Origin of the sequence: Streptomyces sp. NPDC002785 (genome assembly GCF_040295565.1) — a bacterium.
In the GTDB taxonomy this organism is placed as follows: domain Bacteria; phylum Actinomycetota; class Actinomycetes; order Streptomycetales; family Streptomycetaceae; genus Streptomyces.
On record NZ_JBEOVN010000044.1, the window covers coordinates 1 to 43519 of the forward strand.

The 43519-nt window shown below is 69.6% G+C and carries 35 protein-coding genes, 1 tRNA gene and 5 pseudogenes; 22 read left to right on the forward strand and 19 right to left on the reverse strand.

Going from position 1 to position 43519, the window contains the following annotated elements:
• Window positions 1-41 precede the first annotated feature (41 nt).
• Entirely contained in the window at window positions 42-554 is a 513-nt protein-coding gene (locus ABTZ94_RS13710) for a MarR family winged helix-turn-helix transcriptional regulator (RefSeq protein WP_351200688.1), read from the reverse strand.
• 138 nt (window positions 555-692) lie between these two features.
• Between ABTZ94_RS13710 and ABTZ94_RS13715 the strand changes: the two genes are divergently transcribed.
• Entirely contained in the window at window positions 693-1475 is a 783-nt protein-coding gene (locus ABTZ94_RS13715) for a dioxygenase family protein (protein ID WP_351200690.1), read from the forward strand.
• Between the two features lie 66 nt (window positions 1476-1541).
• Here ABTZ94_RS13715 and ABTZ94_RS13720 read toward each other — a convergent pair.
• Together ABTZ94_RS13720 and ABTZ94_RS13725 are read right to left on the reverse strand one after the other, a co-directional pair.
• Window positions 1542-1877: pseudogene (locus ABTZ94_RS13720) on the reverse strand (questin oxidase family protein); the annotation flags it as partial.
• A gap of 122 nt (window positions 1878-1999) precedes the next feature.
• Entirely contained in the window at window positions 2000-2539 is a 540-nt protein-coding gene (locus ABTZ94_RS13725; RefSeq protein WP_351200692.1) for a GNAT family N-acetyltransferase, read from the reverse strand.
• Window positions 2540-2687: 148 nt separating this feature from the next.
• On the opposite strand from ABTZ94_RS13725, the gene ABTZ94_RS13730 reads away from it, so the two are divergent.
• Window positions 2688-3686, forward strand: a complete 999-nt coding sequence (locus ABTZ94_RS13730) for a sigma-70 family RNA polymerase sigma factor (RefSeq protein ID WP_351200694.1) — start codon at window positions 2688-2690, stop codon at window positions 3684-3686.
• Window positions 3687-3821: 135 nt separating this feature from the next.
• Here ABTZ94_RS13730 and ABTZ94_RS13735 read toward each other — a convergent pair whose 3' ends face one another.
• Window positions 3822-4784, reverse strand: a complete 963-nt coding sequence (locus ABTZ94_RS13735; RefSeq protein WP_351200696.1) for a helix-turn-helix transcriptional regulator — start codon at window positions 4782-4784, stop codon at window positions 3822-3824.
• A gap of 108 nt (window positions 4785-4892) precedes the next feature.
• Here ABTZ94_RS13735 and ABTZ94_RS13740 point away from each other — a divergent pair, with 108 nt between their 5' ends.
• On the forward strand, window positions 4893-6446 hold the full coding sequence (locus ABTZ94_RS13740; protein WP_351200698.1) for an MFS transporter: 1554 nt from the start codon (window positions 4893-4895) through the stop codon (window positions 6444-6446).
• Between the two features lie 100 nt (window positions 6447-6546).
• Here ABTZ94_RS13740 and ABTZ94_RS13745 read toward each other — a convergent pair whose 3' ends face one another.
• The 3 genes from ABTZ94_RS13745 to ABTZ94_RS13755 all read right to left on the reverse strand — a co-directional run bounded on the left by ABTZ94_RS13745 (window position 6547) and on the right by ABTZ94_RS13755 (window position 9843).
• On the reverse strand, window positions 6547-7317 hold the full coding sequence (locus ABTZ94_RS13745) for a DUF6227 family protein (protein ID WP_351200700.1): 771 nt from the start codon (window positions 7315-7317) through the stop codon (window positions 6547-6549).
• 134 nt (window positions 7318-7451) lie between these two features.
• Entirely contained in the window at window positions 7452-8585 is a 1134-nt protein-coding gene (locus ABTZ94_RS13750; RefSeq protein WP_351200751.1) for a P1 family peptidase, read from the reverse strand.
• Window positions 8586-8697: 112 nt separating this feature from the next.
• Window positions 8698-9843 carry a low temperature requirement protein A gene (locus ABTZ94_RS13755; protein ID WP_351200702.1) on the reverse strand — a complete coding sequence of 382 codons (1146 nt, stop codon included), beginning with the start codon at window positions 9841-9843 and terminating at the stop codon, window positions 8698-8700.
• A 279-nt stretch (window positions 9844-10122) separates the two neighbouring features.
• Between ABTZ94_RS13755 and pflB the strand changes: the two genes are divergently transcribed.
• The 8 genes from pflB to ABTZ94_RS13795 all read left to right on the forward strand — a co-directional run bounded on the left by pflB (window position 10123) and on the right by ABTZ94_RS13795 (window position 18844).
• Window positions 10123-12381: a formate C-acetyltransferase gene (pflB, locus tag ABTZ94_RS13760; RefSeq protein ID WP_351200704.1), complete on the forward strand. Its 2259-nt coding sequence runs from the start codon at window positions 10123-10125 to the stop codon at window positions 12379-12381.
• Between the two features lie 133 nt (window positions 12382-12514).
• Window positions 12515-13363, forward strand: a complete 849-nt coding sequence (pflA, locus tag ABTZ94_RS13765) for a pyruvate formate-lyase-activating protein (RefSeq protein ID WP_351200706.1) — start codon at window positions 12515-12517, stop codon at window positions 13361-13363.
• A gap of 122 nt (window positions 13364-13485) precedes the next feature.
• A complete protein-coding gene (locus ABTZ94_RS13770; RefSeq protein ID WP_351200708.1) occupies window positions 13486-14634 on the forward strand; it encodes an MFS transporter in 1149 nt (382 codons plus the stop codon).
• The gene (locus ABTZ94_RS13775) at window positions 14631-16955 is read left to right on the forward strand and encodes a molybdopterin oxidoreductase family protein (RefSeq protein ID WP_351200710.1); all 2325 of its coding nucleotides are present in this window, start codon (window positions 14631-14633) and stop codon (window positions 16953-16955) included. The genes ABTZ94_RS13770 and ABTZ94_RS13775 overlap by 4 nt, the downstream gene beginning before the upstream one ends.
• A 7-nt stretch (window positions 16956-16962) precedes the next feature.
• Window positions 16963-17565 carry a 4Fe-4S dicluster domain-containing protein gene (locus tag ABTZ94_RS13780; RefSeq protein ID WP_114245025.1) on the forward strand — a complete coding sequence of 201 codons (603 nt, stop codon included), beginning with the start codon at window positions 16963-16965 and terminating at the stop codon, window positions 17563-17565.
• Window positions 17562-18230, forward strand: coding sequence for a Rieske (2Fe-2S) protein (locus ABTZ94_RS13785; protein WP_351200712.1), 669 nt, complete (start codon window positions 17562-17564; stop codon window positions 18228-18230). The genes ABTZ94_RS13780 and ABTZ94_RS13785 overlap by 4 nt, the downstream gene beginning before the upstream one ends.
• Window positions 18227-18613, forward strand: coding sequence for a hypothetical protein (locus ABTZ94_RS13790; RefSeq protein WP_351200714.1), 387 nt, complete (start codon window positions 18227-18229; stop codon window positions 18611-18613). The genes ABTZ94_RS13785 and ABTZ94_RS13790 overlap by 4 nt, the downstream gene beginning before the upstream one ends.
• A gap of 21 nt (window positions 18614-18634) precedes the next feature.
• Window positions 18635-18844 (forward strand): hypothetical protein, encoded by a 210-nt coding sequence (locus tag ABTZ94_RS13795; protein ID WP_351200716.1) that lies wholly within the window; start codon window positions 18635-18637, stop codon window positions 18842-18844.
• Window positions 18845-18957: 113 nt separating this feature from the next.
• Here the strand turns inward: ABTZ94_RS13795 and ABTZ94_RS13800 are convergent.
• From ABTZ94_RS13800 to ABTZ94_RS13825, 6 genes and pseudogenes are all read right to left on the reverse strand, one after another.
• Window positions 18958-19044 (reverse strand): annotated as a pseudogene (locus tag ABTZ94_RS13800) (large conductance mechanosensitive channel protein MscL); the annotation flags it as partial.
• 104 nt (window positions 19045-19148) lie between these two features.
• On the reverse strand, window positions 19149-19739 hold the full coding sequence (locus tag ABTZ94_RS13805) for a hypothetical protein (RefSeq protein ID WP_502967236.1): 591 nt from the start codon (window positions 19737-19739) through the stop codon (window positions 19149-19151).
• A gap of 170 nt (window positions 19740-19909) precedes the next feature.
• Window positions 19910-20743, reverse strand: a complete 834-nt coding sequence (locus ABTZ94_RS13810) for an S-methyl-5'-thioadenosine phosphorylase (RefSeq protein WP_351200720.1) — start codon at window positions 20741-20743, stop codon at window positions 19910-19912.
• Window positions 20744-20824: 81 nt separating this feature from the next.
• Complete coding sequence (locus ABTZ94_RS13815; RefSeq protein ID WP_351200722.1) at window positions 20825-21172, reverse strand: FmdB family zinc ribbon protein; 348 nt, start codon at window positions 21170-21172, stop codon at window positions 20825-20827.
• A 66-nt stretch (window positions 21173-21238) separates the two neighbouring features.
• Window positions 21239-22522 carry an MFS transporter gene (locus ABTZ94_RS13820; RefSeq protein WP_351200724.1) on the reverse strand — a complete coding sequence of 428 codons (1284 nt, stop codon included), beginning with the start codon at window positions 22520-22522 and terminating at the stop codon, window positions 21239-21241.
• Window positions 22523-22868: 346 nt separating this feature from the next.
• A complete protein-coding gene (locus tag ABTZ94_RS13825; protein WP_502967237.1) occupies window positions 22869-24404 on the reverse strand; it encodes a potassium/proton antiporter in 1536 nt (511 codons plus the stop codon).
• Between the two features lie 288 nt (window positions 24405-24692).
• Between ABTZ94_RS13825 and ABTZ94_RS13830 the strand changes: the two genes are divergently transcribed.
• On the forward strand, window positions 24693-27443 hold the full coding sequence (locus ABTZ94_RS13830) for a penicillin acylase family protein (protein ID WP_351200726.1): 2751 nt from the start codon (window positions 24693-24695) through the stop codon (window positions 27441-27443).
• Here the strand turns inward: ABTZ94_RS13830 and ABTZ94_RS13835 are convergent.
• Window positions 27433-28032 (reverse strand): 5-formyltetrahydrofolate cyclo-ligase, encoded by a 600-nt coding sequence (locus ABTZ94_RS13835; protein WP_351200728.1) that lies wholly within the window; start codon window positions 28030-28032, stop codon window positions 27433-27435. The genes ABTZ94_RS13830 and ABTZ94_RS13835 overlap by 11 nt on opposite strands.
• A gap of 93 nt (window positions 28033-28125) precedes the next feature.
• On the opposite strand from ABTZ94_RS13835, the gene galU reads away from it, so the two are divergent.
• From galU to pglW, 8 genes are all read left to right on the forward strand, one after another.
• Window positions 28126-29028: a UTP--glucose-1-phosphate uridylyltransferase GalU gene (gene galU, locus ABTZ94_RS13840; RefSeq protein WP_351200730.1), complete on the forward strand. Its 903-nt coding sequence runs from the start codon at window positions 28126-28128 to the stop codon at window positions 29026-29028.
• A gap of 4 nt (window positions 29029-29032) precedes the next feature.
• Window positions 29033-30343, forward strand: a complete 1311-nt coding sequence (gene glp / locus ABTZ94_RS13845) for a molybdotransferase-like divisome protein Glp (RefSeq protein WP_351200731.1) — start codon at window positions 29033-29035, stop codon at window positions 30341-30343.
• Between the two features lie 287 nt (window positions 30344-30630).
• Window positions 30631-31131, forward strand: a complete 501-nt coding sequence (gene moaC, locus ABTZ94_RS13850) for a cyclic pyranopterin monophosphate synthase MoaC (protein ID WP_351200733.1) — start codon at window positions 30631-30633, stop codon at window positions 31129-31131.
• A complete protein-coding gene (locus ABTZ94_RS13855; protein WP_351200735.1) occupies window positions 31128-31694 on the forward strand; it encodes a MogA/MoaB family molybdenum cofactor biosynthesis protein in 567 nt (188 codons plus the stop codon). Before moaC ends, ABTZ94_RS13855 begins: the two co-directional genes overlap by 4 nt.
• 17 nt (window positions 31695-31711) lie before the next feature.
• Window positions 31712-32323, forward strand: a complete 612-nt coding sequence (locus ABTZ94_RS13860; protein WP_351200737.1) for a GNAT family N-acetyltransferase — start codon at window positions 31712-31714, stop codon at window positions 32321-32323.
• Window positions 32324-32481: 158 nt separating this feature from the next.
• Window positions 32482-33603 carry a divisome protein SepX/GlpR gene (gene sepX, locus ABTZ94_RS13865; RefSeq protein ID WP_351200739.1) on the forward strand — a complete coding sequence of 374 codons (1122 nt, stop codon included), beginning with the start codon at window positions 32482-32484 and terminating at the stop codon, window positions 33601-33603.
• A gap of 87 nt (window positions 33604-33690) precedes the next feature.
• Window positions 33691-33764: transfer RNA gene (locus ABTZ94_RS13870), tRNA-Ala, on the forward strand.
• Window positions 33765-34150: 386 nt separating this feature from the next.
• Window positions 34151-38569: a BREX system serine/threonine kinase PglW gene (gene pglW, locus ABTZ94_RS13875; protein ID WP_351200741.1), complete on the forward strand. Its 4419-nt coding sequence runs from the start codon at window positions 34151-34153 to the stop codon at window positions 38567-38569.
• Between the two features lie 51 nt (window positions 38570-38620).
• On the opposite strand, the gene ABTZ94_RS13880 is transcribed toward pglW, so the two are convergent.
• The 3 genes and pseudogenes from ABTZ94_RS13880 to ABTZ94_RS13890 form a co-directional block, all read right to left on the reverse strand.
• Window positions 38621-38941, reverse strand: coding sequence for a hypothetical protein (locus ABTZ94_RS13880; protein WP_351200743.1), 321 nt, complete (start codon window positions 38939-38941; stop codon window positions 38621-38623).
• A gap of 18 nt (window positions 38942-38959) precedes the next feature.
• Window positions 38960-39502: an RHS repeat domain-containing protein gene (locus tag ABTZ94_RS13885; protein ID WP_351200745.1), complete on the reverse strand. Its 543-nt coding sequence runs from the start codon at window positions 39500-39502 to the stop codon at window positions 38960-38962.
• A gap of 155 nt (window positions 39503-39657) precedes the next feature.
• Window positions 39658-40689: pseudogene (locus ABTZ94_RS13890) on the reverse strand (ISAs1 family transposase); the annotation flags it as partial.
• A 227-nt stretch (window positions 40690-40916) separates the two neighbouring features.
• Here ABTZ94_RS13890 and ABTZ94_RS13895 point away from each other — a divergent pair.
• Window positions 40917-41084, forward strand: a pseudogene (locus ABTZ94_RS13895) (integrase core domain-containing protein); the annotation flags it as partial.
• Window positions 41085-41203: 119 nt separating this feature from the next.
• Window positions 41204-41776, forward strand: a complete 573-nt coding sequence (locus ABTZ94_RS13900) for a dihydrofolate reductase family protein (RefSeq protein WP_351200749.1) — start codon at window positions 41204-41206, stop codon at window positions 41774-41776.
• A 73-nt stretch (window positions 41777-41849) separates the two neighbouring features.
• Here ABTZ94_RS13900 and ABTZ94_RS13905 read toward each other — a convergent pair whose 3' ends face one another.
• Together ABTZ94_RS13905 and ABTZ94_RS13910 are read right to left on the reverse strand one after the other, a co-directional pair.
• Window positions 41850-42122, reverse strand: coding sequence for a hypothetical protein (locus ABTZ94_RS13905; RefSeq protein WP_502967238.1), 273 nt, complete (start codon window positions 42120-42122; stop codon window positions 41850-41852).
• Window positions 42098-43519 (reverse strand): annotated as a pseudogene (locus ABTZ94_RS13910) (type IV secretion protein Rhs); the annotation flags it as partial. The gene ABTZ94_RS13905 and the pseudogene ABTZ94_RS13910, both read right to left, overlap by 25 nt.

A 43519-nucleotide genomic window follows, 5' to 3' on the forward strand; every position in this document is an offset into this window, starting at 1 on the left:
CCGCTCGACGGAACCGGGGCAGAGCCGCGTCCGAGGACCGCTCAGCGCAGCCAGGGCAGGTCCGCGTCCGTGCCTTCCGGCTGCAGTCCGGTGGCGATGACCTGCATGATCTCGCCGAGTGAGCGCACCTGCTCGGGTGTGAGCCGGTCGAACATCGCCTGGCGTACGGCGCTGACATGGCCCGGCGCGGACCGGCGGAGCATCTCGTAGCCCTCGTCGGTGAGGACCGCGTTCTGGCCGCGCTTGTCGGACGGGCAGTCCTCGCGGCGCACCCAGCCGCTCTTCTCCAGCCGCGCGACGGCATGTGAGAGCCGGGAGCGGGTGATCTTGGCGTCCTTGGCGAGCTCGGTCATCCGCCTCTGGCGGCGGGGCGCCTGGGAGAGCTGGACGAGCAGTCCGTAATAGATGTGCGGCATACCGGCATCGCGCTGCAACTGGCGGTCGAGGTGGTCCTCCATGAGCGTGGTGGCGTGGAGATACGCACGCCAGACGCTCTGCTCTTCGTCGGAGAGCCAGCGGGGCTCGCCGGGGGATGCCGTGGTCATGTACTCCACTGTACGACCTTTTCTTGAAGGTTTAACTAGATAGAGCTAAGGTCTCGGGAGGTGGGAACTTGAAGATTAAAGAACCCTTCCTTCTCAAAGAGACCCAGTAGAAGACTTACCTTGAGCCAGCAGTGGATGGGGAGTGCCATGACTGTCACCGCGGAGCGCATGCCCGCCCTCTATCTCTCCCACGGCGCGCCGCCGCTGGCCGACGACCCGGTCTGGCCCGGCGAACTGGCCGCCTGGTCCGCCGACCTGCCCCGCCCCAGCGCGATCCTGATGGTCTCCGCGCACTGGGAGGAGGCCCCGCTCGCCCTCGGCGCGACGGATCCGGTCCCGCTCGTCTACGACTTCTGGGGCTTCCCCGAGCACTACTACCAGGTGCGGTACGCCGCTCCGGGCGCCCCTGCGCTGGCGGAGAACGTACGCAAACTGCTGCGCGGAGCCGGTACGCCGGTCCAGGACATCCCGGACCGCGGGCTCGACCACGGGGCGTACGTCCCGCTGGTGGAGATGTTCCCCGGCGCCGACATCCCCGTACTCCAGATCTCCATGCCGACGCTGGACCCGCAGAAGCTGATGGACATCGGGCGCAAGCTCGCACCACTGCGCGACGAGGGCGTCCTGATCGTCGGCAGCGGTTTCTTCACCCACAACCTGGCCGCTCTGCGGCATGCGAGTGGCGGTACCCCCGGCTGGTCGGCGGAGTTCGACGACTGGGGCAACCGGGCGCTGCAGGCGCAGGACATCGACGCGCTGCTGGACTTCGAGCGCAAGTCCCCGGCAGGCCGGCTGGCCCACCCGCGCACCGAGCACTTCGCGCCGCTCTTCGTGACGCTCGGCGCCTCGGAGGGCGAGCTGGACCGGGGCCGCAGCGTCATCGACGGGTTCTGGATGGGGCTCGCCAAGCGGTCGGTGCAGTTCGGCTGAGCTCTGCCCCAGGTCCTGTCACAGGTCCTGTCCCGGGTCCTGTCCCGGGTCCTGTCCCGGGTCCGGTCACAGGGCCGGTGGGTTCAGCTCGATCGAGCGGAGTGCGGCTGCGAGGGCCGTCGCATCGCCGATGTCCAGTGCGGTGTCCGTGAACTTGATCGTGTGATCGTCGCCATGCGCCGCCGCCCGTGCGAAGAGCTCCTCGGCTGACGCTGTCGCCGGTGTGTACGGGGTCGGCTCGGCCGGGCCGTACGCGGCGGTGACCGCGGCGCTCGCCGCCCAGGCGGCCTCCAGGCTCGGCACCCACAGCGCGCGGGGGAGCGCGGGCAGCGTGCGCAGCACGGCATTGGGCGCGGTCGCGGCATGCACCAGCATGATCGGTTCGCCGTGCCCGTGCGTGGCTGCCGGCTGTGCCGTCCCTGCTTGTTGTGCCGTCCCTGCTTGTTGTGTCGCTCATACGGAAGCACGCTAGGCACGGCGCCCGCGGTGCGTAACGGGCCGTGGACCTAGGCCGCGACCGGGCCCTAGGACTCCGGCCCCAGGCGCTTCTCGTACCAGGCCACGTCCCAGTACGTGCCGAACTTCCGGCCCACCTCGGCGTACGTACCGACATGGCGGAAACCGAAGCGCTCGTGCAGCCGGGCCGAGGCGTCGTTGGGCTGGGTGATGCCCGCGTACGCGCGGTGCACGTCCTCGCCGGCGAGCGCCTCGAACAGGGACGAGTAGAGAAGCGTGCCAATGCCGCGGCCAGTGGCCCACGGGGCGCAGTACACGCTCACCTCGACCGAGGTCGCGTACGCCGCCTTGGGGCGAAAAGTGCTGCTGGTGGCGTATCCCAGGACCGAGACGGGGCCGACAATGCGGACATCCCGAGCAACCAGGAGACGGTGCGGGCCGTCTTCAGGGTGGGAACGAAGCCACGGCAGCCGCTGTTCGGGTGTAAAGGGGGTCGTATCGAATGTGAGCGCGGTCTCACGTACGTAATGGTTGTAGATGTCCGTGAGCGCCACCAAATCGCCTTCGGTGCCTGCCCTGACCTGCACTTCTGTCTGAACGCTCGGCATGTGGGATCCCTTCGCGGCGGCACAGGGTACTGCATGATCGCGAAAGTGAATGCCAGGCATGGGAATTCTGTCCGGATTCCAGTCGTTGATTCCATCGGATGCAGGGCACCCGAGAGGGTGTCGCGACCTACTCAGCAAGGGAGCACGCATGGCAACCCGTGCCGTCGCCCGTCGTTCGTCCGCCACCGGCGGGACCAGCCGGGCAAGCAGTGTTCGCGCCTCGGGCGGAGAGATCGCCGATCGCGACCTGGTCGGCATGTACCTGGACGAGATCGCGCGTACGCCGCTGCTCGATGCCGCAAAGGAGGTCGAGCTGTCGCAAACCGTCGAGGCGGGTGTTTACGCGCGGCAGATCCTCGACGGTGCGGTGGAGAGCGAAGCCGGCGGAGCCACGCACGAGGAGCTGGAGGCGCTGGTCGCCGAGGGCGAGCGCGCCAAGGACATATTCATCCGCTCCAACCTCCGGCTCGTCGTTGCTGTCGCCCGCCGCTATCCGCGGGCCGGGCTGCCCCTGCTCGACCTGATCCAGGAGGGCAATGCGGGCCTGGTGCGCGCGGTCGAGAAGTTCGACTACGCCAAGGGCTTCAAGTTCTCCACGTATGCGACGTGGTGGATCCGTCAGGCCATCACCCGTTCCATAGCCGACCAGTCCCGTACGATCCGGCTCCCCGTCCACCTGGTGGAGGAGCTCGGCCGGATCCGACGGGTGCAGCGCGAGTTCAACCGTGAGCACGGGCGCGAGCCGGAGCACGCGGAGATAGCCACCGAGCTGGACACCACGCCGGAGCGCGTGGGCGACGTCCTGGACTGGGCCCGTGACCCGGTCAGCCTCAACATGTCCGTGGACGACGAGGGCGAGACACAGTTCGGTGACCTGCTGGAGGACACCTCCGCGGTGTCGCCGGAGCAGTCGGTGATGACGCTGCTGCGCAGCGAGGAGCTGGAGGACCTGATCGGCAAGCTCGACAACCGCACCGCATCGATCATCCGTATGCGGTACGGCATCGAGGACGGCCGTGAGCGGACCCTCACCGAGGTGGGCAAGCAGCACGGGCTGACCCGTGAGCGGATCCGCCAGATCGAGAAGCACGCACTGCTCGAACTGAAGCGAATGGCCCACGACACGGGTTTTGACGCTGCGGCGTGAGCCCTCGTCCAGTATCCTCCGAAATAGGTCGCTTCGTGTGACCCCCTGAACTGAGTCCCGGCGCCCACCCCCCCCTGGCGCCGGGGCTCATCCTTTTTGTGCGCTCGGGCCAGTCGTCGCCCGGGCGGCGACGCGTCAGTGTGCTGTGGCGCGGGTCAGCCGGGCACCCAGATGACTCAGGTACTCCACCAGCTGCGGTGGCTCGTGCGCGGTGAACTCGCAGTCCACCAGCGCCAGTCGGAGCGCCACCCACTCCATCGAGTCCGACAGGACAGTCCGCAGCCGGCAGCTTTTCGCTCCGGTCCGCTCCAACGGGCCGATCGAGGCCGGCAGCCGCGCGGACACGAAGTCCGCCGGGGCCGCGAAGCTCACATCGACCGCCAGCTCCGGCTGCCGTCGGGCGATGGAGCTGCTGAGAAACTCCGCCGCATCACCCGTCGGCAGCTCGCGTGGTGTGAACCGGGCCCCGGTCGCGAACGGCTCGCTGACCCGGTCGACCCGGAACGTACGCCAGTCCTCGCGCCCCAGGTCGTACGCGACGAGATACCAGCGCCACCCCGTGCTCACCAGCCGGTACGGCTCGGCCTCCCGCTTCGTCTCGGCGCCGTCGCCCGCACGGTAGGCGAACCGCAGCCGCTCCCGCCCGGTGACCGCCGCCGCCATCACCGTCAGCGTGTGCGGATCGATCGTCGAGCCGTCGCCGCGGGTCAGCGGCATCGTCGCGTTCTGCAGGGTCGAGACCCGGTGCCGCAACCGCGACGGCAGCACCTGCTCCAGCTTCGCCAGAGCCCGTACGGACGCCTCGTCGACCCCCTCGATGGCATGGCCGGCGCCCGCCCGCAGGCCCACTGCGATGGCCACCGCCTCCTCGTCGTCGAGGAGCAGCGGCGGCATGGCTGTGCCGGCGACGAGGCGGTAGCCGCCGACCGATCCGCGCGAGGCCTCGACCGGATAGCCGAGCTCGCGGAGCCGGTCGATGTCGCGACGGATGGTGCGCGGGCTGACGTCGAGCCGTTCGGCGAGTTCGCTGCCCGGCCACTCGCGGGGCGTCTGGAGGAGCGACAGCAGGTTCAGCAGTCGTGCCGGGGTGTCCGTCATGGGCTCATCCTCGTGTCCGGGTGCCGGTGTGTCCGGGTGTCGGTCGTCTCACCAGGTTGCCCATCCATTGGGTCATGATCTGTCCTAATGGCTGTCTAGCTTCTTCTCATGACTTCTTCCGCATCTCTGCCGTCCACGGCATCCGGGCCCACGGTGTCCTCGGACCCGTCGGACCGGCGACGCTGGTTCGCGCTCGCCATCGTGATGACCGCGGCCTTCATGGACCTGGTCGACGTCACGATCGTCAACATCGCAGTCCCGAGCATCCAGAAGGACATCGGCGCCTCGTTCAGCTCGATCCAGTGGATCACCGCCGGATACGCCCTGGCCTTCGCGGCCGGGCTGATCACCGGCGGCCGGCTGGGCGACATCTACGGCCGCAAGCGGCTGTTCCTCATCGGCATAGGCGGTTTCACACTGGCCTCCGCGCTCTGCGGTTTTGCGATGAATCCGGAGATGCTGGTCGCCTCCCGCATCCTCCAGGGCGGCACCGCAGCTCTGATGGTTCCGCAGGTGCTGTCGATCGTGCACGCCACCTTCCCGGCGCACGAGCGCGGCAAGGTCTTCGGCCTCTTCGGCGCGATCGTCGGTCTCGGCGCCGTGCTGGGACCGCTGCTGGGCGCGCTGCTCACCGAGTGGAACATCGCCGGTCTCGAATGGCGGCCGATCTTCCTGATCAACCTGCCGGTCGGCCTCGCCGGCCTCGTCCTGGGCCGGAAGTTCATCACCGAATCCAAGGCTCCGAAGGCGCTCCGGCTCGACCTGATCGGCGTCGCCCTGGTGACGCTGGGGCTGCTGATGCTGATCTACCCGCTGACCCGTGGGCGCGAGCTGGGCTGGCCGCTGTGGGGCCATGCGTCGATGATCGGCAGCCTGCTGGTGTTCCTGGTCCTGGTGGTGTTCGAGCGGGAGAAGGCGCGCAAGGACGGTTCGCCGCTCGTGGAGCTGTCGCTGTTCCGGGTCAAGAGCTTCGCGGCGGGCATCGCCGTGCAGTTGGCCTTCGGTGTCGGCCTCGGCATCTTCTTCCTGGTCTGGACGCTCTACATGCAGAAGGGGCTCGGCTGGAGCGCGCTGCGGGCCGGCACGACCGGTATCCCGTTCTCGATCGCCGTCTCGTTCGCCGCCGGTATCTCCGTACAGAAGCTGGTGCCACGCTTCGGCCGCAAGGTCCTCCAGACGGGCGCGCTGCTGATGATCGTCGGCCTGCTCCTCTACATCTGGGAGTCCGACCGGTACGGCATGGGCATCACGTCCTGGCAGATGGCGCTGCCGCTGGTGGTCATGGGCGTCGGCATGGGCCTGATCGTGGCCCCGCTGACGGACATGGTGCTGTCCGAGGTCCCCAAGGAACACTCCGGTTCGGCCTCCGGGCTGATCAACACCGTGCAGCAGATGGGTAACGCACTCGGGCTCGGGCTGGTCTCGGTCGTCTTCTTCAGCTCGATCGGGGACCGGCTGACGCCGCAGCAGGTGGGCCCGGCATTCGCGGAGGGGTTCCAGCACTCGCTGTGGTGGGTGGCCGGGGTGCTCGCGGTGATCTTCCTGGTGATGTTCGCGCTGCCCGCGCGGCCGCGGCAGCACGTGGAGGGCGGCGATGAGGGCGTGCTCACCGTGGATGAGCCCGAGGTCGAGCTCGGCAGGACGCCCGCGCTGACGCCGTGATGCGCTGAGAAGCGTGACCGGTGCCCGCCCCCCATCTGGGGGTGCGGGCACCTGCGTGTCTGCGGGCGTGACCCGGGGGTTCCGGCCCCCGGCCCCCGGGTCAGCAGATGCGTGTACGGCTCTCCATGGCTCTGCGCGCGGTGTCCTCGTCCCCGTACACCTCGCACATGTGGCGGCCGTCCGGCGTGGCCGTGTGCTCGACCTCCCACAGGCTCGTCTCGCTGCCGTCGAGGAGCAGGAAGGCGTGCTCGTAAAGCGTGAATCCGGCGTCACGCCCGTCCACCTGGCACTGCCGGCCGAAGACCTGGGTGATGTGGTGGGCGAAGGCGGCGCGCAGCAGCCGGGCGGTCTCCTCGCCGGGACCGTCGCTGTTCTCCGCGCGGCGCAGGACGCGGCGGGCGTGGTCGGCGGAATTGTCCGGGGCGTACATCCGGGGCAGCGGGACCGGGGGAGCCGACATCAAGGCCGTGAGTACCTCCAGGTCGCCCTGCGGCCCGTCGTCCCCGAACACCGGGACGTCGCCGAAGCCGCCGGTCAGCCGGGCAGCGGCGATTTGGGCATCGGACTCTTCGTCGTACAGCTCGTGGTGCCGGAGGTCGGGCTCCGTCCAGGACTGCGGGTCCCTTCCGCCCCGCGGACCGCCGTGCACCAGCTCCCACAGGGTGAAGTGGGTGCCGTCGGACAGCAGATACGTATGCCGGTAGGTCTCGCGGTGAAGTACGGAGCTGTGGTGCGAGGAGTGCAGGGAACTGCTGTGGGCGAGTGCGGTACCGAGTCTCTCGACCGTCCAGTCGGGCAGGTCGAAAGAGTTGAGTGCCCGTCGCAGGAGTCGCTCGAGGTGCTGCTCGGTTGTCTCGTACGGATCGCTCAAGGTGCTGTCTCCAGGCCGTCGCCGCGTGTGACTTGTTGCGTGCTTAACGTAGTCCCTGGGTCCGACATCGCGACCGGGGTTCAGGAAAACGTATGACGCACACAGATGGTTCCTGGCGGTTCGTCCGAACTTCCTTACCCGGCAGGAGAGTCGGGGTCCGGGGGGCTGCGCGGCGACGGCCGTGGGGGGTGCCCGCGTGCGTCGTAAAGATCGCTGTACGCCGGGTAGCTGCCGCCGCCGGGGCGGTCGCCGATGCTCTGAGCTGCCCGAACGGCCTTCACGATGGCACGGGTCAGGGCGTCCGCTCCGGCTGCCAGCAGGTCATTGAGCGCGATCGGGTTCTGTGGATCCAGTGGCCGGGCGCCGGTGGCCAGCGCGAAAACGGTGTCCCCGTCGGTCAGCAGATGTACGGGGCGGACGGCGCGCGCCAGTCCGTCGTGCGCCGTACCCGCGAGCTTTTGCGCCTGGGCACGGGTGAGATCGGCGTCCGTGGCGACGACGGCGAGCGTGGTGTTGAGCGGGGGCCGCGCGTTCGCCTCCCGTGCCTCGGCCAGGCGCTGCTGAGCCGCCCGGTGGACCTCGGGCGCGGGGTACACCGGCGGTTCGGCGGCGCCGTACTCCCCGTACAGCACCCCGGTACGCGGATCGACGACCGAACCTGCCGCGTTCACCACGACGAGCGCGCCCACCGTGATCCCGGACGCCAGCCGCGTGCTCGCCGTGCCCACCCCGCCCTTGAGCTGCCCGGCGACCGCGCCCGTACCGGCGCCGACGCCCCCCTCGACGACCGGCGCCCCCGGCTCCGTACCCGCCGCGTCCTCCGCCGCCGCGCGGCCGGTCGAGGCGTCCGGGCGGGCCCGCCAGTCACCGCCCCGCCCCAGGTCGAAGATGCACGCAGCGGGGACCACCGGCACCACGTGCGCCGGATCGGGGCCGACCCGCACTCCGCGCCCCTGTTCCTCCAGCCAGGCCATCACGCCGGACGCCGCATCCAGGCCGTACGCGCTGCCGCCCGTCAGGACGACGGCATCGATGCGCTGCACCAGGTTGCGCGGATCGAGCGCGTCCGTCTCCCGGGTGCCGGGGCCGCCGCCGCGTACGTCGACGGCCGCGATCGCACCGCCCTCGGGGGCGAGGACCACGGTGGTGCCGCTCAGTGAGCCCGCGCCAGCCACCTGCGCATGGCCGACGCGCAGCCCGGCGACATCGGTCAGCGCATCGAGCGGCCCGGTGGCATCGGCCGGCGTGTCGAGCAGCCCGGACGACATGGGCGATGTGTGCTGCGCGACGGAGGGGTCTGTCGGCTTCTGTGGTTCTTCTGTCATTGCGTGCTCCTCACTGGGCTCACCATTCACCACTCGCGACTCGCCGTCAGTGTGCTCACCCCGCCACAGCGGGCCGTCGGGCCAGCGCGGCCCCCACGGCCACGGTCGCCGCCGCCACCAGGCCGGCCGCGAACACCGCCCACCCACCGGCGAACGTACAGGCCAGGACGGCCAGCGCGGCCACGGGGAGCGGCAGTTGCTCCGCGAGATCGCGCTTGAAGTGGCGGGCGTGCAGCGCCCATACCGTCAGCAGGAAGAGTGCGCAGGGCACGGTCACCGCGGCGGCGGCCACCGTGTCCGGGACATGGGCCTTGCCCACGGCCTCCTCCACCGCGACCTCGATGCCCGAGCCGATCGCGGCCGCGGAGCCGAAGATCAGGTAGTGCCCGTATCCCCAGATGAACGCTTCCCTGCTGCCGCGGAGGTAGTCGTGGATCGGCACGGCGAAATAGATCCACCAGGCGGAGAAGATGATCAACAGCCCGCCCGCGGCGATCGGCAGCAGCTCACGGAACGCTTCGTGCTCGTCCACCGCCTCCTGAACCGCGATCGTGGCCGCCGCGACCGTCTCGCCCAGCACGATGATCGTGAACAGGCCGTAGCGCTCGCCGATATGGTGCGGATGCCAGCTCGTCGGGCGGTCGCGTTCGGCGATCGCCGGAACGGACATCTCCGCGAGCGCGAGCACGACGAAGACGGCGGCCCGTGCTCCGCCCGTGTTGTCGGTCAGCAGCATGCCGATCCAGCCCAGCTGCACCACGGTGATCCCGACGGCGTACCGCAGCGCGACGCGCCGCTCGGCGCCCCGGGTGCAGTGAGCGGCGCGCAGCCACTGGCTGGTGAGGGCGAGCCGCATCACGACATAGCCGACGACGCCGACTGTCCAGTCGCCCGCGTCGAAGGCGCGCGGCACCCCGGCGGCGAGGATGAGCACACCGGTGATCTGGACGAACGTGACGACGCGGTACAGCGGGTCGTCGGTGTCGTAAGCCGAGGCGAACCAGGTGAAATTGACCCAGGCCCACCAGATCGCGAAGAAGACAGCCGCGTAGCTGGCGATTCCGGTGGCGATGTGGCCCTCGGCGACGGCATGCAGCAGCCGCCCGCCCGCCTGCGCCACGGCAACGACGAAGCAGAGGTCGAAGAAGAGTTCCAGCGGGGTCGACGCGCGATATCGCTCGGTGCGGCTGCGGGCAGTCATTCCAGGCATGGGGACCAGCACATCAGACGGGGTCGGCGGCGCCCGCAGGGACGCGCGCCGGGCTCAGGTCGGGAAATTCTTGTGAACACATTCACAAGCCCATGAGGGTCCAAAGTCCCCGGAGAAACCACAGGTCAGCACAGCTATGTCGGACCGGGCCCGATATCTGACGGGACCTTGGGCCCTCCGACAGGGACCATTGCGGGTCCGGGAATTCGGAAATCGGGAGTGCAATGGACGCAGCAGCGATGAGGCGGACGATCTCGGAAGGTGCGGGCCATGACGGCGACTGCGGCAGAGGCGACGACGGACAGCGGGGCCTGGGAGGGCTTCAGGGGCGGGCTGTGGCGCGACGCGATCGACGTCCGTGACTTCGTCCAGCAGAACTACACCCCGTACGAGGGCGACAGCTCCTTCCTCACCGGCCCCACCGCCCGGACCACCGCGGTCTGGGAGAAGCTCCTCTCGATGTTCCCGGACGAGACCGCCCGCGGCATCCACGACGTGGACGTGAAGACCCCGTCGCGGATCGATGCCTTCGGGCCGGGTTACATCGACGCCGGCCGCGATCTGATCGTCGGGCTCCAGACCGACGCCCCGCTCAAGCGCGCCATCATGCCCAACGGCGGCTGGCGGATGGTCGAGGGCGCTCTGAACGCGTACGGCTACGAAGCAGCCCCCGATGTCAGGGAGATCTACACCCGTCTCCGCAAGACCCACAACGAGGGCGTCTTCGACGCGTACACACCCGAGATCCGGGCCTGCCGCTCCTGCGGCATCATCACCGGACTGCCGGACGCCTACGGCCGCGGCCGCATCATCGGCGACTACCGCCGCGTCGCCCTCTATGGCGTCGACCGGCTGATCGCGGCCAAGGAGGCCGACAGGGCCGCCCTCGGCGAGCAGTGGCCGACCGAGCACGTCATCAGGGACCGCGAGGAGATCGCCGAGCAGATCAAGGCCCTGAACGAGCTCAAGGCGATGGCGATGTCGTACGGCCACGACATCTCCGGGCCCGCCCGCACCGGTCGTGAGGCCGTGCAGTGGCTGTACTTCGGCTACCTCGGCGCCGTGAAGGAGCAGAACGGCGCGGCCATGTCGATCGGCCGCATCGACAACTTCCTCGACATCTACCTCCAGCGCGACATCGGGCGCGGTCTCATCACGGAGGAGCGGGCACAGGAATTCATCGACGACTTCGTCATCAAGCTCCGTATCGTCCGCTTCCTGCGCACCCCGGAGTACAACGACCTGTACTCCGGGGACCCGACCTGGGTCACCTGGTCGATGGCCGGCATCGGTGAGGACGGCCGTCCGCTCGTCTCCCGTACGACCTTCCGGGCCCTGCAGACCCTCTACAACCTGGGCCCGGCCCCCGAGCCGAACCTCACGGTCTTCTGGTCGCAGCGACTCCCCGCCGGATTCAAGGAGTTCGCCTCGAAGGCCGCCATCGACACCTCGGCCCTCCAGTTCGAGTCGGACGAGCTGATGCGCCCGAAGTACGGCGACGACACGGCGATCGCCTGCTGCGTCTCCGCGATGGCGATGGGCAAGCAGATGCAGTTCTTCGGCGCCCGTGTGAACGTCGCCAAGGCGCTGCTTTACGCGATCAACGGCGGCCGTGACGAGAAGACGGGCAAGCTCGTGGTGAGCGGCTTCGAGCCGGTCACCGACGAGTACCTCGATCACGCGACCGTCGCCGAGCGGTACGACGCGATGCTCGACTGGCTGGCCAGGACGTATGTGCACGCGCTCAATGTCATCCACTACATGCATGACAAGTACGCATACGAGCGCCTGGAGATGGCCCTCCACGACCAGGAGATCCTGCGCACCATGGCCTGCGGCATCGCAGGTCTTTCGGTAGCCGCCGACTCGCTCTCCGCCATCAAGCATGCCCGGGTCAAGGTGATCCGGGACGAGACGGGTCTCGCGACGGACTACGAGATCGAGGGCGACTACCCGGCGTACGGCAACAACGACGACCGCGCCGACGCCATCGCCCGCTCCATCGTCCACGACTTCATGGAGAAGGTCCGCAAGCACCCGACGTACCGGGACGCGGTGCACACCCAGTCGGTGCTTACCATCACCTCCAACGTCGTCTACGGCAAGAAGACCGGCAACACCCCGGACGGCCGCCGCTCGGGCGCCCCGTTCGCTCCGGGTGCCAACCCGATGAACGGGCGCGACGAGCACGGCTACATCGCCTCCGCCCTGTCGGTCGCCAAGCTGTCGTACGACGACGCGGAGGACGGTATCTCGCTGACCAACACCATCACGCCGGACGCGCTCGGCCGCACCCCCGGGGAGCGGATCCAGAACCTTGCAGGCGTGCTGGACGGATTCATGGCGAGCGACGGCTTCCATATGAACGTCAACGTGCTCGACAAGGCGACTCTGGAAGACGCCATGGAGCACCCGGAGAACTATCCACAGCTGACCATCCGGGTCTCCGGATACGCGGTCAACTTCGTGCGGCTGACCCGCGAGCAGCAGCTCGACGTCATCAACCGCACGTTCCACGGCTCGCTCTGATCCTTCCCGATCGTTCCGAGCCCCCTGAACCGCGCGGCGTCGGGAGCCCATCCCCCGTAGGGACCCGGCGTCGCGCGCTCCGCGCCCGCCGCGCCAGACCACCGAACGCCCCGCCCGCACAGGAGGCCCTGCCATGGCCGCACTCCTCGACAACGCCGACAACGCCGGCGGCATCGACCACGCCGACAACACAGACAGCGTCGGCAACATCGGCACCTCCGTCACTCCGGCAGGTGCGGCCACCCGTCGGCCGATCTCCGGATCGGTCCATTCCTGGGATCTGTCGACGGGCGTCGACGGCCCCGGCACCCGCTTCGTCACTTTCCTGACCGGCTGTCCACTGGCCTGCCTCTACTGCCACAACCCCGACACCCTGCGGATGCGCAGCGGCACCCGGATGTCCGCGGACGACCTCGTCGCCGAAGTGGGCAAGTACACGACGTTCATCCGGGCCGCGGGCGGCGGCGCCACCATCAGCGGCGGCGAGCCACTGTTGCAGCCGGTCTTCGCCGGTGAGCTCTTCCACCGTTTCAAGCACGGGCTGGGGCTGCATACCGCCCTGGACACCTCCGGCTTCCTGGGCGCCCGTGCCACCGACGCCCTGCTGCGCGACGTCGATCTGGTCCTGCTCGACATCAAGTCCTGGGACCGAGCCACATACCGCAAGGTCACCGGTCGCCCGCTGGAGCCGACCCTGCACTTCGCCCGCCGCCTCGCCGACCTCGGTAAAGAGGTGCACGTCCGCTTCGTGCTTGTGCCGGGACTGACCGACGACCCGGCCAACGTCGACGGTGTCGCCTCCTTCGCCGCCTCCCTCGGCAATGTCTCCCGTGTCGATGTCCTTCCCTTCCACAAGCTCGGCGAGGCGAAGTGGCGGGCGCTGGGCAAGCCCTTCACCCTGCGCGACACCCCGTCACCCACCCCCGAGCAGGTCGCCTCGGCCCGCGAGATCTTCGCGTCCCACGGACTTCGAGCCGTCTGACGCACTTCGAGCCGGACGCACTTCGAGCCGTCCGACGGGCTTCGAGCCGGACGGACGAACGGGCTCACCCCGCCGAGCCGCAAAACAGGACGGATTGCTTCATATGACCCTACGGTGACGGGGTGACCGAGCCCTCAGACGCCTCCGCCGCAGCCGCGCAGCCCGCCCCCGGTGCACGCGCCGACTTCTCCGGAGCGCCCGGCACCCCGTCGGCGGCCGGGGCTACCGGACCCTGGTCCGCCGCACCTCGGTCCGTCACCGCCCGCGCGACCTCGGCCGGCGTCATCGTCTCCGGCCTGCTGATCCTCGCGATCGTGTTCGGCAGCCGGTTTCTGGAGAATTTCGACTCCGCCCTTCTTCCGTACGCCGTCGCCACCGTCTTCCTCGCCTTCGCCGTCGCCTACCGCTACACGGTCTGGATCTCCGCGCCCGGCGCCCGGCGCCTGTTCAAGCAGGGGTGGCGGAGCTTCTTCTCCGTGGCCAACTTCCGTAAGGCCCCCACAGCCCTGCCCAAGATGATCGCCACCTATCTGGGCTTCCAGAAATTCCTCGGCGCCCGTTCCCACGCCCGCTGGGCCGCCCACCAACTGATCTTCTGGGGCTGCGTCCTCGCCTCCCTGATCACCTTCCCGCTGACCTGGGGCTGGTTCACCTTCACCTCCGGCTCCGGCTCGGGCCCCGGCTATGAGATGCGCATCTGGGGCTTCAAGATCATCGGCTTCGACTCCCTGGACATCCTGGGCTGGCTGATGTTCCACGGCCTGGACATCGCCGCCGTGCTTGTGATCCCCGGCGCCTCGTACTTCCTCTGGCGGCGGATGAAGGACCGCGGCGCCATCACCGGCCAGCGCTTCGCCTACGACCTGGTGCCGCTGATCGCCCTGATCGTCATCTCCGTGACCGGTCTGCTGCTCACCTTCTCGTCGATCTTCCTGCACGGCGGCGGCTACGAATTCCTGGCGATCCTCCACATGGTGTCGGTGGTCCTCACCCTCGTCTACATCCCGTTCGGGAAGTTCTTCCACATCGTCCAGCGCCCGGCCGCGGTCGGCATGCAGCTGTTCAAATACACCACCCGGCAGGACCAGGAGGTCTTCGGCTGCCGCCGCTGCGAGGAGCCCATCGACACCGGGCCGTACGTCGAGAACCTCCGCGGCACCATGCGCGATCTCAGCCTCGGCTTCGACGAGTGGGCCGAATACTGCCCGCGCTGCAAGCGGGTGCTGCGCGGCAGCGCCTATCTCTCCCAGGTGAAGAAGGGCTTCAAGTGACCTCGGATCCGCGAGCGGCCGACCCCCGTACGGTCGTCCCTCTCGACCCCTCCCTCGCGCCGCCCGGCACCCGGGCCTTCCGGGACGCGGGAGGTATCCCCGCCGACCGGTGGCACGCCGACCAGGAGGGCGAGACACTCGTCCCCACCCACTGCTGCTTCTGCGGCGTCCAGTGCGGGATGTATCTGCGTGTCGACCGCGCAGGCAAGGTCTTCGGCGTCGAACCCCGCAACCACGACATCAACCGGATGCGGCTGTGCCCCAAGGGCATCAACGCGTATCAGCAGGTCAACCACCCCGACCGGCTCACCGCCCCGCTCATGCGCCGTACCCGCGACGAGGACTTCCACGAGGTCTCCTGGGACGAGGCGCTCGACTTCACCGCCTCCGAGATCAAGCGCATCCAGCAGAGTTACGGCAACGACGCCTTCGGGCTCCTCGGCGGCGCCAGCCTCTTTACCGAAAAGACCTATCTGGTCGGCAAATTCGCCCGGGTCGCCCTCAAGTCCCGGCATGTCGACTACAACGGCCGGCTCTGCATGGTCAGCGCCGCGGGCGCCAACAAGCTCGCCTTCGGTATCGACCGGGCCGGCAACCCCTTCTCCGACATGCTGCTCACCGACTGCCTGCTGATCGCGGGCGCCAACGTCGGTGAGTGCTTCCCCGTGATGACCCAGTACGTGTGGGGAGCCCGGGACCGCGGCGCAAGCCTGATCGTCGTCGACCCGCGGGAGACCGCGATCGCCCGCACCGCCGACATCCATGTCGCGCTCAAGCCCGGCACCGACTCGGCCTTCTTCAACTCCGTACTGAACGTCGTCATCGAGGAGGGCCTGACCGACGAGGCCTATCTCGCCGCCCACGCCACCGGCTGGGAGGAGGTGAAGGCCAAGGCCGGTGAGTACCCGCCGTCCCGGGCCGCCGAGATCTGCGGCATCCCCGCCCCGCAGATCGTCCAGGTCGCCCGCGCCTTCGCCCGCGCCCCCAAGGCCATGGCCTGGCACGCCCGCGGCATCGAGCATCACTCGCAGGGAGTCGAGAACTGCCTCAGCGTGATCAACCTCTGCACCGCCACCGGCCACATCGGCAAGCCCGGCGCCGGTTACGGCACCCTCACCGGCCAGGGCAACGGGCAGGGCGGCCGCGAGCACGGCCAGAAGGCCGACCTCCTTCCCGGCGGCCGCTCGATCACGAACGAGGAGCACCGCCGACAGATCTGCGAGATCTGGGGCATCGAGGAGTCCGAACTCCCGCCCGCAGGCACCTCGATGATGGAAATGGTCTGGCAGATGCGGCGCCTCGAGATCCGCGGACTGCTCGGCATCTGCAACAACCCCTTCGTCTCCCTTCCCAACTACAAGGTGGTCAAGGAGGGGTACGACGCCACAGAGTTCCATGCCCAATTCGACTTCTTCCTTTCCGAGACCGCTGCCAACGCACATGTCGTCTTCCCCGTCACCACCTGGGCCGAGGACGAAGGGGTGATGGCCAATGCCGAGGCCCGGGTGGTCAAGCACAACAAGGCCCAGGACCCGCCCCCCGGCGTACGGACCGACACCTGGGTGCTGTGCGAACTCGCCAAGCGCCTGGGCGCGGGCGACAAATTCGCCTTCGCCGATGCCCGCGAGGTCTTCGACGAGCTGCGGACCGCCTCCGCCGGCACCGTCAACGACTACTACGGCATCACCTACGAGCGGCTGGAGGAGACCGGCGGCATTGTCTGGCCCTGCCCCTCCACCGATCACCCCGGCACCCCTCGGCTCTTCGAGGACGGGAAGACCTACCACCCCGACGGCAAGATCCATCTGCAGGTCGTCGAGTGGCACCCGCCGATGGACCCGTACGACGACGAGCACCCCATGTCGCTGACCACCGGACGCACCGTCGCCCACTTCCTCTCCGGCAACCAGACCCGCCGCCTGGGCGCCCTCGTCGAACAGACCCCGCGCCCCTGGGCCGAACTCCACCCCTCCCACGGCTTCCGCAACGGCGAACCGGTCCGCGTCGTCACCCGGCGCGGCAGCGAGGTCTTCCCCGCCCTGGTCACCGAGGCGATCCGCCCCGACACCGTCTTCATCCCGTACCACTGGCCCGTCCCCACCGCGGCCAACGCCCTGACCATCGACGCCCTCGACCCCCGCTCCAAGATCCCCGAATACAAGGTGTGCGCCTGCCGTATCGAGCACGCCGAAACGATCGACGAGGTCCCCGCACCTCCTGTCGCACCCGGCCACGTCGCCTACCCGGAGGTCCAGGTCTCCCGTACCGACCCGCTGCCGCCCACTTCCCCCCAGGGTCGTGGCACCTCGGAGAGGGACTGATCACCGCATGATGGGCAGAACGATCTTCATCGACCCGGGGCGCTGCATCGGCTGCCAGGCCTGTGTCTCCGCCTGCCGGGAATGCGACTCGCACCGCGGTAAGTCGATGATCCACCTCGACTACACCGACGAGGGTCAGTCCGTGGCCTCCCTCCCCACGGTCTGCATGCACTGTGAGGACCCGGTCGCCCCGTGCGCCGAGGTCTGCCCCGCCGACGCGATCCTGGTGACCGCCGACGGTGTGGTCCAGCAAGCCGACACCACCCGCTGCATCGGCTGCGCAAACTGCGTCAACGCCTGCCCCTTCGGTGTCCCGAAGATCGATCTGCAGGCGAAGCTGCAGATGAAATGCAACCTCTGCTACGACCGCACCGCCTACGGCCTCGCCCCCATGTGCGCGACCGTCTGCCCGACGGGAGCGCTGTTCTACGGGACCGTCGAGGAGCTCCAGGCCGAGCGCCCCGGCGTGCAGGTCGCCGACACCTTCGTCTTCGGCCGGAGCGAGGTGCGCACAGGCGTCGCCATGGTCGTACCCGCCGACAAGGTCCAGTGGCCGGTGCCCGGCGGCCTTCCAGTCGTCGAGATCAACGGGAAGGACGTCCGTCGATGAGTGTCACCGGCCAGCCGCCCTCCGGGGACCCGCGCGAAGCCCTGCGCGACCGGATCGCCGCCGACTCCCTCACCACCCGGCGCGACTACCTCCGGATCGTCACGACCGTCTCGGGCGGACTCGCCGTCGGCGGCCTCGGCGTGGCCAGCGGAATCCTTCCGCGCCACGGCGACCCCGACAACGCCAAGGCACTCGCGCCGAAGAAGATCACCGCTCAGCTCCTTCCCGGTGAGTCCATCGCCTTCCGCTACCCGGACGAAGAGGACCGGGCGGTGGCCGTCCGGCTCGACGACGGCACCCTCGTCGGCTACTCCGCCATCTGTACCCATCTCGCCTGTGCCGTGCTCTGGCGCAACGATCGTGGCTCCGGGGGCGAGCTGTACTGCCCCTGCCACGAGGGCATCTTCGACGCCCGCACCGGAGAGGTCACCGCCGGGCCACCGCCCCGCGCACTGCCCAAGGTGGTGCTCACCGAGCAGGCCGACGGCAGCGTCTGGGCGGTCGGCACGACCCGCTCGGGCGAGAGCATCGAGCACGGCCTGTGCCGCCAGCTCAGCACCGACCGCCCGGACCTCGCGTCCCGCATCGGCTGCCCCGCGGTCAGAGGCGGAGGCGCGGAGACACCCCGGGCCGCCGAGGCCGAGACCCCCGGCAGGCGGACATGACCGACGCCCGGCAGCCCCGCAACCAGGAGTCCCCCGACTATCCGGAGTACCGTCCGGGCAGCGCCCGCCCCGAACTCAACCGCCCCGTCCACGAACGCTATCCGCAGATCCGCGCCACCAGCGGCTACGGCGACCCCCGGGTCCGCCACACCGGTCCCGGCCCGGGTGCCGGCACCGAGCAGGAACCCGAGCGCTCCTCGAAACTGACGGCCCGGCTGGCCTTGGCGATGACCGTCGTCATCGGACAGCTCTGGGGCCTGACCGTCATCATCGACGCGTGGATGGAGGGCCACACCGGTACGGCCTGGTGGGGTGCCGGCTTCCTCTGCCTGTCGTTCCTCGTCGTCCTCGGGCTGTGGGCGCTCGACCCGAAGGATCGCTGACCACAGCCGTACCCTTGAGATATGAGCACCGCCCCCGCCCCCGGCCCGCGCGATTCGAAGCCGACCCAGCCGGAACCTACGAAACCCAAACCGGCTCTGATCTTCGACGATCCGCTGGACCAGCAGTCCGCGGACGATACGGACCGAGGGTGGGGCGAGCGGGCCCCGGCCGGCGGGAGCGCCGCCGATCTGGCGCGCTTTCTCGACGAGAAGCCGCCCCACCACATCTGAGCCCCCGCTCCGTGGTGGTCCGACGACGCTGCTGCCGGTCCCCCTGCCGAGCGTCCCGCTACTGGTCGTGGCCTCGGCCGGGGTCCTGGCCGAGGGCCTCGCCCCCCGGGGCGCACAAAGCTGAGGGTGGCACTGAGCACCGAGCCCCACAGGATCCGGATGCCCTCGGTCGTCTCGCCCGTCTTCGGGTCCGTGACACATGTGTCGTAGGCGGAGCCAACTCCTTTGCAACTTACGGCAGTAGGCGATGGAATCACCCAATTCGCACCTTTGATCAGGTGACTTGACGGCTCATCGGTACGAATCAGCACAGGGTCACCGCCAGCCTGGCCGAGATACCCGCACCGGCCAGCGAGGCGGCCGTGCCCCGGGGGACGGACAGCACGATCAGCGCGCCGTTCTCCGCGAGACCTTCGGCCGTGGCCTGCGGTACATCTGCCACCCGTGCGCCCTTCGCCAGCACCCGGGCATCGGCTCCGGTCCCCTCGGCGGCGATCACATCGACGCGATCACCCGGCCGTAACAGCCGCACCGTCCCCGCATCCGCGATCCGGACCGGCGCGGACACCAACGGAACCGGCCGCCGCACCCGCTCCGGCGCCGCCCCGGCCGTACCCCCTGCCCCATGCGCCGTATCGCCGCCCGCACCGCCGCCCAGCCCCGTCGCGGCCAGCGCGGCAGCCGTCAGGGCCAGCCCGGCGGCCAGAGCGCGGCGCTGCCGCCACAAAGCCCGCCGCAGCCGGTGCCCACCACCTCCGCGCACCCGCAAAGGCTCGAACGCGGGCACACCACTGGGCGGGGGAGCCGACGCCGGAGGCCCCGGAGCCGTCGGGCATACCTCCCCGGCAACCGAAGTGAGACGTTCAGAGGACACAGACGGGAGCGACGGGAACATGGCCAACACCACCTGCCGTGAGGAGTTTCGGACGAACACCCCTCACGATCCACCGTCCACGAGTTTCTCGCCGAAGCCTGTGGACGGCTCCGGCGTTGTGGACAACCCCGTCACTCACGCACGCCGCAACCGTCACCCACGCACGCCGCAACCGTCCCCCACCCACCCTGCTAAGGAAGCTCGATCCCCGTCTTGAGCCCGTCCAGCGCATGTGAGCACGTGCAGTCGCGGTCCGCCTCCGCAGGTAGCGCGGCCACCACGTCGAAGAGCACCGCACGCAGCCGGTCCACGTTGGCCGCGAACACCTTCAGCACCTCCCCGTGCGAGACGCCCTCCCCGGCCTCCGCGCCCGCGTCGAGGTCCGTCACCAGCGTCATCGTCGTGTAGCAGAGGCCCAGTTCACGGGCGAGGACCGCCTCCGGGTGCCCGGTCATTCCGACCACCGACCAGCCCATCGCCGCATGCCAGCGCGATTCCGCCCGGGTCGAGAAGCGCGGCCCCTCCACGACCACCAGTGTCCCGCCGTCCACCGGCTCCCAGCTCTTCGCGCGAGCCGCCGCCAGCGCGGCCCTGCGCCCATCGGGGCAGTACGGATCGGCGAAGCCCAGATGCAGGACGTTCGGCTCCGCGCCATCGGCCCGGATCTCCCCGTCGTAGTACGTCTGCGTCCGGGCCTTGGTGCGGTCCACCAGCTGGTCGGGCACGAGCAGGGTGCCCGGCCCGTACTCCGGACGCAGGCCGCCCACCGCGCACGGGCCGAGCACCTGACGTACGCCGACGGAGCGCAGCGCCCACAGGTTGGCCCGGTAGTTGATGCGGTGCGGCGGCAGATGGTGGCCGCGTCCGTGGCGGGGCAGGAAGGCGACCCGGCGGCCGCCGACCTCGCCGAGGAACAGGGAGTCGCTCGGCTGTCCGTACGGGGTGTCCACCCGCACCTCCGTGACGTCCTCGAGGAAGGAGTACAAGCCCGAGCCGCCGATGACACCGATCTCTGCGTTTGCCATGCGATCACACTAGCGGCGCGGGAAAACGCCGAGGACCCCGCCGAACGCATCGGCGGGGTCCTCGGGGAAGTGCGGTTCGGCTCAGGCGGCCGACGTACCACTCGTCGAGGACGACGAGGAGGACGAAGAAGACGCGGCGGGCGAGGAGGAAGCGGACGACTTCGTGTCCGACCCCGTCGACGACGATGAATCGGACGAAGCGGAACCGGATGCCTTCGCCGAGGACGACGCCGACGTGCTGCTCGACGAGGAGCCACGGCTGTCGTTCCGGTAGAAACCGGAACCCTTGAAGACAATGCCGACCGCCGAGAACACCTTCTTCAGGCGTCCTTCGCAGCTCGGGCACGCGGTCAGGGCATCATCGGTGAACTTCTGCACCGCCTCAAGGCCCTCGCCACATTCGGTGCACTGGTACTGATAGGTCGGCACTTGCTCCTCCTGGCACTCTCACTCAATGAGTGCTAACGACGCTCCATAGTGACGTATTCCGCTGGATCAGTCCACCGTGACCGGCTCCCGGTGACCGATACCACGTGCCACGGTCCGTTCCGAAGCGGCGGGTGCGAGCCTGGAGCGCAGTGCCAGCAGGGTGGCCAGCGCCAGTACGGTCCCCACAAGCGGCACCACGAAACCGGTGCTCGCGCCGTGGGCGTCGGCGAGCCTCCCGGCGACCGTCACCGCGGCCGCCTGGCCGAGGGCGACCGAGCCCGTCAGCCAGGTGAACGCCTCGGTCCGGGCGGACCCCGGCACCAGCGCCTCGACCAGCGTGTAGCCGCTGATCAGGGCCGGGGCGATGGAGAGCCCGACCAGCAGTCCGAGCCCGGCCAGCAGGGGCACGGAGTGCACCGCCCACAGTCCGGACGCGGTCAGGGTCAGTGCCGCGTACCCGACGATCAGACGCCGTCGCGGCCCGCTCTTCCAGGCGATGGCGCCGCAGGCGATCCCGGCCAGCATGTTGCCGGCCGCGAAGACCCCGTACAGCAGACCGTTCGCCCCGGGCCGGCCGATCTCCTCGGTGAAGGCGGTCAGCGAGACCTGCATGCCGCCGAAGACCGCGCCGATTCCCAGGAAGGCCACCGCGAGCACCCGTACACCCGGTATGGACAGGGCGGACTCATGCCGCTGAGAGGAGCCGGACGCGGTGTCGCGCACCGCCGGCTGGGTGCGGCGCTGCGCGGCGAAGAACAGTCCGCCGACCAGAGTCAGCCCGGCTTCCGCGATCAGGCCGGCCGCCGGGTGCACTCCCGTGCACAGTGCGGTGGCGAGCACCGGGCCGATGACGAAGGTGAACTCGTCCGTCACCGATTCGAAGGCGGCCGCGGTGGACATCAGCGGCGAGGCCTTACGGCCCGGTGCCGCGCCCAGTACGGCCGCCCAGCGGGCCCGTACCATCGGCCCGATCTGCGGAACGGACGCGCCGGTCGGCACGGCCGCCGCGAACAGGGCCCACAGGGGCGCGTCCGCCAGCGCCAGCGCAGTCAGTGCGGATACGGACGCCGCGTGCACCAGGACACCGGGCAGCAGCACGGCGCGCTGGCCGAAACGGTCGGCGAGTTTGCCGGTCTGCGGTGCGAACAGTGCCATGGAGACACCGGTCACGGCGGCGACGGAGCCCGCGCTGCCGTACGAGCCGGTGGTGTGCTGAACCAGTAGCACGATGCCGATCGTCAGCATCGCGAAGGGCTGCCGTGCGGCGAAGCCCGGCAGGAGAAACGTCCACGCACCGGGGGTGCGCAGCAACTGCCCGTAACCGGGGCGGTCGGAGACCGTGGACGCCACGGTCCATGCCTTTCTGCCGCCTGGTGGCCGAGCTCCCGCGGGTCCGGGCCGGCACAGGTGGTGCGGGCTCGTGCGAGTGCTGCCGAGAGCTGTCCTCTTCGCGCGGAACTGCGGTAGATGCCGGGCGCTCAGCAGAGGCGGAGGACGCCACGACCGCCATACGGTCGCGCCAGCTCTGCATCAGGCAGAGTTGGTCGTTCAGATTGGTCGATCGGGTTGGCCGACCCCACTGCAGGGGCCGATCAGGTTTCCTGCATGATACAGGCGGACGTCCTTGCGCACCTCTGATGTGCGCAAGGCCCACGCCCCCGCCCCGGATCGACAGCGCGCAGCCCCGGCGGCCTTCTCAACGGCGCGTTTTCGGCCCGTCGGCCTTCCTCGGCTTCTTCATGGTCTTCAGCTTGTGCGTCACCTCATGTGCCACATGAGGCCCGGCGAGGCTCCCGTCGCTGCCATTCGTCCCCAGCCAGCCCGCGAGCTTGCCGCCCTCGCCGACCGCGCGCAGCCGTTCCTCCGCCGCGTCGCGCACCGGGTCGGTGGTGACCACCAGCAGTTCGTCGCCGCGTCGCAGTATGGTCGACGGCGCCGGTACGAAGCTCTTGTGGTCCCGTACGACCAGGGTGACCGCGGCCCCGGCGGGCAGCCGCAGCTCCCCGATCTCCACGCCGTGCATCTTCGACTTCCCGGGGATCGCCACCGACAGCAGATGGCCGCGCAGCCGCTCCAGCGGCGCCGACTCGATGCCCAGGTCGGTGGCCTCGGCCGGATCGTCGGCGATCTTCAGGGCCTTCGCCATCCAGGGCAGGGTCGGTCCCTGGATGAGGGTGTACACGACGACGAGTACGAAGACGATGTTGAAGACGCGGGTGGAGCCCTCGACTCCGGACACCATCGGAATGGTCGCCAGGATGATGGGTACGGCGCCGCGCAGCCCCGCCCAGGACATGAACGTCTTCTCCTGCCAGGGCAGCCGGAACGGCGCCAGCGAGATGAAGACCTCCAGCGGACGTGCCACCACGGTCAGTACCAGGCCCACGATGACGGCGGGCCAGAAGTCGTCGAGCAGATCGTGCGGGGTGACCAGGAGTCCGAGCAGCACGAACATGCCGATCTGGGCGATCCAGCCGAGCCCGTCGGCGAAGCCGCGGGTGGCGGGCCAGTGCGGCAGTTTGGCGTTGCCGAGGATCATCGCGGCCAGATAGACGGCGAGGAAGCCACTGCCGTGGGCCAGGGCGCCCGCCGCGTACGCGGACACCGCGATCGCCATCACGGCGATCGGATACAGACCGGACGCGGGCAGCGCCACATGACGCAGTCCGAACGAGCCGAGCCAGCCAACAGCGAGACCGACGGCCGCACCGATCGCGAGCTCCAGGGCAATCTCGCCGACCAGTACGTACCAGCTGTCCACCGGCCCCCTGGTCGAGAAGGCCACCACCAGGATCACGACGGGCGCGTCGTTGAAGCCCGACTCGGCCTCCAGTATCCCGGTGACCCGGGCGGGCAGCGGCACCTTGCGCAGCACGGAGAAGACCGCGGCGGCATCCGTCGACGAGACGACCGCGCCGATGATCAACGACTGCCGCCAGTCCAGGCCGACCAGGTAGTGCGCCCCGGCTGCGGTGACGCCGACGCTCACCGCGACGCCGACGATCGAGAGTGCCGCGGCAGCCGGCAGTGCGGGTTTGATCTCTTTCCACTTCGTGCCCAGGCCACCCTCGGCGAGGATCACGACAAGTGCGGCATAGCCGATCACCTGGGTCAGTTCCGCATTGTCGAACTTGACGTCGAAGATGCCGTCCTGCCCTATGGCGATCCCGATGCCGAGGTACAGGAGCAGGCTGGGGAGCCCGCTGCGGGACGAGATGCGCACCGCCGCCACCGCGACGAGCAGGACGAGTGAGCAGACGAGCAGGAGTTCGTTGAGCGCGTGGACAGTCAGTGGCCGTTCCTTCCCTGCGTACGCCTGCCGAATCAATCCTCGGCATCGGCCATGGACGGCCGGTACTTCGTTACCTTACCTAATCTTTAACGCTTTCTTGATGCGCTCGATCATTCGTGCGATCGCCACGCAATTCGAGCCATCCCGATGCCGCGTCAGAGCCGCCCCGGTCCTGCGCCTATGGTTGCTCCTGCACTCCCAGGACCACCTGCCCCTCGAAGGACAGCGATGCCCGCCAACACAACCGCCTCTTCCGGCACCACTGGTTCCGCCGGTGGGAAGACCGGCAGGAAGAAGGGGCGACGTGCCCGCCTGATCGTGATCGTTCTGGTGCTGGCGCTTGTCGCGGGTATCGGTTACGGCGCGTTCTGGTCCGTATCCACCGTGCGGGCCTCGTACCCGCAGACGACCGGTTCCATCAAGCTCGACGGCCTCGACGGCAACGTCGACGTCAAGCGCGACAGCTACGGAATCCCGCAGCTGTACGCGGACTCCGATGCCGACCTCTTCCGCGCCCAGGGCTTCGTACAGGCGCAGGACCGCTTCTGGGAGATGGACGTCCGCCGTCATATGACGGCAGGCCGGCTCTCCGAGATGTTCGGCTCCGGACAGGTCGACACGGACTCCTTCCTGCGCACGCTCGGCTGGCGCAAGGTAGCCCAGGAGGAGTACGACAACGTCCTGTCCGCGGACACCAAGAAGAACCTCCAGGCGTACGCGGACGGCGTGAACGCCTACCTCAAGGGGCGCGACGGCAAGGACATCTCCGTCGAGTACGCCGCCCTCGGCCTCACCAACGACTACAAGCCGAGCGAGTGGACCCCGGTCGACTCGGTCGCCTGGCTCAAGGCCATGGCCTGGGACCTGCGCGGCAACATGCAGGACGAGATCGACCGCTCGCTGATGACCAGCAGGCTCGACGCGAAGCAGATCGAGGACCTCTACCCGCAGTACCCGTACGACAAGCACGATCCGATCGTCAGTGGGGGCGGGATCTCCTCGGTCACCGGGAAGTTCGACCCGGACGCGGCACCGTCGACGGGCATCGGCTCGAACACCATGGCGAGCGCCACCGAGGGCCTGAACACCCAGCTCTCCTCGCTCTCCGACACCCTCGACCAGATCCCGGCGCTGCTCGGCCCGAACGGCAACGGCATCGGGTCCAACTCCTGGGTGGTCTCCGGCGACTACACGACGACCGGCAAGCCGCTGCTGGCCAACGACCCGCACCTGGCGCCCCAGCTGCCCTCGCTCTGGTACCAGATGGGGCTGCACTGCCGCGAGATCACGGCGACCTGCCAGTACGACACCGCGGGCTACACCTTCGCCGGGATGCCCGGCGTGATAATCGGCCACAACCAGGACATCGCCTGGGGCTTCACCAACCTCGGCGCGGACGTCAGCGACCTCTTCCTGGAGAAGGTCTCCGGCGACGGCTACCTGTACGACGGCAAGGTCAAGCCCTTCACCGTCCGTGACGAGATCATCAAGGTCGCGGGCGGCAAGAGCCGGAAGATCACCGTCCGCGAGACCAACAACGGTCCGCTGGTCTCCGACCGCAGCGGTGAACTGGAGAAGGTCGGCCAGAAGGCCCCCGTCGGCAACTCGGCTCCGGACCGGGCCGAGGGTTACGCGGTCGCCCTGAAGTGGACCGCGCTGGAACCCGGCCACTCCATGGACGCGGTCTTCGAGCTCAACCGGGCCAAGGACTTCAAGAGCTTCCAGGCGGCGGCCGAGCACTTCGAGGTTCCCTCGCAGAACCTCATCTACGCCGACACCAAGGGCCACATCGGCTACCAGGCACCCGGGAAGATCCCGGTCCGCCTCCAGGGCGACGGCACGATGCCCAGCCCCGGCTGGTCCTCGGAGTACGGCTGGAAGAAGGACCCGGTCCCGTTCGACGAGCTGCCCTACGAGTACGACCCGAAGCGCGGCTACATCGTCACCGCCAACCAGGCCGTCATCGACGAGAAGAAGTACCCCCACCTGCTCACCAAGGACTGGGGCTACGGCGCCCGCAGCCAGCGGATCAGCGACCTCATCCAGTCGAAGATCAAGGGCGGCGGGAAGATCTCGACCGAAGACATGCAGAAGATGCAGATGGACAACACCAGCGCGATCGCCGCGCTGCTGGTGCCCGAGCTGATGAAGATCAATATCTCGGACAAGAGCGTCCGCGAGGCACAGAAGCTCCTGGAGGGCTGGGACTACACCCAGGAGTCCGACTCGGCCGCGGCCGCGTACTTCAACGCGGTCTGGCGCAACATCCTGAAGCTGGCCTTCGGCAACAAGCTTCCCAAGGAGCTGCGGGTCGAGGGCGAGTGCCTCAATGTGCCCCGGGCCGACCTCTCGGGCCCGGTCGACGAGCAGGGCAAGCTGGTGCGCGAGTGCGGCCGGCGCGACGCGGACTCGGCGCAGCCGGACGGCGGTGACCGCTGGTACCAGGTGGTCGCCGACCTGATGGACGACCCGAACAGCGACTGGTGGAAGTCGCCGAGGAGTGGCCGGGACACGGCGACCGAGAACCGCGACCAGCTGTTCGCCCGCGCCATGGAGGACGCCCGCTGGGAGCTGACCGCGAAGCTCGGCAAGGACATCACCACCTGGAGCTGGGGACGGCTGCACCAGCTGACCCTGAAGAACCAGACCCTCGGCACCGAGGGCCCCGGTCTGCTCCAGCGGGCCCTCAACCGCGGCCCGTGGAACCTCGGCGGTGGCGAGGCCGCGGTGAACGCCAGCGGCTGGAACGCGGCGGGCGGCTACGACGTCGTCTGGGTTCCGTCGATGCGGATGGTCGTCAACGTGGGGGACTGGGACAAGTCCCGCTGGATCAACCTCACCGGCGCCTCCGGGCACGCGTTCAGCGCGCACTACACCGATCAGACCGACAAGTGGGTCAACGGTGAACTGCTCGACTGGTCCTTCGGGACGAACGCCGTCGCCAAGTCGACGACCGACGCCCTGACCCTCAAACCGTAGGGCCCGTCCGGCGGATCACGGCCGGTGTCACCACCACGTCCACGGGGTGGTCGTGCGGTTCCTCAGGGACCTGCGCGACCACCTCGTTGTCGTAGAGCAGGACGACCAGCGCCGGGTGCGCCCCCGCCGCGGCGAGCCGGGCGAGCACCCGGTCGTAACTGCCGCCGCCACGACCGAGCCGCATGCCGCGCGCGTCCACCGCGAGCCCCGGCAGCAGGACCACCTCGGCGTCCAGAACCGCGTCGGGACCGAGTCGTTCGCCGTTCGGCTCCAGCAGCCCGCGGCCGGCCCGGACCAGACGGCCGGCTCCTTCGTACGGCGCCCAGTCCAGATCGTTGTCCGCGAGGAGCACCGGCAGCAGCACCCGCACGCCCCGCTCACGCAGCGCGTCCAGCAGGGCGCGGGTGCCCGGCTCACTCCCCACCGAGACATACGCGGCGACGGTACGAGCCCCGGACAACTCCGGAAGGTTCAATGCGCCCCGGGACAGAACCGACGCGGCGTTTTCCACGTCTTCCCGGGTCAGAAGGCGGCGCGCGGCCAGCAGTTCACGCCTGAGGAGCGCCTTTCGGGACGGATCGGTGTTCATCGGGCACCTTGATTCTCTTGTATGTGTATATAGCCGTACAAAGTTAATCGGAGCATCATCTTCCGCCCGTACGTACCGGTTATGGTTCTGCGCATGACTCAGTCGCACACCAGGATCAGCAAGGCTGTCATCCCGGCCGCGGGCCTCGGTACCCGCTTCCTGCCGGCCACCAAGGCCACTCCCAAGGAGATGCTGCCTGTGGTCGACAAGCCCGCGATCCAGTACGTCGTCGAGGAAGCGGTGGCGGCCGGTCTCTCCGACGTCCTGATGATCACCGGACGCAACAAGCGCCCCCTCGAGGACCACTTCGACCGCAATTACGAACTGGAGTCCGCGCTCACCCGCAAGGGAGACGCCGAACGGCTGCAGAAGGTCCAGGAGTCGAGCGACCTGGCCACCATGCACTATGTCCGGCAGGGCGACCCGCGCGGCCTCGGCCACGCCGTGCTGTGCGCCGCGCCGCACGTGGGCGACCAGCCGTTCGCGGTCCTCCTCGGCGACGACCTGATCGACCCGCGCGACCCGCTGCTGGCCCGTATGGTCGAGATCCAGGAGCGCGAGGGCGGCAGCGTCGTCGCGCTGATGGAGGTCGCCCCGGAGCAGATCCACATGTACGGCTGCGCGGCCGTCGACCCCACCGCCCAGGGTGATGTGGTGCGCGTCACCGGCCTGGTCGAGAAGCCCGACACGGCCGAGGCGCCCAGCAACCTCGCCGTGATCGGCCGCTATGTCCTGGACCCCGCCGTCTTCGACATACTGCGCAAGACCGAGCCGGGCCGCGGCGGCGAGATCCAGCTCACCGACGCCCTGCAACTCCTCGCCGACGACGAGAAGATCGGCGGCCCCGTGCACGGCGTCGTTTTCAAGGGACGCCGCTATGACACCGGTGACCGGGGCGATTACCTCCGTGCCATTGTCAGACTCGCGTGCGAACGTGAAGACCTGGGCCCGGACTTCCGGACCTGGCTCCGCAGTTACGTCACCGAGGAGATGTAGCACTTTGAGCAGCACGATCTGGTCGGTGGACGAGCACCTGGAAGACATTCTCGGCGCAGTGCGACCGCTCGAACCCATTGAGCTGCAACTGCACGACGCCCAGGGCTGCGTCCTCGTCGAGGACGTCATCGTGGAGATCGCCCTGCCGCCCTTCGACAACAGCTCGATGGACGGGTACGCGGTCCGCGTCGCCGATGTCGAGGGCGCCGACGAGGAGTTCCCCGCGGTGCTCACCGTCATCGGTGACATCGCGGCGGGCAACGACGGGCTGCCCGGCGACCGGAGCGTCGGCCCGGGCGAGGCCGCCCGCATCATGACCGGCGCACCGCTGCCGGCCGGCGCCGAGGCCGTGATCCCGGTCGAGTGGACCGACGGCGGCAGCGGCGGCGACGCCGCCGACACCATGCGCGCCCACCGCGCCGCCCCCGAGGGCGCGGGCGGTGAGGTCCGCGTGCACCGCCCCGTCGGGGCGCGCGCCCATGTCAGGGCCCGCGGCAGCGACGTCGAGCCGGGCGATCTCGCCCTGCGCGCCGGATCGGTGATCGGCCCGCCGCAGATCGGACTGCTCGCCGCGATCGGCCGCTCGACGGTGAAGGTGCGGCCCCGGCCGCGCGTGGTCGTCATCTCGACCGGCAGCGAACTGGTGCAGCCCGGCGAGGAGCTGACCGACGGCCAGATCTACGACTCGAACAGCTTCGCGCTCACGGCCGCCGCCCGGGACGCCGGAGCGATCGCCTACCGGGTCGGCGCCGTCACCGACGACGCCGACACGCTCCGCGCCACGATCGAGGACCAGCTGATCCGCGCCGACATCGTCGTCACCACCGGAGGCGTCAGCGTCGGTGCGTACGACGTCGTCAAGGAAGCCCTGTCGCCGGTGGGTGACGAGGACGAGCCCGGCAGCGGCATCGACTTCCGCAAGCTCGCCATGCAGCCCGGCAAGCCCCAGGGCTTCGGCTCGATCGGCCCCGAACACACGCCGCTGCTGGCGCTCCCGGGCAATCCCGTCTCGGCGTACGTCTCCTTCGAGCTGTTCGTACGGCCCGCGATCCGCGCCCTGATGGGACTTCAGGACGTGAACCGCCCCACCGTCCGAGCCACGCTGAACACCGCCAAGGCACTCACCTCGCCGTCCGGCAAGCGCCAGTTCCTGCGCGGTACGTACGACGCGGAGGCCGGCACCGTCACCCCCGTCGGCGGCTCCGGATCGCATCTGATCGCGGCTCTTGCCCAGGCCGACGGGCTGATCGTGCTGCCCGAGGACGTCACCTGTGCCGAGACCGGCACGGACACCGAGGTGATCCTGTTCCGCTGATCCCCGGGCGGTGGCGGTACGGTATCTGCCGCTGTGCCTTCCCGGGGACACCCCCGGGCCCGGGGCTCGCACCCCGGTGCGGGCCCAGGGTCTGTCCGGCGGATCATGGCCGGGGCGCGGCGTCTGGCACGGCACCTCGCGGCGTTGCCGAAATGTCCGAATAGCTCCGCTATTAGGATGCTCCGGCGCCTTGCGATGCACCGCACCGGACGCCGCGCCCTGACCGACCCTGATCCGCCGGACAGGCCCTGGCGGGCAACCGGCGCCCTACCGCGAGGCGGAGTTAGTTGAGTACGCAGAACAGGCTGACGCACATCGACGAGGCGGGCGCGGCCCGCATGGTCGACGTCTCGGAGAAGGACGTCACCGCGCGGGTGGCCCGCGCGAGCGGCCGGGTTCTCGTCTCGCCGCGCGTCGTCGAGCTGCTCCGCGGCGAAGGGGTCCCCAAGGGCGACGCCCTCGCCACGGCCCGTATCGCCGGGATCATGGGCGCCAAGCGCACTCCCGACCTGATCCCGCTCTGCCACCCGCTCGCCGTCTCCGGCGTCGAGGTCGACCTGAGCGTCGCCGACGACGCAGTGGAGATCACCGCCACGGTGAAGACCACGGACCGCACCGGCGTCGAGATGGAGGCCCTGACCGCCGTCTCGGTCGCCGCGCTCACGGTGATCGACATGATCAAGGCGGTCGACAAGGCGGCGGTCATCACGGATGTGCGGGTCGAGTCGAAGTCGGGCGGCAAGTCCGGCGATTACCGGCGCACCGCGGCGGACGGAGCGGAGGCATGACCGACCCCAAAACCGCGAGGCCCGCCGACGGTCGGCCGTCCGGGGCAGCGCTCGGTGGCGGGCCGTCCGCCCCGTACGCCGCTCTCGTCGTCACCGCATCCAACCGGGCCTCCGCCGGGGTCTACGCGGACAAGGGCGGCCCCCTGATCTCCGAGGGGCTCGCGCGGCTCGGCTTCGCCGTCGACGGGCCGCAGGTCGTGCCCGACGGCGACCCGGTCGAACAGGCACTCCGGGATGGGGTGGCCGCCGGGTATGACGTGATCGTCACGACCGGTGGTACGGGCATCTCGCCCACCGACCGCACCCCCGAGGCCACCCGTCGCGTCCTCGACCACGAGGTCCCCGGCATCCCCGAGGCGATCCGTGCCGAGGGCCGCGACAAGGTGCCCACCTCCGCGCTCTCCCGCGGCCTCGCGGGCGTCGCCGGCCGCACACTCATCGTGAACCTGCCAGGCTCCACCGGCGGGGTGCGCGACGGCCTCGCCGTCCTCGCACGTCTCCTGGTGCACGCCGTCGACCAGCTCCGTGGCGGCGATCACCCCCGACCCGGGAGCCCGAGCTGAACGTCCCGACCTGGCCGGTGGTCCTCAACGACGGCGAGATCACCCTCCGTCCGGTAAAGATGCGCGACCAGCGCATGTGGCGCGAGGTCAACCGGCGCAACCGTGAATGGCTGCGCCCCTGGGAGGCGACCGTGCCGCCGCCCGCCCCGGGCGGACCGGTGGCCCAGCGTCCGACGTACCGTCAAATGGTCCGCCATCTGCGCGCCGAGGCCAACGCGGGCCGGATGCTGCCCTTCGCCATCGAGTACGAGGGCCGCCTGGTCGGTCAGTTGACGGTCGCCGGGATCACCTGGGGCTCGATGTGCTCGGGCCACATCGGCTACTGGGTGGACCGGGAGGTGGCCGGCCGCGGTGTGATGCCGACCGCGGTCGCCCTCGCCGTCGACCACTGCTTCAGCAGGGTCGGACTGCACCGCATCGAGGTGTGCATTCGCCCGGAGAACGGGCCCAGCAGAAGGGTCGTCGAGAAACTGGGATTCCGTGAGGAAGGTCTGCGCCCGCGCTATCTCCACATCGACGGCGCCTGGCGCGACCATCTGATCTACGCGCTCACCGCGGAGGAAGTGCCCGACGGGCTGCTCCGGCGCTGGCACCGGACAAGACCCGGAACACCAAGAGAAATAAAATAAGTGTTCGATATTGATCGCCATGGAGTCACAAACGAACGTGCAAACCCGCACGGTCGATCTGAACAATCACAAAAAAAGTCCTTGATATCAGCCGGATCGTGCGACACACCGGGCCAATTGGCGGATGTCCCCGCGCAAACCCCTCTACGGTGTGAGACGTGAGCAGCAGCGGCCTCATCTATGCAGTCATCGTCGGGGCCTGGGCCGCCTACTTGGTGCCGATGTGGCTCCGCAGGCAGGACGAGCTCAATGAAGCCCGTCCGACGGAACGCTTCAGCACCGCCATCCGGCTGCTGTCCGGACGGGCGGCCATGGAGCGCCGGTACGCCAAGGAGCTACGGGAGCGCGCCACCGAGGAGGCGGGGCCCGACGCCGACCCGGACGTCGACACGGACCGAATGGATTCCGTGGACGTCCGGGCCTTCGCCGCACCCCCGGCGCATACCGAAGCCCGGGTGTACGACCCGGCGCGCACGCCCGAGCGCACGGACCGGGAACGCCCCGCGTCCGGTCCCGTGCGGCGCGCGCGCCGCACAGGCGGGACGGACGCCGAGCGCGTCCGGCGCGCCCAGCGCCTCCAGGTCCTCGCGCGCCGTCGGCGTACCACCGTCGTCCTCTTCCTCGCCTTCACCCTCGGTGCGGTCGTCGCGGCGGTCGGCGGCCTCGGCTTCCTCTGGGCACCCGCGGTTCCGGCGGTGCTGCTGAGCACGTACATCGTGCATCTGCGCGCCCAGGAGCGACGCCGGTTCGTCTTCACCATGGACCGGCGCCGGGCCGAAGTGGCGGCGCAGCATCTGCGCGAGAGCCGTCCCCGCAGGCACCAGTCGGCCGCGGCGGCCCCCGCCGAGGCCGACGAGGAGCCCGAAGCGCGCCGCCCCGAGCCCGAGCCCGCGCCGGCGGTCTCCCCGCAGGAGGCCGGCCGCCGCGCCCTGGTCGAGCAGACGGACCACGCCGAATGGGTCGACCAGCAGCGCGAACGAGGCCAGGTCCAGGGCGACAGCTGGGAGCCGGTCCCGGTCCCCCTGCCGACGTACGTCACCGCACCGGTCGCCCCGCGCGCCACGGGCAGCGTCGAGGTCGGCAACCCGGAGACCTGGAGCGCGGCCCGCTCCAGCACTGCCGAACCCACCCAGACGGGCACCTCGCACCCCGTGGCACCCCCCGTCGACCCGGCACCGCGCCAGCGCACCAACCAGTCCCGCCGCACCCGCGACCGCGGCCGGACTCCGCTCTTCGACCAGTACGAGGACGGGGAACGCCCCCGTGCCGCCAACGAGTGAGCCCCGCCCGAAGCCGCCCCGGCTGACCAGTGACGGAACGGATTTCCAAGCATCCCGGTGAGGGTGCTAAAGTTTCACTCGTTGCAAGGGCCTGTGGCGCAGTCTGGTAGCGCACCTCGTTCGCATCGAGGGGGTCTGGGGTTCAAATCCCCACAGGTCCACCGCAGCTCAGAGCCCCTACCGGGAAAGTCCGGTAGGGGCTCTTTGGCGTTGCCCGACAGCGATGTGCATTGCATGGCTGGGGCGGGTGCTTTCCGACCGGCACCTTGGCTGCAGCATCACGATCTGACTCGGCGTCTACCGCCGATGATTCGGACACCGGTCTGCGTAACCTGCCGCCGCATGGCTTGCACAGACCAGGCAGCGGGAGCGGACCGTCTCGTGGGTAGCCACTAAGATGCGGCCAGGGGCATGGTGCAGGACAGTCCCGGCAATCGGGGGAAGGGGCGTTCACAGGAGAGGGCCTACCCTCCTGTGGCCCGTCGAGTTCCTTGAGCCGTGCTCCTGCCCGTAACCCTGCCCATACCGATGCTCCTGGAGGTCTCCGGTGAAGTCAGCCGCGCGGCCGTCCGCCCCGAAGCCCGGTCCTCCACCGCGCCAGGAGCGCTGGTTCCAGCCGCGCCGTTCCGGGTTCGGGTGGGAACAGGAGGGGCTGGACCATGTGCGGCAGCTGATGCCCCAGGTCGAGCCGTTCCGGGCATGGGCCACGTTCCAGTTCACCGGTGCCTCTGGGCGGGTCAACGAGTGCGACCTGCTGATCGCTGTGCCGGGAGGCGCGTACCTGCTGGAGCTGAAGGGCCACCCCGGCCGGGTGGTCAACCATGGCGACACCTGGCAGTTCCACGCCGACCGGGTGCGCACTCTGAAGAACCCGCTGCACCTCACCGACCTCAAGGCCAAGGAGCTCAAGGAGCAGCTCACTCGCGCGGCGCGTGCCCTGAATGAGGACCCGAGGCTGGTCCCCTTCATCAAACCGGCGGTCTTCCTGCACGACCCCGACCTGGTGAGCGAGCTCGACGAGTTCCAGCGCACCGCCGTCTACGGGCGCAACGACGGCGTCAGCGGACTTCCGGGGATCTGGGACGGTCTGCTGGGCCTGCCGCCCGAGCGTGAGAGCTGGCGCATCACGCCACGGACCGGTCTGCTGCTGGAAAAGCTGATGAAGCACATCGGCGTCAGTCACTCCATGGCTCACCTGCGCTTCGGCAGTGACTGGCGTCTGGAACCGCGTGCCCTGGACGCGGGCCCCGGCTGGGAGGACCGGCTCGCGACCCGGGACGACAGCCTGGTGAAGGAGAGCGGCCGGGTAAGGATCTACCTCGCCGGTCAGGCAGCCTCGACGCAGCAGCGCGACGCGGTGGACCGGGCGGCTCGCCGCGAGTACCAGGTACTGCAGGGCATCAACCACCGCGGCATCGTGCAGGCCGTACAGATCCGGGAGCACGCAGGTGGACCGGCGATCCTGTTCCGCCACCGTGCCTCGGACCTGCGCCTCGACGCCTACCTCGACGCGTACGGCAGCCGGCTGACCGCCAAGGACCGGCTGGACATGGTGCGCCAGCTCGCCGAGGCGGTGCGCTACGCGCACAACCGGTCTCTGTACCACCGCGCCCTCTCGGCCCGTTCGGTGTACGTCTCGGCCGAGGAGGACGGCAGTGACCCGGTCATCAGGGTCGCGGACTGGCAGACGGCCGCGCGTGACTTCCGGACGACACTGCACCGCTCCCTCGGTGACAGCCCGCTGGACTCCGGCCTGATCGCGGATGTCGCACAGGTCTATCTCGCTCCCGAGTCCGGCCAGGAGTTCGCCGACCCGGTGGATCTCGACGTGTTCGGTCTGGGCAGCCTGGCGTATCTGCTGTTGACGGGTCGCCCGCCTGCCGAGCGGCGCAGCGCGCTGGTGGACCGGCTGGCGGGCGAGGGAGGGCTGCACCCGTACGCGGTCGCCGACGGAGTGTCCGCAGCTCTCGACGAGCTGGTCTTCCAGGCCACCGCGGCCGACGTACGCCACCGGCCGGTGTCGGCCGACGAGTTCCTGCGGTTGCTGGACGCGGCCGAGATCGATGCGGCGACCCCCGAACCGGCGGGCGCGCCGACCGCCGATCCGTTGACGGTGCAACCCGGACAACCTCTGGACGGCACCTGGACGGTCACCCGGATCCTCGGTACCGGCGCCACGGCCCGCGCGCTGCTCGTGCGCCGGACCGGGGACGACCCCGAGGGGCCTGCGGACTCCCCGAGGGTCTTCAAGGTCGCCCTCGACCACGAGAAGGACGCACGCCTGTACGCGGAGGCCGAGGCCCTGAAGGAGGTCGGCGGCGGACAGATCGTCAAGTTGCTGGCCGATCCCCGGGAGCTCGGCGGCCGCACGGTGCTGGAGATCGAGTACGCGGGGGGTTTCCGCCCGGCCGTCGACCGGGACCCGGTCAGTCTCGGTTCGCGTCTGCGTGGCGAGGGCCGACTGGGCTACGACCAGCTGGAGCGTTTCGGCAACGACCTCTTCGCGGCCTTGGACGCCCTGGCCGCCAGGGGCGTGCGCCACCGTGACATCAAACCGGACAACCTCGGGCTGTTCCGGCGCAGTGACGGCTCCTGGCAACTGATGCTGTTCGACTTCTCCCTGGCCGACGTGCCGGACAGGGACGTCCAGGCGGGTACGCGCGGCTATCTCGACCCGTTCCTGGGCGGAAGCCGCCGCGCCCGTTATGACGATCACGCCGAGTGGTACGCCGCCGCGGTCACCCTGCACGAGATGGCGTCCGGCGAACGCCCGGTGTGGGGCGACGGCGCGACCGACCCGCTGACGGTCACGAAAGCCAAGCTGTACGTCGCTGCCGAGCTGTTCGACCAGGCGCTGAGCGAAGGGCTGACCCACTTCTTCGAGCGGGCCCTGCACCGTGATGCCGAACAGCGTTACGACAGCCTGCGCGACATGCAGGAGGCGTGGCGGCGGCTGTTCCGTACGGCGGACTCGGCGCGTCCGGCGACCACGCCCGCCACGGTCGGGATGACCGCCGAGGACATCGAGGACGCCCGTGAGCAGGCTGCGGCGGTCGCCGATCTGAAAACACCGCTGGAGGCGGCGGGGTTGTCGCCGCGGGCTGTGTCCGTCGCCGCGTCCCTCGGCGCCTCGACGGTCGGGGCGCTGCTCGATGTCCCTCCGCACACGATTTCCCGCGCGCGGGGCGCCGGGAACGCGATCCGCAAGGAGCTCAACCGCCGCCACCGCCAGTGGTCGCACGATCTGCGCAAGCCTCCCGAGCCCCGCAGACCGGTGGCGATCGCGATGGACGCCCCCGAGGAGGCGCTGGAGTCGGTGGAGACGCTGGCCGCGCGGCTCATGCCCCCGGAGAACCAGGGGCGTCGTACGAAGCCGCGTCCCGATGTCGTACGCGCCACCCTCCAGCTGCCGGGCGGCGCCGACCTGGGGGACTGGCCGACGCAGACCGCCATTGCCAAGGCGCTCGACATCAGCCAGAACACGGTCTCCCAGCATCAGCTCGCCGCGGTCGAACGCTGGGCGGGCCTGCCGTGGATGGACCGGATCCGGGACGAGCTGGCGGCGATACTCTCCGAGCAGGGCAGAGTGATGACCGCCGTGGAGCTGGCGGACGAGCTGCGCGTCCGGCACGGGGCGGGTGACGGCGATGCGGCCGATACGCCGGCCCGGTCGCTGGCCGTGGTCCGCGCGGCGGTGGACACGGAGGCCCGCAAGCGGGACGAGAACGCCGTCTCCGAGCCTCCGGCACGACTGGCCATGCTGCGGCGCGACGGTTGTGTGCTGCTGGCGCTGGAGGATCAGCCCGGCGCGGACGAGCCGACGCCCGCCGAACTCGCCGACTACGCCGCGGCGCTGGGCGTCGTGGCGGCCAAGGTCGCTGTCCGCGATCCGCTGCCCGGCCGGGTGACGGTGCTGCGGGAACTCCGCGCGGTCGGCGCGCCCGAGGGCATGATCCCGCTGGCCGACACCCGGCTCGTCGACCTGGCCGCTGCCATGGCACGGGGCGTCGGAGTCTCTCCGCGACTGGAGCTCTACCCGCTGGGTCTGGACCTGGTCCCGGCGCTGCGCATCTCGCAGGCCGCCGCAGGGGTGCGGCCCGACACCGGGATCGGCACCGACGACCTGCTGGCCAGGGTGCGTGCCCGTTTCCCCACGTTGGCGGTGCTCGCCGACACCACGTACGTGGAGTTGGAAGAGGCCCTGGACCAGGCCGGCTTCCCGCTCGCCTACGACCAGCAGCGCAAGCGTTTCCTGCCGCGCGCCCGGGAGGCCGTCACTTGGCACACCGAGCAGACGGTGTCCGCGCTGGCCAGTACTCGGACGCTGATCGAGGACGCGCAGAGCGAACTGGCGCTCGGCCGCGATCCCCGGCGGGTCCGGGCCGCCCGCCTCCAGGCGGCCCGCCGACGGGGCGGTTTCGTCGCTCTCACGGTCAAGGGGCCCGAACTCCCCGGTGTGGCCGAACGGTTGGCGGAGCGATTCGATGTGACGCCACTAGCCCTGGACGATCTCCTCCTCACGACACTGCGGGAGCTGGCCCAGGAGCAGCGTGCGCCCTGGCAGGCGCTACTGAAGGCGGATGCCGCGTTCGCCGCCTCGGGGAGCATCGGCGCGGGCCTCGCCTCCTACGCGCGGCTTGCGTTGGAGCGGGTCGTGGCCCGTGTCGCGGAGCTGGCGGCGGCTGCCGGGCCGCGCACGGTGCTGCTCGCTCACCGGGCCGGGCTGGTTGCCCGCTACTGGGAGGTGGGGGGACGGGAGTTGCTGGTCGCGTTGCAGAACGCCGCCGGGCGCCCCGCTGATGCTCCGCACGGCTTGTGGCTCCTCGTCCCCATGGAGGATCCCGAGGCCTCGCCCGCCCTGGATGGCCGCACGGTGGATGTGGTGGACCGGGCGACCGGGTGGGTGGTGCTCGACGGGCTGTTCCTGAAGGAGCTGAAGTCGGGGACGTGGGAGAACGCGGGCTGACAGGGACCCTTGGCCGGGGGCCGTTGAACAGTTACCTCCTCGGCCCCCTGCTCAGCTTTCAAGCAAGTCGGTGACGTATTCGCGGAGTTCAGGCGGCAGCTCCCCGAGTCGGATCTCCCGCAGCTGTGAGACATGGTCAAGGCCGACATGGCCGGTTGACATCAATTCGAGGATGGCGTGGAGCTCGGCCTCCAGGGCCGAGTTCTCCTTCTCGGAGGCCGCAGCCGCAGACAGCAGCGTTGCCAACGCGGAAGCCTGAGCAGGTGAATAGGCGCTCAACCGATCGGTGACTTCGTCGGCCGCGCGTTCACGCACCCCCGATGCCGCATCCAGGACCTTGCGCGCCATGTCGATAAATTCACGGGATTCCATGTACTCAACCTATTTGGATCAATACGGCAGTGGGTACCGGCTCGGCCAGGGGGTATGTGTACTGTCGGCCGCATATAGGTCTCGGTCCAGTTCCGCGTGGACCGCCGTCACCCGGCCGACCGCGTCGAGGTCGAAGCGGCGGGAGCCGGAGAGGCGGTCGAGGATGCGGCGGGTCAGCTCGCGGCCGGCCTTGTCGTAGGCGAAGTCGATGGCCCAGCCGGAGGCCAGCATGCCGGTGCGGCGTCCGGCTGCGTCATACGACCAGGTCGTCGCCGCGCCGTACGGCGTCCTACGACCCGTGCGACGCCCCAACTCGTCGTAGCAGTAGGTCATCAGGCGGCCGTCGACCGTCTCCTCGCGTACCCGGCCGAATCGATCTCGCAGCACCGTCAGCGTGCTGCCGCTCGGGGCCTTCGTCACTTGGTCGGTCAGGTCGTAGGCGTAGGTGGTGACCCCACCAGCCGCGTCCTTGCGGACCACCTGGCCCAGCTCGTTGCGTTCGAGCCGCACCGTCTGGTCCAGGGCTTCGGCGTAGTTGCGTGACGCCGGGTTTGTGCTCATCCGAGGCCGAGGAGCGCGAGGGGGCGACGGGGGTCGCGGGCGTTGTGACGGAGGCTGGCCGCGATGTTCTTCACCCCGGCTGTCCGGAGGGCTCCGATGGCGAGGTTGCGCCAGGTGGCCATCGCGCGGGGCGCGTTGCCGGTCCGCAGCTGTGAGGCGTCCTCGGCGAAGGTGGTGTCGCGGACGTGGTGCAGGGCCTCGATCGTCCAGTGGTCACGGACGAGTCGGGCGAGTTGGGGCGGGGCGGCCTGCCCGGCGGTCAGGCTGGTGACTGCGTAGACGGTCGTGATCGTGGTTTTGTCGGTCTTTCGGTCGGTGCGGCGGCGCTTGGTCTGGACGGCCTGGCGGGCTCCGGGGAAGAAGAGGTTGTTCACGGTGGCGACCTTGATCCGGCGGATCTCCGAGCGGCCGTGGCCGACGCCCTTGGTGCGGCCCTGAAGCGGGATGTCCTTCCACGGAAGGGACTTGAGCTGCCTGCGCAGCTTCTTCTGGTTGCCCTTGACGATCACGATGTAGTGGGCACCGCGGCCCAGGAGGTAGTCGGCGTGCTCGCGCTGGGTGTGCATCGCGTCGCTGGTGACCACGACGCCGGCCAGTTCGGCCACAGTGTTCAGCAGCGGCTGGAAGCAGGTGATCTCGTTCGTCTTCTCGCCGACGTCCAGCTGGGCGAGGATCAGGCCGGTGGTGTGTTCCAGAGCGGCGGGCAGGTGAATCTTCCGGCCCTTCGCCTTGGCCGCGCCACGCAGGCTCTTGCCGTCCACGGCCAGGCCGCGGAGCCCGGCGGTCCCGGTCGCCTTCGGTCTGCGGTCCGCGAGCCAACTGCCGACCGCTCGGTCCAGCGCGTCGCCGTCGAGGCGGGCCATCAGTCGGCGGACCGTTGTCTCGGCGGGCAGGACCCGTTTGGGCAGCAGCGGATCGGGGCGGGCGCCGACCTGTTCCAGCACATGCGCCGGAGCGTCGGCGATCCACTCGCCGACCGCCAGTAGCGAGGTCGCCCCGGCCAGCACCGCACACGCAGTGAGTGCGAGGACGACGGCCAGGCGGTGGCGCACCCCGCGTGGATCACGCGGGTCCGGTACCTCGGCCAACCGCTTCAGAAGGCGCGGGACCTCCTCGGATTCGACCTCGGGGTGCTCGCGGAGCTGGTCAAGGGCAGGCGGGATCAGCGATGATGCGTCGGCAGGCACGGTCTTCCACTCGGGTCACGGGGCGTCGAGAACTCCATGATCTTGGAAGCCGTGCCTGTCACGTTCCGGGCCCGTCGCTAACCTGACAGACCACCGCGAACCGGGCGTCACGCGACTACGCCGAAGCCCTGAGCCGGATGCTCGGAAACGGGCCCGTCCGGTTCGGAGGGAGGCCGAGCGGAAAAGGCCCTGCCCAGCAGGGACCTCGCCGCTCGACCGACCCTACCCGCACCCTCCTCGACGAATGGGCCTACGCGCAGCCCTACCGGAGCGAAGCTGAGCGACGCGACGCCTACCTCGCCTGGCTGCACACCTACAATCACCACCGCGGACACACCGCGCTCAAGGGCCAACCACCCGCCAGCCGCGTCCCCAACCTCACAGGGCAATACAGCTGGGGCCGAAACGGTCGAGGCCGCAGGGCAAGTGCCCGACGACCGATGAGTTTCTCCGCCCTCCTCAGTCATTCAGTCATAGTTGCCGCACCACAGCCACGTGACATGGGAGACCTCAGATGCGCACCCTGATCAGCACCGCCTTCGTCTCGCTCGACGGCGTAGTGGAGGCCCCGGGCGGGGAGCCCGGATACCGGAACTCGGGGTGGACCTTCAAGGACATGGAGTTCGTGCCGGAGGCATTCGAGATCAAGGGCCGTGAGCAGCAGGAGGCCACCGCGATGATGATGGGCCGGGTCAGCTACGAGGCGTTCAGCCCGGTCTGGCCGGACATGGCGGAGTTCGCCCACTACAAGGCCATGCCGAAATACGTCGTCTCCACCACCCTCAGCGAAGACGACCTGGTCCCGAACTGGGGCGAGATCACGATCCTGCGCTCACTCGACGAGGTCGCCGCCCTGAAGGAGACCGAGGGCGGCCCGATCATCGTCCACGGCAGCGCCACCCTCAGCCGGAACCTCTCGGACGCCGACCTGATCGACCGCTACCACCTCCTCGTCTTCCCACTGCTGCTCGGCGCGGGCAAGCGCCTGTTCAGCGACACGGACAAGGACACCCAGAAGCTGAAGCTGATCGAGCACGAGGCGTACTCCAACGGCCTGCAGAAGAACGTCTTCGACGTCATCCGCTGATGGTCTGTGCCGGCAGTCCGAGGTGGCCGCGCAGGCAGGGCTTCGGCGTAGTTGCGTGACGCCGGGTTTGTGCTCATCCGAGGCCGAGGAGCGCGAGGGGGCGACGGGGGTCGCGGGCGTTGTGACGGAGGCTGGCCGCGATGTTCTTCACCCCGGCTGTCCGGAGGGCTCCGATGGCGAGGTTGCGCCAGGTGGCCATCGCGCGGGGCGCGTTGCCGGTCCGCAGCTGTGAGGCGTCCTCGGCGAAGGTGGTGTCGCGGACGTGGTGCAGGGCCTCGATCGTCCAGTGGTCACGGACGAGTCGGGCGAGTTGGGGCGGGATCAGCGATGATGCGTCGGCAGGCACGGTCTTCCACTCGGATCACGGGGCGTCGAGAACTCCATGATCTTGGAAGCCGTGCCTGTCACGTTCCGGGCCCTGGTCTTCTGCCGCAGGGTGACCCGGCCGAGGGCGTCGTGCTCGAAGCGGACGCCTCCGGCGCGGGTGATGCTGGTGCCGCTGTAGGAGCGCTCCCCGATGGCTTCGCTGCCGGGGTGCCGGTCCGGCCAGGACGCCGAGGTCTGGTTGCCCGCGTCGTCGTACGCGTACCGCTCCGTCCAGCCGGGGGCATGGACGGCGGTGGGCCGGCCCATGCGGTCGAGGTCGAAGGTGCGGGTGCCCGACAGCCGGTCCGCGACGGAGAGCAGATGCCCGTCGGCGCGGTAGGCGTAGGCGCGGCTGTTGACGGCCTGGGCTCCTGATGTGATGTGCTGCGCGGCGAGCCGTCCGGCTTCGTCCCAGGCCGATGTCATGGTGATCGCGTCGCCGAAGGCGCGGGTCAGCTCGCGGCCAGCGGCATCGTGGGTGAAGTCGACCCGCTGGCCGCCGGTGGTCAGTTGCTCGGGTAGTCCGTCGGCGCCGTAGGAGTACGAGGTGACATGACCGGTCGGTGTGGTGCGGCGGATTCGGCGGCCCAGGTCGTCGTAGGCGTAGTCAAGGGGGCGGCCGTCGACCAGCTCGGTCTTGACCTGTCCGCGGCGGTTGTACTGGTACCGGAGTTCGCTGTCCGGTCCGATCGCTTCCAGCAGGCGTCCGGCCCTGTCGTAGGCGTAGGTCGTGACCCGGCCGTCGACGTTCTTGCGGAGCACCTGGCCGAGCTGGTCACGGACGAACGAGATGGTGCCGCCGAGCGTGTCGACCCGCTCGGTGAGCTGGCCTGCGGCGTCCACACGGTAGGTCAGGGTGCGCCCGTCGAAGTCGGTCTCGGACACGATGTTGCCAACCGCGTCGTATTCGTACGTCCAGGTCAGGCCCTGCGGGTTGGTGACCCGGGTGAGGCGCAGGTCGTTGTCGTGCTCGAACTCGTAGCGGCCGCCGTCGGCGCGGGTGCTGGCGAGCGGGAGGTCGAAGTGGGTGTATTCGTAGCTCGAGACGCTGCCGGAGGCGTCAATGTGGGTCAGGCAGTTGCCCTCGCCGTCGTAGGTCCAGGACTGTGTCGTGCCGTCCGCGTCGGTGCGCCGGGACAGCATGCCCTCCACGGTCCATTCGAGGTGGGTGACCGCACCGAGCGGGTCGGTAAGGGTGACCGGTCGGCCGAACGCGTCTCGGACGAGGCGGGACTTGGCGCCGAGCGGGTCGGTCACCTCGATCGGCAGACCGGCCGCGTTGCTGCGGATGTGGGTCGTGTTGCCGAGCGCGTCCGTCACGGAGGTCGCATGGCCGGCCTCGTTGTAGGTGGTACGTGTCGCGGCGCCGGACGGGTC

Coding starts and splice junctions, on each gene's coding strand:
- galU (WP_351200730.1), top strand. CDS start 28,126: ATGACTCAGTCGCACACCAGGATCAGCAAGGCTGTCATCCCGGCCGCG.
- ABTZ94_RS13725 (WP_351200692.1), bottom strand. CDS start 2,539: ATGCCGAGCGTTCAGACAGAAGTGCAGGTCAGGGCAGGCACCGAAGGC.
- ABTZ94_RS13785 (WP_351200712.1), top strand. CDS start 17,562: ATGAGTGTCACCGGCCAGCCGCCCTCCGGGGACCCGCGCGAAGCCCTG.
- ABTZ94_RS13810 (WP_351200720.1), bottom strand. CDS start 20,743: ATGGCAAACGCAGAGATCGGTGTCATCGGCGGCTCGGGCTTGTACTCC.
- pflB (WP_351200704.1), top strand. CDS start 10,123: ATGACGGCGACTGCGGCAGAGGCGACGACGGACAGCGGGGCCTGGGAG.
- ABTZ94_RS13900 (WP_351200749.1), top strand. CDS start 41,204: ATGCGCACCCTGATCAGCACCGCCTTCGTCTCGCTCGACGGCGTAGTG.
- ABTZ94_RS13885 (WP_351200745.1), bottom strand. CDS start 39,502: ATGAGCACAAACCCGGCGTCACGCAACTACGCCGAAGCCCTGGACCAG.
- ABTZ94_RS13735 (WP_351200696.1), bottom strand. CDS start 4,784: ATGACGGACACCCCGGCACGACTGCTGAACCTGCTGTCGCTCCTCCAG.
- ABTZ94_RS13755 (WP_351200702.1), bottom strand. CDS start 9,843: ATGACTGCCCGCAGCCGCACCGAGCGATATCGCGCGTCGACCCCGCTG.
- ABTZ94_RS13795 (WP_351200716.1), top strand. CDS start 18,635: ATGAGCACCGCCCCCGCCCCCGGCCCGCGCGATTCGAAGCCGACCCAG.
- ABTZ94_RS13740 (WP_351200698.1), top strand. CDS start 4,893: ATGACTTCTTCCGCATCTCTGCCGTCCACGGCATCCGGGCCCACGGTG.
- ABTZ94_RS13790 (WP_351200714.1), top strand. CDS start 18,227: ATGACCGACGCCCGGCAGCCCCGCAACCAGGAGTCCCCCGACTATCCG.
- ABTZ94_RS13830 (WP_351200726.1), top strand. CDS start 24,693: ATGCCCGCCAACACAACCGCCTCTTCCGGCACCACTGGTTCCGCCGGT.
- ABTZ94_RS13835 (WP_351200728.1), bottom strand. CDS start 28,032: ATGAACACCGATCCGTCCCGAAAGGCGCTCCTCAGGCGTGAACTGCTG.
- ABTZ94_RS13715 (WP_351200690.1), top strand. CDS start 693: ATGACTGTCACCGCGGAGCGCATGCCCGCCCTCTATCTCTCCCACGGC.
- ABTZ94_RS13750 (WP_351200751.1), bottom strand. CDS start 8,585: ATGTCGTCCGGGCTGCTCGACACGCCGGCCGATGCCACCGGGCCGCTC.
- ABTZ94_RS13780 (WP_114245025.1), top strand. CDS start 16,963: ATGATGGGCAGAACGATCTTCATCGACCCGGGGCGCTGCATCGGCTGC.
- pflA (WP_351200706.1), top strand. CDS start 12,515: ATGGCCGCACTCCTCGACAACGCCGACAACGCCGGCGGCATCGACCAC.
- ABTZ94_RS13805 (WP_502967236.1), bottom strand. CDS start 19,739: ATGTTCCCGTCGCTCCCGTCTGTGTCCTCTGAACGTCTCACTTCGGTT.
- ABTZ94_RS13855 (WP_351200735.1), top strand. CDS start 31,128: ATGACCGACCCCAAAACCGCGAGGCCCGCCGACGGTCGGCCGTCCGGG.
- ABTZ94_RS13730 (WP_351200694.1), top strand. CDS start 2,688: ATGGCAACCCGTGCCGTCGCCCGTCGTTCGTCCGCCACCGGCGGGACC.
- ABTZ94_RS13880 (WP_351200743.1), bottom strand. CDS start 38,941: ATGGAATCCCGTGAATTTATCGACATGGCGCGCAAGGTCCTGGATGCG.